Origin of the sequence: Chromobacterium sp. Beijing (assembly GCF_021496765.1) — a bacterium.
Classification (GTDB): Bacteria; Pseudomonadota; Gammaproteobacteria; order Burkholderiales; family Chromobacteriaceae; genus Chromobacterium.
In genome coordinates this window covers 729,362-785,292 of sequence record NZ_CP053750.1, presented here as the reverse complement: position 1 = coordinate 785,292, position 55,931 = coordinate 729,362, and the positions used below count along the sequence as shown (strand labels likewise).

55 protein-coding genes and 4 rRNA genes (2 of these 59 running past the window's edge) are annotated in these 55,931 nt (G+C 61.4%); 32 read left to right on the top strand and 27 right to left on the bottom strand.

The genetic code is table 11. From position 1 onward, the window contains the following. From HQN78_RS03815 to HQN78_RS03795, 5 genes are all read left to right on the top strand, one after another. A protein-coding gene (locus HQN78_RS03815) for a hypothetical protein (RefSeq protein WP_235088024.1) crosses the window boundary here: on the top strand, nt 1–1,143 show its 3' portion. 405 nt of this gene lie to the left of the window's left edge; only the last 1,143 of its 1,548 coding nucleotides appear in the window; its start codon lies beyond the left edge, outside the window; the stop codon is at nt 1,141–1,143. 10 nt (nt 1,144–1,153) lie between these two features. Beyond that, nucleotides 1,154–1,315 carry a hypothetical protein gene (locus HQN78_RS03810; RefSeq protein WP_235088022.1) on the top strand — a complete coding sequence of 54 codons (162 nt, stop codon included), beginning with the start codon at nt 1,154–1,156 and terminating at the stop codon, nt 1,313–1,315. Continuing rightward, entirely contained in the window at nt 1,297–2,703 is a 1,407-nt protein-coding gene (locus HQN78_RS03805; protein WP_235088019.1) for a DUF935 domain-containing protein, read from the top strand. Before HQN78_RS03810 ends, HQN78_RS03805 begins: the two co-directional genes overlap by 19 nt. Next, nucleotides 2,693–3,976: a phage minor head protein gene (locus HQN78_RS03800; protein ID WP_235088017.1), complete on the top strand. Its 1,284-nt coding sequence runs from the start codon at nt 2,693–2,695 to the stop codon at nt 3,974–3,976. Before HQN78_RS03805 ends, HQN78_RS03800 begins: the two co-directional genes overlap by 11 nt. A gap of 112 nt (nt 3,977–4,088) precedes the next feature. Continuing rightward, nucleotides 4,089–4,643, top strand: coding sequence for a phage virion morphogenesis protein (locus HQN78_RS03795; RefSeq protein ID WP_235088014.1), 555 nt, complete (start codon nt 4,089–4,091; stop codon nt 4,641–4,643). A gap of 31 nt (nt 4,644–4,674) precedes the next feature. On the opposite strand, the gene HQN78_RS03790 is transcribed toward HQN78_RS03795, so the two are convergent. Genes HQN78_RS03790 through HQN78_RS03780 form a run of 3 tightly spaced genes read right to left on the bottom strand, consistent with a single transcriptional unit; the run spans nt 4,675 to nt 6,141 of the window. After that, nucleotides 4,675–5,001 (bottom strand): hypothetical protein, encoded by a 327-nt coding sequence (locus tag HQN78_RS03790; protein ID WP_107731712.1) that lies wholly within the window; start codon nt 4,999–5,001, stop codon nt 4,675–4,677. Nucleotides 5,002–5,023: 22 nt separating this feature from the next. After that, a complete protein-coding gene (locus tag HQN78_RS03785; RefSeq protein ID WP_235088012.1) occupies nt 5,024–5,614 on the bottom strand; it encodes a hypothetical protein in 591 nt (196 codons plus the stop codon). A gap of 2 nt (nt 5,615–5,616) precedes the next feature. Further along, a complete protein-coding gene (locus tag HQN78_RS03780; protein ID WP_235088009.1) occupies nt 5,617–6,141 on the bottom strand; it encodes a PAAR domain-containing protein in 525 nt (174 codons plus the stop codon). Between the two features lie 364 nt (nt 6,142–6,505). Here HQN78_RS03780 and HQN78_RS03775 point away from each other — a divergent pair, with 364 nt between their 5' ends. The 23 genes from HQN78_RS03775 to HQN78_RS03665 all read left to right on the top strand — a co-directional run bounded on the left by HQN78_RS03775 (nt 6,506) and on the right by HQN78_RS03665 (nt 25,105). Next, nucleotides 6,506–7,132 carry a hypothetical protein gene (locus HQN78_RS03775; protein ID WP_235088007.1) on the top strand — a complete coding sequence of 209 codons (627 nt, stop codon included), beginning with the start codon at nt 6,506–6,508 and terminating at the stop codon, nt 7,130–7,132. A gap of 90 nt (nt 7,133–7,222) precedes the next feature. Beyond that, nucleotides 7,223–8,236 (top strand): phage protease, encoded by a 1,014-nt coding sequence (locus tag HQN78_RS03770; protein ID WP_235088005.1) that lies wholly within the window; start codon nt 7,223–7,225, stop codon nt 8,234–8,236. 9 nt (nt 8,237–8,245) lie between these two features. Next, complete coding sequence (locus HQN78_RS03765; protein ID WP_235088003.1) at nt 8,246–8,632, top strand: hypothetical protein; 387 nt, start codon at nt 8,246–8,248, stop codon at nt 8,630–8,632. Nucleotides 8,633–8,649: 17 nt separating this feature from the next. Continuing rightward, the gene (locus HQN78_RS03760) at nt 8,650–9,669 is read left to right on the top strand and encodes a major capsid protein (RefSeq protein WP_235088001.1); all 1,020 of its coding nucleotides are present in this window, start codon (nt 8,650–8,652) and stop codon (nt 9,667–9,669) included. A 148-nt stretch (nt 9,670–9,817) separates the two neighbouring features. After that, nucleotides 9,818–10,012 (top strand): Com family DNA-binding transcriptional regulator, encoded by a 195-nt coding sequence (locus HQN78_RS03755; protein WP_235087998.1) that lies wholly within the window; start codon nt 9,818–9,820, stop codon nt 10,010–10,012. 80 nt (nt 10,013–10,092) lie between these two features. Further along, a complete protein-coding gene (locus HQN78_RS03750) occupies nt 10,093–10,866 on the top strand; it encodes a DNA adenine methylase (protein WP_235087995.1) in 774 nt (257 codons plus the stop codon). Between the two features lie 92 nt (nt 10,867–10,958). Beyond that, nucleotides 10,959–11,294 carry a hypothetical protein gene (locus HQN78_RS03745; protein WP_235087993.1) on the top strand — a complete coding sequence of 112 codons (336 nt, stop codon included), beginning with the start codon at nt 10,959–10,961 and terminating at the stop codon, nt 11,292–11,294. 58 nt (nt 11,295–11,352) lie between these two features. After that, nucleotides 11,353–11,781, top strand: a complete 429-nt coding sequence (locus tag HQN78_RS03740; RefSeq protein WP_235087990.1) for a gp436 family protein — start codon at nt 11,353–11,355, stop codon at nt 11,779–11,781. 92 nt (nt 11,782–11,873) lie between these two features. Beyond that, nucleotides 11,874–12,200, top strand: coding sequence for a hypothetical protein (locus HQN78_RS03735; protein WP_235087988.1), 327 nt, complete (start codon nt 11,874–11,876; stop codon nt 12,198–12,200). A 14-nt stretch (nt 12,201–12,214) separates the two neighbouring features. Next, the gene (locus HQN78_RS03730; RefSeq protein WP_235087986.1) at nt 12,215–12,409 is read left to right on the top strand and encodes a hypothetical protein; all 195 of its coding nucleotides are present in this window, start codon (nt 12,215–12,217) and stop codon (nt 12,407–12,409) included. After that, the gene (locus HQN78_RS03725) at nt 12,406–13,158 is read left to right on the top strand and encodes a hypothetical protein (protein ID WP_107731721.1); all 753 of its coding nucleotides are present in this window, start codon (nt 12,406–12,408) and stop codon (nt 13,156–13,158) included. Before HQN78_RS03730 ends, HQN78_RS03725 begins: the two co-directional genes overlap by 4 nt. 41 nt (nt 13,159–13,199) lie before the next feature. Next, nucleotides 13,200–13,568, top strand: a complete 369-nt coding sequence (locus HQN78_RS03720) for a hypothetical protein (RefSeq protein ID WP_114152758.1) — start codon at nt 13,200–13,202, stop codon at nt 13,566–13,568. Between the two features lie 115 nt (nt 13,569–13,683). Beyond that, nucleotides 13,684–17,505 carry a phage tail tape measure protein gene (locus HQN78_RS03715; RefSeq protein WP_235087983.1) on the top strand — a complete coding sequence of 1,274 codons (3,822 nt, stop codon included), beginning with the start codon at nt 13,684–13,686 and terminating at the stop codon, nt 17,503–17,505. Next, entirely contained in the window at nt 17,505–18,017 is a 513-nt protein-coding gene (locus tag HQN78_RS03710) for a hypothetical protein (RefSeq protein WP_235087980.1), read from the top strand. The genes HQN78_RS03715 and HQN78_RS03710 overlap by 1 nt, the downstream gene beginning before the upstream one ends. 2 nt (nt 18,018–18,019) lie before the next feature. Next, nucleotides 18,020–18,709, top strand: a complete 690-nt coding sequence (locus tag HQN78_RS03705; RefSeq protein ID WP_235087977.1) for a hypothetical protein — start codon at nt 18,020–18,022, stop codon at nt 18,707–18,709. Next, nucleotides 18,706–20,469: a hypothetical protein gene (locus HQN78_RS03700; RefSeq protein ID WP_235087975.1), complete on the top strand. Its 1,764-nt coding sequence runs from the start codon at nt 18,706–18,708 to the stop codon at nt 20,467–20,469. The genes HQN78_RS03705 and HQN78_RS03700 overlap by 4 nt, the downstream gene beginning before the upstream one ends. A gap of 14 nt (nt 20,470–20,483) precedes the next feature. Further along, nucleotides 20,484–20,870 (top strand): hypothetical protein, encoded by a 387-nt coding sequence (locus HQN78_RS03695; protein ID WP_235087972.1) that lies wholly within the window; start codon nt 20,484–20,486, stop codon nt 20,868–20,870. Continuing rightward, a complete protein-coding gene (locus tag HQN78_RS03690; protein ID WP_235087970.1) occupies nt 20,867–21,196 on the top strand; it encodes a hypothetical protein in 330 nt (109 codons plus the stop codon). Before HQN78_RS03695 ends, HQN78_RS03690 begins: the two co-directional genes overlap by 4 nt. After that, a complete protein-coding gene (locus tag HQN78_RS03685; protein ID WP_235087968.1) occupies nt 21,193–22,269 on the top strand; it encodes a hypothetical protein in 1,077 nt (358 codons plus the stop codon). Before HQN78_RS03690 ends, HQN78_RS03685 begins: the two co-directional genes overlap by 4 nt. Nucleotides 22,270–22,353: 84 nt before the next feature. Continuing rightward, nucleotides 22,354–22,704, top strand: a complete 351-nt coding sequence (locus tag HQN78_RS03680) for a hypothetical protein (protein WP_235087965.1) — start codon at nt 22,354–22,356, stop codon at nt 22,702–22,704. Nucleotides 22,705–22,883: 179 nt separating this feature from the next. Further along, on the top strand, nt 22,884–23,360 hold the full coding sequence (locus HQN78_RS03675; protein ID WP_235087963.1) for a hypothetical protein: 477 nt from the start codon (nt 22,884–22,886) through the stop codon (nt 23,358–23,360). Beyond that, entirely contained in the window at nt 23,360–24,286 is a 927-nt protein-coding gene (locus HQN78_RS03670; protein ID WP_235087960.1) for a tail fiber protein, read from the top strand. Before HQN78_RS03675 ends, HQN78_RS03670 begins: the two co-directional genes overlap by 1 nt. A gap of 384 nt (nt 24,287–24,670) precedes the next feature. Then, the gene (locus HQN78_RS03665; protein ID WP_081544456.1) at nt 24,671–25,105 is read left to right on the top strand and encodes a hypothetical protein; all 435 of its coding nucleotides are present in this window, start codon (nt 24,671–24,673) and stop codon (nt 25,103–25,105) included. A gap of 100 nt (nt 25,106–25,205) precedes the next feature. Here the strand turns inward: HQN78_RS03665 and HQN78_RS03660 are convergent, their stop codons facing one another. From HQN78_RS03660 to HQN78_RS03645, 4 genes are all read right to left on the bottom strand, one after another. Further along, nucleotides 25,206–26,579, bottom strand: coding sequence for an efflux transporter outer membrane subunit (locus tag HQN78_RS03660; protein WP_235087957.1), 1,374 nt, complete (start codon nt 26,577–26,579; stop codon nt 25,206–25,208). Between the two features lie 4 nt (nt 26,580–26,583). After that, nucleotides 26,584–28,518, bottom strand: a complete 1,935-nt coding sequence (macB, locus tag HQN78_RS03655) for a macrolide ABC transporter ATP-binding protein/permease MacB (RefSeq protein ID WP_227107827.1) — start codon at nt 28,516–28,518, stop codon at nt 26,584–26,586. Then, entirely contained in the window at nt 28,515–29,708 is a 1,194-nt protein-coding gene (gene macA / locus HQN78_RS03650; RefSeq protein WP_235087955.1) for a macrolide transporter subunit MacA, read from the bottom strand. The genes macB and macA overlap by 4 nt, the downstream gene beginning before the upstream one ends. 153 nt (nt 29,709–29,861) lie before the next feature. Continuing rightward, nucleotides 29,862–30,236 (bottom strand): cysteine-rich CWC family protein, encoded by a 375-nt coding sequence (locus HQN78_RS03645; RefSeq protein WP_107801115.1) that lies wholly within the window; start codon nt 30,234–30,236, stop codon nt 29,862–29,864. Between the two features lie 179 nt (nt 30,237–30,415). Here HQN78_RS03645 and HQN78_RS03640 point away from each other — a divergent pair, with 179 nt between their 5' ends. Both HQN78_RS03640 and HQN78_RS03635 read left to right on the top strand, forming a co-directional pair. Then, a complete protein-coding gene (locus tag HQN78_RS03640) occupies nt 30,416–31,564 on the top strand; it encodes a branched-chain amino acid ABC transporter substrate-binding protein (protein ID WP_107801116.1) in 1,149 nt (382 codons plus the stop codon). 141 nt (nt 31,565–31,705) lie between these two features. Beyond that, on the top strand, nt 31,706–31,966 hold the full coding sequence (locus tag HQN78_RS03635; RefSeq protein WP_107801117.1) for a GlsB/YeaQ/YmgE family stress response membrane protein: 261 nt from the start codon (nt 31,706–31,708) through the stop codon (nt 31,964–31,966). 59 nt (nt 31,967–32,025) lie between these two features. Here HQN78_RS03635 and HQN78_RS03630 read toward each other — a convergent pair whose 3' ends face one another. Then, nucleotides 32,026–33,249, bottom strand: coding sequence for a branched-chain amino acid ABC transporter substrate-binding protein (locus tag HQN78_RS03630; protein WP_107801118.1), 1,224 nt, complete (start codon nt 33,247–33,249; stop codon nt 32,026–32,028). A gap of 273 nt (nt 33,250–33,522) precedes the next feature. Beyond that, entirely contained in the window at nt 33,523–37,125 is a 3,603-nt protein-coding gene (gene putA / locus HQN78_RS03625; protein WP_235087953.1) for a trifunctional transcriptional regulator/proline dehydrogenase/L-glutamate gamma-semialdehyde dehydrogenase, read from the bottom strand. Nucleotides 37,126–37,431: 306 nt separating this feature from the next. Here putA and HQN78_RS03620 point away from each other — a divergent pair, with 306 nt between their 5' ends. Continuing rightward, a complete protein-coding gene (locus tag HQN78_RS03620) occupies nt 37,432–37,785 on the top strand; it encodes a DsrE/DsrF/TusD sulfur relay family protein (RefSeq protein ID WP_235087950.1) in 354 nt (117 codons plus the stop codon). 52 nt (nt 37,786–37,837) lie between these two features. Here HQN78_RS03620 and rrf (HQN78_RS03615) read toward each other — a convergent pair. From rrf (HQN78_RS03615) to flgB, 17 genes are all read right to left on the bottom strand, one after another. Beyond that, a 5S ribosomal RNA gene (gene rrf / locus HQN78_RS03615) occupies nt 37,838–37,952 on the bottom strand. A 68-nt stretch (nt 37,953–38,020) separates the two neighbouring features. Continuing rightward, nucleotides 38,021–38,135 (bottom strand): 5S ribosomal RNA (gene rrf / locus HQN78_RS03610). 121 nt (nt 38,136–38,256) lie between these two features. Then, nucleotides 38,257–41,144, bottom strand: a 23S ribosomal RNA gene (locus HQN78_RS03605). Between the two features lie 304 nt (nt 41,145–41,448). Beyond that, nucleotides 41,449–42,983: ribosomal RNA gene (locus HQN78_RS03600) — 16S ribosomal RNA — on the bottom strand. The 16S, 23S and 5S rRNA genes sit together here, the layout of an rRNA operon. A 285-nt stretch (nt 42,984–43,268) precedes the next feature. Beyond that, on the bottom strand, nt 43,269–44,174 hold the full coding sequence (locus tag HQN78_RS03595; RefSeq protein ID WP_255701212.1) for an ion channel: 906 nt from the start codon (nt 44,172–44,174) through the stop codon (nt 43,269–43,271). Nucleotides 44,175–44,296: 122 nt separating this feature from the next. Further along, nucleotides 44,297–45,334: a hypothetical protein gene (locus HQN78_RS03590; protein ID WP_227107817.1), complete on the bottom strand. Its 1,038-nt coding sequence runs from the start codon at nt 45,332–45,334 to the stop codon at nt 44,297–44,299. A gap of 11 nt (nt 45,335–45,345) precedes the next feature. After that, the gene (flgL, locus tag HQN78_RS03585; protein ID WP_107732399.1) at nt 45,346–46,254 is read right to left on the bottom strand and encodes a flagellar hook-associated protein FlgL; all 909 of its coding nucleotides are present in this window, start codon (nt 46,252–46,254) and stop codon (nt 45,346–45,348) included. Between the two features lie 10 nt (nt 46,255–46,264). Further along, the gene (flgK, locus tag HQN78_RS03580) at nt 46,265–47,632 is read right to left on the bottom strand and encodes a flagellar hook-associated protein FlgK (RefSeq protein WP_107800162.1); all 1,368 of its coding nucleotides are present in this window, start codon (nt 47,630–47,632) and stop codon (nt 46,265–46,267) included. Between the two features lie 8 nt (nt 47,633–47,640). Beyond that, nucleotides 47,641–48,087, bottom strand: a complete 447-nt coding sequence (locus HQN78_RS03575; RefSeq protein ID WP_107800161.1) for a flagellar biosynthesis protein FlgJ — start codon at nt 48,085–48,087, stop codon at nt 47,641–47,643. Further along, entirely contained in the window at nt 48,087–49,187 is a 1,101-nt protein-coding gene (locus tag HQN78_RS03570) for a flagellar basal body P-ring protein FlgI (protein ID WP_019102956.1), read from the bottom strand. The genes HQN78_RS03575 and HQN78_RS03570 overlap by 1 nt, the downstream gene beginning before the upstream one ends. Nucleotides 49,188–49,306: 119 nt before the next feature. After that, nucleotides 49,307–49,957 carry a flagellar basal body L-ring protein FlgH gene (flgH, locus tag HQN78_RS03565; RefSeq protein ID WP_048415603.1) on the bottom strand — a complete coding sequence of 217 codons (651 nt, stop codon included), beginning with the start codon at nt 49,955–49,957 and terminating at the stop codon, nt 49,307–49,309. Then, entirely contained in the window at nt 49,954–50,742 is a 789-nt protein-coding gene (flgG, locus tag HQN78_RS03560) for a flagellar basal-body rod protein FlgG (protein ID WP_082159140.1), read from the bottom strand. The genes flgH and flgG overlap by 4 nt, the downstream gene beginning before the upstream one ends. Before the next feature lie 64 nt (nt 50,743–50,806). Then, the gene (locus HQN78_RS03555; protein WP_107800159.1) at nt 50,807–51,538 is read right to left on the bottom strand and encodes a flagellar basal body rod protein FlgF; all 732 of its coding nucleotides are present in this window, start codon (nt 51,536–51,538) and stop codon (nt 50,807–50,809) included. 16 nt (nt 51,539–51,554) lie between these two features. Beyond that, the gene (locus HQN78_RS03550) at nt 51,555–52,733 is read right to left on the bottom strand and encodes a flagellar hook protein FlgE (RefSeq protein ID WP_227107813.1); all 1,179 of its coding nucleotides are present in this window, start codon (nt 52,731–52,733) and stop codon (nt 51,555–51,557) included. A 38-nt stretch (nt 52,734–52,771) separates the two neighbouring features. Further along, entirely contained in the window at nt 52,772–53,455 is a 684-nt protein-coding gene (locus HQN78_RS03545; RefSeq protein WP_107800157.1) for a flagellar hook capping FlgD N-terminal domain-containing protein, read from the bottom strand. Continuing rightward, complete coding sequence (flgC, locus tag HQN78_RS03540; protein WP_107800156.1) at nt 53,452–53,877, bottom strand: flagellar basal body rod protein FlgC; 426 nt, start codon at nt 53,875–53,877, stop codon at nt 53,452–53,454. The genes HQN78_RS03545 and flgC overlap by 4 nt, the downstream gene beginning before the upstream one ends. 3 nt (nt 53,878–53,880) lie before the next feature. After that, nucleotides 53,881–54,240, bottom strand: coding sequence for a flagellar basal body rod protein FlgB (gene flgB, locus HQN78_RS03535; RefSeq protein WP_039755772.1), 360 nt, complete (start codon nt 54,238–54,240; stop codon nt 53,881–53,883). A 177-nt stretch (nt 54,241–54,417) separates the two neighbouring features. Here flgB and flgA point away from each other — a divergent pair, with 177 nt between their 5' ends. Then, nucleotides 54,418–55,092 (top strand): flagellar basal body P-ring formation chaperone FlgA, encoded by a 675-nt coding sequence (flgA, locus tag HQN78_RS03530; RefSeq protein ID WP_235087948.1) that lies wholly within the window; start codon nt 54,418–54,420, stop codon nt 55,090–55,092. Between the two features lie 211 nt (nt 55,093–55,303). Here flgA and HQN78_RS03525 read toward each other — a convergent pair whose 3' ends face one another. Further along, nucleotides 55,304–55,931: the 3' portion of a glutathione S-transferase N-terminal domain-containing protein gene (locus tag HQN78_RS03525; protein ID WP_235087946.1), read on the bottom strand. Its footprint extends 77 nt past the window's final position; 628 of the gene's 705 nt are visible here — the last part of the coding sequence; its start codon lies off the right edge, out of view; it ends in the stop codon at nt 55,304–55,306.

The following is a 55,931-nucleotide window of genomic DNA, read 5'->3' as shown; positions in this document are numbered from 1 at the left end:
CCGTCCAACTTGCGCGGCCGGCAAGGGATCATCGTCATTGACGAGGCCGCATTCCACGACAAACTGGGCGAGCTGCTGAAAGCAGCGCTGGCCATGCTGATCTGGGGTGGCAAGGTGCGCATCATTTCCACCCATAACGGCACCGATAACCCGTTCAACGACCTGATTGAAGATATCCGGGCCGGCAAGCGCAAAGGCAGTGTGCATCGTGTGACATTCAAAGAAGCCGTTGTAGACGGACTTTATCGGCGGGTTTGCTTACGTCTGGGCAAGGACTGGAGCGCTGCGGACGAGGCCGAGTGGATGGCGGGGGTCTACGCCTTCTATGGCGATGGCGCGGTGGAAGAGCTGGACTGCGTGCCGGCCAATTCGGGCGGTGCCTGGCTATCGCGTGCGCTGATTGAGCTACGCATGTCCACAGAGACCCCGGTTTTGCGCTACGAGTGCAAGGAGGGATTCGAGCTGCTGTCCGACACCACCCGTCATCTTGATTGTCAGGACTGGATTGAGGAACACCTGGACCCCGTGTTGAAAAAGCTGCCACCGGAGCTGAGGTCATTCGACGGCCAGGACTTTGCCCGTAGCGGCGATCTGTCGGTGCATGTGCCCTTGATTGAGCAGCAGAATCTATTGCATCGGGTGCCCTTCGTGTTAGAGCTGCGCAATGTTCCATTCCGGCAGCAGGAACAACTTTGTTTTCACTTGCTGGATGGGTTGCCCAATTTTGCTGGGGCCGCGTTCGACGCTCGAGGGAACGGTCAATACCTTGCGGAGGTGGCCATGCAGCGCTACGGCGTGGAACGCATTCATCAGATCATGCCCACCGAAAGTTGGTATCGCGAGCATATGCCGCCATTGAAAGCCGCTCTAGAGGACGGCGAATTGATCGACATCCCCAAAGATAAGGACATTTTGGCCGACCTGCGGTCGGTCCAAATCATCAAAGGCGTGCCGAGGGTGCCCGAAAGCCGAACGGCGGGAGAAGACAAGGGCCAGCGCCACGGTGATGCGGCCATTGCGCTGGCACTGGCCAAATACGCCAGCCGCGAAATCAACGTAACGCCATTAGCCACCCGCGGCTATCACGGCATCAGCCGCGGCATGCACGTCGCGTCCGGTCGTTTCGGTCGCGGCACCTGGTAAAGGAAGAAAAATGGCGAGCAGAATCCTTGGCCCCGATGGCCAGCCGATCAGCACCGGCCTGTTAAAAACCACGATCGCAACCCCGACCACCACCGGGGTTCGTCAAATTGTTGCCGGCGTCACTCAGGGCTGGACCCGCATCGACTGGGCACCATGTTGCGCAATGCCGTGACTGGCAATGCCAGCGACTACCTGAAGCTGGCCGAAGATATGGAAGAAAAGTACCTCCATTACGGCTCTGAGCTGTCAACGCGTAAACGCGCCCTGGTCGGCTTGGAACTCTATGTCGAACCGGCCGGCGACGATGCCGCCAGTCAGCGCGCCGCCGAGCTGGTAGAGCAGGCGCTGGAGCCGGTGCGGGCTAGCCTGTTCGATTTGCTGGACGCCATCGGCAAGGGCTACTCGGTGCATGAGATCGATTGGGAAACCAGCGCTAGCCAATGGATGCCCAAGGGGCTGCAATACCTGCAGCCGTACTGGCTGCAGACCCGCAAAACCGAGCCGGACACGTTGTTTCTGCGCTCGGATATGGACCAGGCGGGGGAACCGCTGCTGCCGTACAAATTCATCGTGCACAAGGTGAAGGCGAAATCCGGGGTGTTGATCCGCGGCGGCTTGGCCCGGATGGCGACTTGGGCCTTCTTGTTCAGCAATTTTGCGATCAAGGATTGGTTAACCTTCGCTGAAGCCTACGGTCAGCCGCTGCGTGTCGGCTACTACGAGAAAAGCGCGACGCCGGCGGACATCGACTCGCTGCTGCAAGCGCTGCGCAGTCTCGGCACCGACGCGGCGGCGGCGATCCCCAAAGACATGCGAATCGACTTCGTCGACGCCGGCAATAAGACGGCATCGGTCGATATCTATGCAAAACTCGGCGAGTATTTCGACCGCAACATTAGCAAGATCGTGCTCGGGCAAACGCTGTCGACCAATGCCGGCGAAAGCGGTGGCGGCGCTTACGCGCTCGGCAAAGTTCACAACGAAGTGCGACAAGACATTTTGGAGTCGGATGTCGGGCAGCTCGAAACGACACTGGCCCGCGACTATGTCCGGCCGCTGGTTGATTTAAACCTCGGGCCGCAGTCGGTTTATCCGTCGATCAAGATTCGTGTCAATAAACCCGAGGACTTGACCGCGCTGGCCGGCGTCGTCAATACGCTGGTGCGGGCGGGTTTGCCAATTAGCCAGGACTCGGTTTATCAGCGCTTTGGCCTGGAGAAACCCAAAGAAGGCGAGGCATTATTGCAGCCCGTTGACGCCGGCGTTGGCCTGGCCCAGGCCGCCAATCGTTATCGCGCAGCCAACCAGCTGCAGCCTAGCCAGAGCGGGCAACTGGACGCGCTGCAGCAGCAACTGACCCAGGCCGGCCAGCAGCCGCTGGACGCGATGCTGCAGGTCATCCGCCAGGCGCTGGCCGATGCGCCAGACTTGGAGTCGTTCCGAGCCTGGCTGCTGGACGCCTACGGCGATCTGCCAACCGAGCAGCTGCAGCGCGTGATGCATACCGGTTTCAGCCTTGCCGAGTTGGCCGGGCGCTACGATGTGAACCATGGCCGATAGCCTGGCCGCGGTGTTCAAGCGGCCTTGGGATGCCCAGCTCAACTACTTTCGGCAGAAACTGAATCTGGGCACCGAACGCTGGACCGACATCATGAAAGGCCAGCACGACAAGGCCTTCGTGGTGTCCGGTGCAATGGCCGGCGATTTGCTGGAGGATTTGCGCCAGGCTGTCGACAAGGCTGTCGCCGGCGGCAGCACGCTGGCGGATTTCCGGCGCGACTTCGACAAGATCGTTGCGGAGCGTGGCTGGGAATACAACGGCAGTCGCGACTGGCGCAGCCGCGTGATCTACCAGACCAACCTGGCCAGCAGCTATGCCGCCGGCCGCTGGCAGCAGTTGACCGACCCGGACATGCTCAAGGTCCGGCCATACTGGCGCTACAAACACAGCGACTCGGTGTTGCGGCCGCGCCCGCAACACTTGGCCTGGAACGGCCTCATTCTGCGGGCCGACGACCCATGGTGGCAGATCCATTTCCCTCCTAATGGCTGGGGCTGCCAGTGCAGCATCGTCGCGGTATCCGAACAGGAACTGCGCGGCAAATACGGCAAACTCGGCCCGGACACCGCGCCGGTTATCGAGACCCGCGAGATTATTCGGCCGGATGGCTGCAGCGTCTTTGTGCCGGATGGCGTCGATTTTGGCTGGGACTACGCCCCCGGCCAGGCTTACCTGGGACGCCAGTTGCTGGACAAGGCGGCCAGCACCTCGGCGCGGATCGGCGCGGCTGCGGTGCGCAGCGCGGCGGAAAACATCGACGCCCTGGACAAGGTGCTCCAGGAACAATGGCGGCCGCTTGTGCAACGGATCTACCCGGACCCGAGTAACTACAAGCCGAGCAAGCAGCGCATCCACATCGGCGCGCTGGCCCCGGAGCTGGTCGAGCACATCGAAACCGTGACCGGTCAGGAACTGGCCACTGCGGTGATCTCGGTCGACGACAGCGAGATCAAACACGCGCTGCGCGATGCCGGCGGTAAGGCGACAAAGCGGGTCAGCCAGGCGGACGCCCTGCGCGCTGTAGTCGGCATGTACCAACCGGAAAGGGTGTACCAGGTCGTCGAGCAAGGCGAGTCCAAGCCGTTGTACCTGATGATCTATCCGGCCCAGGGCGGCAAGAAACACGTAAAAGCCGTAGTCAGTGCAAATTACCGCACAAAGGATAAGCAAGATGGCAAACGAGTCAGCATTCAGACCAACACGTTAACGACACTAGGCTATGTGGAGTTGTCGGATTTGGATAACCCAGCGCAATACCGGCGGGTCAAATAGAGGAGGAATCACCGCGCAGACAGGACGCCACTTCCTGTGTGGGCACGCTCAGGGGGAGAGCTTGCCATACGTACAGGCGAATTCACGTATTCCCGCACGGTGCTTAATGATTATGAGTGAAAACAGCTTTGAAATCAAAGTGGTCAGCGACACGGTCGAGAAATCGCTGGCGCAACTGGAGCAGCGCGGCAAAAACTTGCGGCCGGCGCTGCTGGACTGGGCGGAATGGGCAAAAGGCGAAACCGACGAGCGTTTTAGTGAACAAAGCGACTGGTCCGGCACGCCATGGCAGCCCAATGCCCCGGCGACGCTCACCGCCTATTTGCGCACCCACGGTGGCCGCAAGAACTACAAGCGGGACGGCAAGCTGAGCAAGTCCGGCGAGCGCCGTCTTGGCGCAAAGCGCATTCTGCAGGTCGACGGCAATCTGCGCCGCGCCGCATTCAGCTATGCCGCCAGCGCGGAAGGACTGCGCTTCGGCCCTTGGGGCAATGGCCTGGACGCCTACGGAGCGATCCAGCACTTGGGCGGCAGGGCTGGCCGTGGCCTCAGTGTCTATCTGCCTGCACGTCCCTACCTGCCGGTGGATGAAAACGGGCAGCTGGCACCGCGGGCCGAGGCGGAGCTGGTGGCCGTGATCAATCGCCATATTGATGGAGAGGGCTAATGCCGCCTAGCGTTGATGAGTCAGTCACGAATCACTTACCATTCTCAATCCAGCCAATACCCTTTTCTGGGCAGAGAATAATTAGCTTCTTGTACCAAGCCAGATCAGGCGTAGCCTCGCCAAATGAAAAGCTCCCCTCGCTTACATAGAAGCATTGATCGCCTTTTTTAACTTTGAAGCTTGCATTTTTTAAATCGGAAAATTCATACACTGAAGTCGGCTCCACACTCATGACTTCAAATTTCTTTAGCTCCAGGCGCTCCTTCCAAAATTTGGGTTGCTGGCTCAAAAAGTATATGGATGTAACTGCAACGGAGATTGCAGCCACAATAAAATTGATAAGTAAGGCTTTTTTCATTTCTTGGGGTAGAGCTCTTTTTTTACTGCTCGATTGGATTTTTCGATAACAGCAAGCAATTCGGCGGGGCTACCGGAAAAGGAATCCAACGAGGATCATGGGCCAATATATTGACCAACTCCAAAGCGTCAGCAACATTAGACGAGCAGCTATTACTGAACAAACTATATGACGTCTCGTCCGGATGCTTGCGTTTGAACTCCCGATCAACTTTAATTCGCCGCTCCAATTCGTTTTTTACGATGTCCTTCTCTCTTGTTGATACAGAGAGATAAACGCCAACATTGTCGCGCCAACGGTTGCCGTTGACATTGATAGTGTCGTTTGCTCTCTGAACAACCCCGCCGTTCAGGTAGGTATTCTTGTCGGTTTTCACATACTCTTCATGCGCACGGCTATAGACCTGGCCATCAATGACAATGGCGGCATGCCCCCATTGAGAGCCCATGCTGCGCATCCTAGAGTCGCTGATGATAACCTCGATTAGCTCCCGCTTTAACAGCACCTTTTTGAGCTCATCATTGGTGGTAGGCGTTGAGGTCTGCTTCCTTACCAGGAACAGGTCTTTTCCGCTCGGTGCTTTAAGGGTTTGACTAGCGTTTTCCCCGGCCACGTTCAGCCCTCCAGGTAGATGCTGAGTTCTTCCGACTCAACAGTGGCTTTTGTAAGATGGGTGTGTCCATCATCGTCTGTGACGCCATGCTCGACTTTTCCATCCGCTCGCACAATAGCGTACTCATGGTTAGCCAAGGGGTGGCCGGACGACTCGTCTAGGAGCTGGAATTTCTCATTGAACATTTGGAGCAAGCAGGCGGCTCCTGTGGCGGCCAGAGCCATGCCGGCTCCAATGCCCGATGAGGAAGAGCCGCTGCTTTCGTAAGATCGGCCGACCTCCGGCATAGTGGAAATCAATGTTGCGCCGCAACTGACCTTGTGCCCCTCAAGCGCCACGCCTTTACCATTCACGACCCAAGAAGAATCGCCTTCGACGATGACGCAGTTCGTGTGCCCCTGTCTCGGACAACTCACGGCATCCCCAATCAAAGCGACCGGCTTGCCAAAGAAAACCGTGGTCGATGCGGCACTGGTGACAAAACCACCGTGATCGGTGGGGTCTCCCAAGCGGATAACTCGCTTCATTGAACGACCTGCAAGAGAAGGAAAGTGCGCATTTTAGATTGCACATGCTTTCTTAGACACTGGCCTTTGTATCGAGCCACCAGATCTTCGGCTTTGCTTGGGCAGGTTTTGAAGGAGGCGCAGAAACGCCCGCTATCGCGGCAAAGGTGGATAGGATGGGGCGATGGTTGCCAGAGGGCTAGCAAGACACAGCCAGCCCCCGTTAACTCGCGTTAAATCGAAGCTTGAAGTAGGCAGACCAGCTTGCCCTTGCGTGTTCGAGGGTCCCTTCCACTCAAAGAGGAACGTCCGCACACGCCTTGCAAGCCCTTTTGGCCTCAACCTTATGGCATACTGACCACATTTTTTGAGATGGTATCAAGCCGTGGACATTAATGAATTAGGTTGCCAAGTACTCCGGTTGTCTGAGTTAGCCAATAAAGTATTACCTCTATCAGTGATTGTGGCGGTTCTCTTATTTTGTACTCGGGAGTGTATAGAAGCCAAACGCAGAAAAAAATCGAAGGCGTCTAAGCTAAAGGCTTGCGCTATTGTTTTAGGTAAAGAGTTGCGTAGTAACTTTGATGCATTACCAAATTTTTTTAGAATTCTTGAATTTTTGGTTAAGCACGAAAACAATCAAAACTTGAAGATGGAACTCATAGCCCTTAGGCATGGTCATGAATCATTTGTTGCAAGTACCGATAAAGACCTATTGCAAATGCCGCTACATAAAATCTCAACAACGAAATACGAGAGCTTAATTTTTGAGCTATCTGATTTAGACGCAGAACTAAGTGGATCAATGATAAAAACCTATGAGTTAATCTACTTTCTGTGTAATGAAAGAAACTTACTAGCCTCGCTTGGATTAAATGAGTTAGACGGTTTTCTCAAAATGTGTGCTTTGAGAAAGGCCCAAATGCTAATTGACAATCAGGAAGAGTATCAAAGTGCCATAAAAGAAGAGTATAAGAGGCTAACCGGAGAAGACATGTACCCGTCAGCGTAATTTGGACGTTGTTCCAAGTTATTTTCGAATTATCCCTACCGAATTCCTTCCTCAGTTTTTTCTCAAAGCGGCCGCAACACAATGCGGCCCATGAACTCGCAAACCTACTTCCGCGCCCTCAACTCCGCCGCCGATATGACATCGCGAGCGGCCTGCTCTATGAGCCTTGAGCTCGTCGATGGTCAAGTGCCGGAATGGGTCCAGTTGCTGCCGGCTGGACAATTTAGCGGCAGGGATGGGCGCGGCCCATGGCTTGCAGACATCCCGGCCATCCTGAGCGCGTTCATGGCGGATCAAAGCGGCGGCATTGAGCCGGTGTTTGATTACGACCACCAAACAATGCTTGTGCAGCAAACCGGACAAAAAGCGCCTGCCGCAGGCTGGATCAAGGCCATGGAGGAGCGAGGCGGGGCCGTCTGGGCACGCGTCGAGTGGACCGCGGCCGCCGCCGATCAAATCGGCAAAAAAGAATACCGCTATATGTCCCCGGTTTTCGATTTCGACCCAACCGGCCGCGTGGTCTTCATCGTCTCGGCCGCTCTCAGCAATATCCCGAATCTGTTTTTGCGTGCCCTCAACACCACACATGGAGGAACCATCGTGGAATTAGCAAAACTGCTGGAACTGCTCGGCCTGCCGGCCGATGCAGATGCCGCCGCGGCCGTTAAGGCGATCAAGGCGCTGGTGACGGCCAAGAAGGAAAATCAAACCGCGGCCAACAGTTTGCGTCAGGCCGTCGGCGCAGCGGATGACGCTACGCTGCAAACCGTTGCCAACAGCGTGCTGACCGGATTCGTGCCCAAAGCAGAGTACGAACGCGTCGCCAATGCGCTGGCTCAGCATGAGGCTGGGGCGAAGGACTCGGAGATTGACCAAATGCTCGACGAGGCAATCAAAGCCGGCAAGATCGCGCCGGCCTCCCGCAGTTACTTCCGCGCCCAGTGCGCGGCCGACATGTCGTCGTTCCGCCACTTCGTCGCCGGCGCTCCGGTCATCGCGGCCGCGGCTGATGCGCAGCGCGCCGCCAATGCAAAAGGCGATGGCCAGCACGGTGGCGGCGACAACCCGCTGATCGCCAACGCCAAGGCCCGCGCCCAGAAATAAGGAGTTTTCATGCCTACCATCACCGAACAAATCAAGCCGACTATCCCGCTCCAGGGCGAGCCTGGCTTGTCGCAAGAGAGCGTCCTCGTCGGCCCGGCCGCGCTGGCCGCCGGCACCCTGCTGGGCGTGGACAAGCTGGATGACGAACTGGCGGTTCCCTGGCTCAACGCCGCCGACCCGCTGCCTGAGTTCGTCGTTGGCGTGGTGCGCACTCCGTTGGCCGCGGCCGCGGCTGGCGTCACTCAGCGGGCGGCCAATATCGTCGCCGGCAACTGCCTGTTGGCCCTGGACACCCTGCCGGTGTTGCGCGATGCAAAAACCAGCGCACCGGCGCACTACCGCCAGGCTGTGCGCATGTTGTCCGCGCGCGGTGCCCGGATCGTCGAACGTAATTAAGCAAAGGACACCACAATATGCCCACTACAATCGCAGATATTTTGAAAGACCCGGCATTCGGTGTTGCCAGCCTCACCGAATCCATTAAGTTGCTGCCGAACATGTACAGCAAAGTCGGTCAGCGCGGCATTTTCACACGCAAAGGGGTCAACACGCGGACTGTTGTTATCGAGTACGCGAATGGCCGGCTCCACTTGCTCGGTCCGAAAGAGCTTGGGGCGCCGGGCAGCCGGTCTGCTCGAAAGGGCCGGAATGTCCGCTCTTTCGTCATCCCTCACATCCCGCATGACGATACGATTCTGGCGTCGGACCTGAGCGGGAGCCGTGGCTTTGGCTCGACCGATCCGGTTGCGGATGTCGCCGCGGTGGTGAATGACCGTCTCCAGGAGATGAAAGCGCGGCATGACTTGACGCAGGAATGGATGATGCTGGGCGCGATCAAAGGCCAAATCTTGGATGGCGACGGCAATCTGCTGTACGACCTGTTCAAGGAGTACGGCATCTCCAAAAAGACCATCGAATTCAAGCTGAGCGATGCGGCATTCGATGTCAAACGCGCCTGCATGAATGTCTCGCGCCACATCGAGAAGAACCTGATGGGCGACCGCTATACCAGCAAGCTGGTCTGGGTAGATGCGGATTTCTTCGATGCCCTGACGGCTCACCCCAAAGTCGAAAAGGCGTTCCAGGGCTGGTCGGCGGCGCAGGAAGCGCTCGGAGGCGATACCCGCAGCGGCTTCAAATTCGGCGGCTTGACCTTCGAAGAATATGTGGGTGAGGTCTCGGACAGCACGGACAAACTCCATCCGCTGATTGATCCGGGTCGTGGGCATGTGGTGCCGCTGGGGACTGTTAACTCGTTCCGCACTTACGATGCGCCAGGCGATTTCATGGAAGCGGTGGGCACGGTCGGTGAGCCGTACTACGCCAAGATCAAAAACACCGATTTTGACCGCGGCGTCGACGTGCACACCCAGTCCAACCCGCTGCCTTTGTGTCTCCGCCCTGAGATGCTGGTAGAACTGGCGCTGAAATAGCGCAGCAGTAGAGAGACGGCGACCGGTGGCGTGCGGTAACACGTCGCCGGCCAGCTGACCTGCAGAAGCACCTGCAAGCCAACCCGGAGGCCGTCACTTTCTGGCCAGAAAGCGAGACCAGTCTACCGGGTTTCAAGAAACTTGCAGCATGAATAAAACCATTGCAGAGGAAATACGGTGCGGATGTTGCCATAAGAAGCTGGCGGAGGGATGGTATGTGGAACTGCGCATCAAGTGCCCTCGGTGCAGCGCCATGAACGCCTTTGTGGCTACATCTCCACGCATGCCAACATCGGCGCGAGATTGCCTCGACTACCGGCGACGACAGCGCAGTAAACCGTAACGCCGGGTATTCGCCCGGCCCAAAGCCCGAGGGCCTCGCGCCCCGACTCCAGCGCCCCTAGAGAGCCACTGGAGCCCAGCATGACGAGCAACCCCATTGTGCCCTGGATCGGTGGCAAACGCCGTCTAGCCAAGCACATCTTGCCCCTGTTCCCCAAACACACCTGTTACGTCGAGCCCTTCTGCGGTGCGGCGGCGCTGTTCTTTTTGAAGGCACCGTCCAAGGCTGAGGTGCTGAATGACATCAACGGCGAGATCGTCAATCTGTACCGAGTCGTCCAGCACCACCTGGAGGAGTTCATCCGGCACTTCAAATGGTCGCTGACCTCCCGGCAAATTTTCAAATGGCTGCAGGCGACACCGACGGAAACGCTGACGGACATCCAGCGGGCGGCCCGATTCTATTACCTGCAGAAAACGGCCTTTGGGGCCAAGGCCGAGAACCAGACCTTTGGCACCATGACCACCAGTGCGCCCCGGCTCAATTTGCTGCGATTGGAAGAGGAGCTGTCCGCGGCCCATCTGAGACTGTCTCGGACCTTGATCGAACACCTGGATTGGAAGAGCTGCATTCAGCGCTATGATCGGCCGCACACCCTGTTTTACGCAGACCCTCCATATTGGCAAACCCAGGGCTATGGCGTGCCCTTCCCATTCGATGAGTATGTGGCACTGGCCGAGATCATGCGTCAGTGCAGGGGGCAGTTTGTGTTGAGCATCAACGATCATCCAGCGATCCGTGAGGTGTTCCAGGACTTCTACCAGGAACGCGTCAGCATTCGCTACACCGTGGGCCAGGGAGCCGCTAGGAAGGAAGCCGGGGAGCTGATTATTCTCAACCGACATTCCAATTGAATGGCTTCAAAATGGGTGCTAGCATTTCGTGCCAAACATTTAAATAGGTCTTGGCACTTTGTTTGGCTCTACTACCAAAAAAAGGAAAATTCATGGGATTTTTTGATAAGTTGGATAGCGTAAAAGAGTATGGGATTTGGTATGCAGCTGCCTTTGTCGCTCTCTATTTCCTGGTGCGCTTTGTGTGCGAAAAAACACTGGACAAGGGGCTAATGACATCAAGCATTGTTCTGGCGCTCGGCCTGCTGGCACATACGTTTATTCCGCATGGTTGGACCATTATGCAAAGCGACAATGTGCCCTGGGCTGTGAGTAGGGTCTATAGCATCGACGACCTTTGGTTCCTGATCAAATTAAAGTTCTACGCCGGTCTGCTGGGAATTGGTGTTGGAGCCATTCTGTGGAACCGGATGGTCCGGGATTGGTAAAGCACTACCGAACCCCTTCCTGACTGTTCCCCCCTTATCATGCCCGCACAATGCGGGCATGACTGCATCTAGCCCCTACATCACCACCCCTGATCTGGAAGCCCGCTTCGGCCGGGACTTCCTGCTCAACGCGACCGATCCGACCAACACCGGTGAAGTGAATACGGCAAAAGTGGAGCGGGCCATCGCCGACGCCACCAGCTTAATCAATAGCTATCTTGGCAAGCGCTATCTGCTGCCGGTGCCGAATGTGCCCGACGCGCTGCAGCGCATTGCCGCCGACCTGGTCCGCTATTTCCTGTTCGACAGCCCCAGCGAAGACATCAGCAAACGTCATGATGCTGCCCAGCGCTGGCTGCGCGACGTGTCCACCGGTGTCGTCTCCCTTGGTCTCCCGGAATCGAAAGCACCGGCCAGCGCCGTCGGCGCGGTGGTCGTAGACGGCCCCCCGCGGCTGTTCACGCGTAAGACCATGGAGGGGTACTGATGCGCCCCAATCACCTGGCACTGGGTGCTCACCTGGTAGCGCGGCTGCGGGCTGAAATCGCAGGCGTTCGAACAATAGAACAACGTGGCGAGATGGACGATTTGTCGAGCGGCAGTCAGATCTCCCCAGCGCTGTACGTGATCTATCAGCGCGACGTGCTGCCGCGTGACAGCCAGTCGGCCGATGCTCAAAACCTCATCCAGCAATACTGGCTGGTGGTGGCCGTGATGCAAGGCAACAACGCCGCCGCATTCGACAAAGCCGGCCAGTTGCTGGCCCAGGTACGCGATGCCTTGTTGGGCTGGTCTCCTGATTTCTCCCATTACGACAAGCTGGAAGCGGCCACGCCGCCGCCGGCGCTGTACCAGGACGGCTTCGGCTATTACCCGCTGCTGTTCACCTCCGACTTTTACGCCTGATGAAAGGAGCCCACATGGCTGGCCATAAGCAAAGCGTCCGCCTCGTCCAGGCCCACAAGAACGCCGGGACCGAGTTGCCGGCAGGCTCGGTGCTGGTCGTCGCGGAATCCACTGCGGAATGGCTGTTCCGCCACGGTATCGCGGAGCCGGACAACGGCCCGGCGACACCGCCGCAACCTACCCAATCCACGCAGGAGAACGAACAATGAGCTACGCCCCGTACCAAGAGACTACCGAAAAACATGTCTACGCCATCAACGGCCAGTTTTTCTGGTCGGTTTACGGCGAAAACAAATTTGTGCCGTTCGCAATGGTCGACAAGGCCGAAATCACGATCAGCGAAGAGACCGAGGAATTGCCCAATGCATTCACGGGCAATGGCAATTTCGAGAAATTCGCCCGAGTAAAGTCCGTCATGGTGGACTTCAACGTCCAGCAGTTTTCCCCGGCAGTCATTGCCGAACTGACCCAGGGGGCATTCGCCACCCGCGAAGCCAAGACGGTGACGGACGAAGTCTGCATCGCTTACAAGGGTTCAGTGATGCGCATTGAGCACGCCGGCGGCAGCGACTACCAGCTCAGCGACAAGGCCGGCACCAAGGTCTATAAGGCCGGCGTTGATTACTTCCCCACCGCGGCAGGCCCGATCCCGACGCCGGGCGGCCAAATTACCGATGGCAGCGAGGTCAAAGTCAGCTACAAGGCCGCCGAGGCCAACGTCGTCGAGTGGCTGTGCGGCAGTCGCAAGGAACGGTCGCTAATGTTCGTGGGCATCAACCGCGCCAGCAACCGCGAAGTGGTGGTCGATCTGTTCCGGGGCAAATTTGGTTTTGCGGATAAAACTGCGCTGCTCGGCAAAGGCTATCGCTCCAGCGGGGTCAAGTTCGAATGCTTCGAAGACCCGCTCCAAGTCGGCGAAAACCGCAGCCGCTGGATTCGCGAAACCCTGCTCAAGTAACCCACCAACGGGCGCGGCCACCGCGCCCTGGAGAGACCCTCATGCGCATTCAAAAAACCCTCAACATCGGCGAACACCAAGTCACGATCCAGGAACTGACCGTCGCCGATATCCGCGGCTTGATGGTGACATCGCTAGTCGGCCAGGCGATTGCCGAAGACAGCGATTTGCAGGCCGACCTGATCCTGCGTAGCACGCTGTTGGCCGACCTGAGTCTGGACGAGCTGGCCGCGATGACCAGTTTGTCGCCAGCTGGGCTCGACAGTTTCAGCCAGTCTGAGCTGCAGCAGCTAGTTGACGCATGCAGGGATCTGAACCCGCTTTTTTTCGGGATGCGAGCGAGGCTCGCGGAAGCAAAGCTGCAGGTGCAAATGGCGACGATAGCCGCGACGCCGTGGCTCGCCAGTTAGACGAGCTGGAGACTCTGCTCGCCCGCGTCATCGCATGCGGGCATCCCGACGCCGGCAGCTATGCCTGGCGTTTTTTCCTGACCGTGATTAACGACCTGAGCAAAGGCGCAAAGGCATGAACGCTAAAGTGCTGGAATACCTGATCCGCGGCAACAGCAACGATTTCGTTGCCGCGGTCGGCAATGCCAAAACCACGCACCAGCAAGCCATCGAGAACATGACGGCCGCCGCGCGGCGGCTGGAGCTGTTCGGCAAGGCGCAGGCCGATGCAAAACAAACCGCAAGCGAGTTTTTCAAACTCAAGAACGAGACGGCCGCGTACCAGACTGCGCTGGCGGCCGCACGCGGGCCGCTGGCCGCCTTCCAGGAAGGCATGACGCAAACACAGACGGCGGCTCGGCAAAGCGCATCGGCTGTTAAACAGCAAAAACTTGAACTGCGCGAACTCCAGGCCGCGCAGCGAGCCGCTGCCCAAGAATACGCGGCGACACGCAAAGAGGCACTCGCCGCCGGCGGCAGCGCAGAGCAGTACGCCGGCGAGTTGGCGCGCACTCGTCGTCAGCTCGACAGCACCACCGCGGCCGTCGAGGCGATGCAGCGCCGCGTCGCCACCTCTGGCAGCGAGTACGCCAACCAGCAGGCGGCGCTGGAGCGTTACCGTGCCGGCCTGGCAAATGCTCAACGTCCGGTCCAGGAACTGGAAGCCCAGGTCCGCAAATCGGAGCTGGCCCAGCAGCGCGCTGGTGCGCAAATGCGCAACCAGGTCACATCGCTGAACGCGATGCGCGACAGCTTGGCCGCCGCCGGCGTCGACACCCGCAACCTGGCCGGCGAGCAGACCGCGCTGAACGGCCGTATCGAAGCGGCCAACAAGGCGCAGCGGCTGGCCGCCGCCGAGCGCACGCTGGGCCTAGTTCAGACCCGTCAGGCCACGATGGCCATTGCTGAACTCGAACGCGCCTATAGGACGATGGCGAGCTCTGGTCGCTACAGCAGCCAGCAATTGGAGCAAGCGGCCGAGCAAGTGAAAAAGAAAATCGTCGAGCTGCAGCGCCAGGCTAGCCAGGGCGTCAATCTGACGCTCAATCAGACGCAGCCCCAGCCCAGCACCAGCGGCGCTGGCGATATGCTGCGGCGGGCCACCGCCGGTGTTGGTGCGGCCGCTATTGTGCATGAGGCCACCCAGCAAACCCTCGCCTACGGCACCGCCATCGCAAAAGTCGGCACACAAATCGACGGCAACCGGCCGTTAATGGCGCAGTTCGATAGCGAGGTGTGCAAGCTGGCCAAGTCGATGGGCGTCGACGCCACCGAAAGCGCAAACGCGCTGGCCGACATCTTCGGCTCACGCGACTTCGACCACCCGGCCGAAGCAATGACGGTGCTGAATAAGGCCACGGTCGCGGCCAAAGGGGGCTTTACCGACGTCGGCACGGCGGTTCAAGTAGGGCTGGGGGTACTGAACGCCTACGGCAAAGAAGTCGGCGACTTGGAGGGCGTCTATGACGTGCTGTTCCAAACCGTCAAAGATGGCGTGACCAACTTCCCCGCATTGGCCCAGGGGCTGGGCCAGGTGGTGCCGACAGCCGTCGCGTCCGGCGTCTCGTTCGAAGAGTTGGGCGCAGCGCTGGCGGTGCTCACCAAAAACGGGGTGCAAACCCCTCAAGCGATTACCTCAATCAACGGCGCAATCGTCCAGTTGGCCGCCCCGACAAAAGAGGCAAAGGAAAAATTACACGCGCTTGGTATTGAGTGGACCTCGCTTGGGGACACCATCCGCCAGATTTCGGAGAAAAACCTAAGCCTGGACGCCGTGCGCTCCATCGTGCCGGACATTGAAGGTGCCCGCGGCGTGCTGACGCTGGCCTCGCACTATGGCGCGCTGACCGACGAAATCGAACGCATGAAGGGCGCGGCAGGCGCAGCGCAAGGGGCGTTCAATATCGTCCAAGAAAGCGATGCCGCGAAAGTTGCCAAGTTCAAGGCGGAGATTAACGACCTGCTCTTGGAGCTGGGCAAGTTGATCGCCCAGGGCCAGCCGGTATTGGCGTTCTTGACGGACCTGTTGCGTGGTTTCAATGACCTGCCAAGTGGCGTTAAGCAGACTGTGTTAGCCATTGGTGGGCTTGCAGCATCCACTGCAATTATTCGAACCCTGGGCGGAGCTATGTTGCCTCTGCCCGGTTTGATGGGCGGCACCGCGGCGCAGGCCACGGCCGCCGCCGCGGCCATGCCTGGCGTCGCCGGAGGCATGGGCCTGGTCGCCGCTGCGGCCAAGGGCTTGGCCATCAATATGGCTCTGCTTGCCTCATTTGGATTTACTCTTTCAAAACTGATGGAGTTGTATCAACTCTGGCGCGAAAACCAAGACATCTCCGCTGCTGTCGAGCAGCGCCAAGCCGCCGCGCAGCAGGCAATCAAAGACTATGCCGCCGATGCCAACCTCAAGAAACTGAGCGCGGACGAGTTGGAGAAGCTGACCGACCGCGAGCGGGAGGAGTACGCCAAGCGCCTGGGCAATGCGCAAAAGTTCTGGCAAAGCAAAGCGTCGCTGGAGTCCGAGAAAAAATGGGACAGCGCGGATGCCTTCGTTGCGGCGCGCCAGCAGCGCGAGTATGCGGCCGCGCAGGAAGACCTGCAGCGCGCCAAGGTGGTAGTCGCAGAGCGCAAAAAGCTGGAAGGTCAGCTGTACACGGCCAAGGCCGAGCTTGAGGCGAAGGAGAAGGAAAGAAGCAAGAAATTCCAGGAAGACAGTACCCGTTCATTTGAGGCCGCGATATCGACCAAGATCAAGGGGCTGCAAAAGCTGACCAGCGAGGAAGAACGCTACGTCGCCCACAGCAACACGCTGCAGCAGGATCAGACCAATGTCGCTATCGATCAAGCCAAAAAGCGGCTTGAGCAGCTCAAGTCGACGTTGCAGAAACAGCTGGATGCAGAGAAAAAAACCGCCGACAAGATCAAGGAACTGAAGGCGGACAAGGAGAGCAGCAATAACGACGTCGCCGGTCGCCTGCGGGCGCTGAAACGTCGCGACATGAGCGAGGGCGACCAGCAGAAAGATATCGGTAGCGAAGCCGAGGAAAAGCTCAACGAAAGCCGGCGCGCGCGCAACAGCGGCAATTTCGCAGAGGCCAAACGCCTGGCGCAGGCAGCAATGAGCCTGGGCGAGCAGATCAAGGACAGCAAGCGCGCTGTCGAGCTGGCGGAACAAGCCGCCAACCAGCTGAACCGCTCCCAAGACGCTGAGATCGAGGAGCAACAAAAGCTGCAGCAAAAGCAGCAGGCCGATGCCAAGGCGACCGAGCAGCAAGCGGTCGACGCGCAGAAGCAAATCGACACGTTGACGCAGAAGCTGTCCGAATTGGTGGGCAAGGAAACCAGGCTCAAAGTCGATACCGACATTGAGGCCGGCAAGACCAAGATTGCCGAAATCCAAGCCAAGCTGGACGCGCTGAAAGACAAAACCGTCACCGTCACGGTGGCGCAGGCCGGCACTGCCGCCTTGCCCGCGGCCGCCGCCGGCGACATCCAGAAAAACGCAGAAGGCGGCCACATCCGGGGGCCGGGCACCGGCACCTCGGACAGCATTTTGTCCTGGTTGTCCGACGGCGAATTCGTACTCAGATCGGCGGCGGTGTCGCACTACGGCGTGGACCTGCTGCACGCGCTCAATCAGATGCGCCTTCCGAAATTTGCCCAGGGCGGGCTGGCCGGCCGCATGCCGGCATTGCCGAACCTGCGTCCGTTGACCTCCTTGCCCAGCCTGCCGCCGCTGGCATCGTTGCCGGCCCCGCGCACGGCCGAGGCCGTTAGCAAAAACCTGGGCTCGCTGGACCTGGTCGCCGGCGGCCGCAGGCTGACCGTCCAGGGCGACCCCGACGCGATGGCCGATTTCAAGCGCGAGTTTCTGCGCCTTAACCTGAAGAATGCCTAATGAACTACGCCCCCTCATTGATCATCGGCGGCCGCGTACTGAGCCTTGAAGCCAGGCTGCAAGCGTTTACCCAGCAGTACGAGACTTTGGCGGCGCGCAGCATCCTGCGCAGTGCCAACGGTAGCGCGCACATCCAGCAACGCTGGAGCCGGCTGAAAACCACGTTGTCCGGCTCCGGCTGGGTGCCGGCCGGCCTGGCAAACCTGCCCACCGCCGAACCGCTGGAGCTGCATTGTGCCGCGGCGCGCACACTGCAGGCGGCCGGCCCGCAGATCGGCTTGCCGGCGTTCCGCACCGACATCCCGCCAGTCGGCTACGCATTGCGCCAAGGCTATCGAGTACCGGTGCAAACGAGCGTGCAAAACGGCATCGCGCTGCTGACGCTGCTAGCAGGCGCGGACGCTTATGAGGTGGCTTTCTGGCCGATTTTGAACGTGTTCGCCGAGTACCAGGACAGCGGCGACATGCGCAACAGCAGCTACTCCTGGTCGTTGAGCTGCGAGGAGATATAGCAATGCTCATTTACTGGAATGATCTGATTGCCGACCTGCCGACGGGGCTGGAGCCTATGAAGTTGGCGAACCCGGACGATCTGATGCGCCGCGTTTTTGGCATGACGCTGCTGCCGATAGATAAGCGCAACGCTAAAACGGTGATTTGTATTCGAGCCAACGACGGCAGCAAAGCTGAGGTGGTGCATGCCGATTTCCAGGAATTCAACGTGATCAGGGCAGCGGAACCGGTGCGGGTCGGTGACGAGATGCAGCAAACCCAGCACAACTGGGATGGCGTCCCGTGCAAAGCATTTGTCACCCAATCGGCGGCTAGCGCGGCGGGCACGTTGATCAAGCGCCCGAAAGAGGCATTCGAGGCTGAAGCGCTACCAATAGCGCCAGCGGTGCTGTTCGACCTGAGCGCACTGCCGGCCGGCACCGAATGCTATGTGTATGCGCCGGGCACCAAAGCCTTGGCGTGGCCGCGCTGTACCTTTGTCGTCGCCAACAATAGCGCCAATGTACTGACCTTGCTGAACGATGGCGGCACGATCAAAAAAATGGACGGGAGTCCGGTTGTGCCGCCGCAGATGGGGCCGGGTCAAACCAGGGCCTGGTATCTCGACATGCTGGTGCATGTTCCTGCGATGTGGGGCGATACCAGCCAAGCGCCGGCCGCCTATGTCCTCAATGAGTTGCGCCTGCCATGATTCTTGCGCCACTTGCCCGTGTCCCGCTCACTGCGCTGGCCAGCGCTGACGCGCCGCCGCCGGCCGGCGAGGCCCTGACGCTGCCGTTGCTGTTCATCGCCGGCCGCAGTGGCGCGCCGCGGCTGGGCCTCAGCTTGCTGGCCACGGGCAGCGCCGAACATGCCGGCATTTGGGACGTGCGGGTGAAGCTGGGAGATGCGGACGTATCGGCCTGGGTCACGGGAACGATCCGCACCGAAGCGGAGGAAGGCGCGGCGCGTATCGCCGAGCTGCAGCTGTTGCCGGGCGGGCCGTATTCGCTGGCCAGCGTTAGCGGCCGCGCCGTGCAGATCGACCTGCAATGCCAGCCAGATGGGGTTTGGCATCGGCGTTTTACCGGCGTCGTCGAGTTGCCGGAACTTGAAGTCGGCAGCAAGTTGTTGACCCTGCATGCAACCGATGCGCGCAACGATACCCTCGCCACCAAGACCCGCCAGCAGCTCGCCACGCTGTTGGGCGGTTCCTGGTCGGATACCGTGTTCAGCGCCGACGCGGACTCATTGCGTTACGCAGAAGACCGGTTGTCCACGCTGCAGGCCAGCTACGACCTGGACGTCTACCGCCAGCCGCGTCTGACGGCCTGGCGCGCTACTCCGCCGACGCTGCGTTTTGACGCCGGCATCATTCTGGACGGCTCGTTGCGGCTGCAGACCAACCGGCTCAGCGAGCTGGTGAATACGGTGGTGTCCAGCTTCGAATTCCGCTACCCGCGACTTATTGAACAGCAACACACATTCACATGGAGCAACGACCAGCCGCTGCGCGAGTTTTTTGCGAACAAATTCCGCTTCCCGGAAAAGACCACGGTAGAAAGCGCGGCCGGCGGCGTCAGCGGCTGGGGCATGTTGTCCGCACGATTCGATCCCGCGCCGCCGTCGCAGACCTGGCAGGAAAATGGCGTGGTCTACAACTGGAAAAACCCGTTTACCGACCAGCCGGACGCCGATCCGTATTGCAGCCGCGCCCAGGTCGCGATGGCCTGGCGTGGTGCGCAAGACGTCATGGAGAAATGGACGGTCACGGTAACGGCTCCGGACTCGGTCGCGGTGCACGGCGTGCGTAAACAAGACGGCCAGCACGGCCAACTCGCAGTTGAAACCGACACCTCGGCATGGGAAAACCGTCAGGGCCTGGCCGCCGGTGATCTCGACCAGTTGCCCAGCCAAGGGCGCGCCGAAGCCAACGCCGGCATTCGCACGCTGCAAGCGGTGGCGGCCGCTCAGATCGCGGCCAGCCACCGCAACACCCGGCTCACGTTTCAGATGCCTGCGCACTCGACGCTGGACGTCTGCCACAGCATCGCGGTTGAGCATCCGCATGCATCGGGTACTGGCAAGGTGCAGCGCCTGGTCGAGACCCTGGACACCGGCAACGGGCAAGCCACGGTGGAAGTAACGATGGTGCTATCCACTGCGTTGGTGGTGGGCACGGTGCCGGCGACACCGCTGCCGGCTCCGCCGACGCCCCCCAAGCCTCCGCCGCCAGCGGCAACCAGTGCCGGCGGTATCACGGTGCTGGACAAATCCAGCATGGCCACGCTGCAGCACGACGGGTTTCTCGGATTCAGCGATGAACCCAGCACCGACGGCGCACAGCGGCCATCCGAGTTTCGCATCAGCGCCCCGGAGGTGCCGGCGGCGCTGCGCGACCCGGTCGAGGTCGCGCAAAAGTTGGAGCACAAGCTGGCGCTGCCTGCTGATCCGCTCATTCTCAACCCGTAATTGGGAGGCCGCATATGGCAATCACTCTGCAATTTTTTGACGACGCGGCGCTGACCTTGCCTTTGTCGCAGCTGGCGATGCGGCTGGAAAGCGGCCAGCAGGTCCGCCGCTGTGTCTACCTGGGCTCCCTCCGCGCCGAGGCCGTATTTACGCCGGCACGCGCGCCGCTGACGCTGACCGTGGCCGCGGACAACGGCCAGCAGTTGCCCGGCGAATGGCGGCTGGCGCATAACGAGGCCGACCTTGCCAGCGCTGCGCCCGGCCAGGCACTGGAGTTGGCGACGCCGCTGCTGGGCGGTGCAGACAACGCAAGACCGATCTGGCTGCAATGGAACTATGCCGGCAGCGCCGGCGCATGGCAGCAGTTTGGCTTGCAACTGGGCGAGGTGATCGAAGCATGAGGAACGATGAAGCCAAACGTATTGCCGACACGTTGGGGCAGACCCAGCGCAAAACCGTCAGCAAATCCCCGTTGCCGCCGCCAGCGTCCAAGGGGGCGTTGCCTGGCAAAACCGGCGTCGGCCGCAGCGGCGCTGCCAGCTTGCCGGCGACGGGTGCGATTGCCGGGCCGCTGGTCGAAAAAGACGCGTCGCTGCGTCAGTACCACCCGGAAACGAACATGACAACCAGCGACGGCCTGTTCGTCATCCGCGTCCAGCCGATCAAGCAAGTTACGCTGACCGATGCCAAAGGCCAAAAGGTGGTGATGGAGTATGCTGCGCCGTGAAACTTGATACCCGTTCACCGTTGCCGGCCGCCCGGCCGACCCAGGCCGGCCATCCTTACCATGGGCTGGTAAAGGACGGTGGCCTGACGCTGCCTAACGGCCAGGTCATCAACTATAGCGTCACCGGAATTTCTACCATCCTGAAGGTTCCCGGCTGGGATCGGCCGGAACAGTATGACCCGACAACAGGCCACCGCTGGCTGCCTTACGCGATTTATCAGCGAGCGGCCTTCTTTAGCGGCTGCTATTTGTACGGGCGGTTTAGCAACAACTGCGATTGGTTGGTTGCATTCGGCCCGGCTGACGTCTGGACCGTTGAAATCACCGCGGCCGGGCTGACGTTGGATTGTCTTAACCGCAAGGCCAAGCGGGTTTTTGCGCTGAATTGGGGACCAGTAGCCGACGCTTTCAAACCAAACGGGGGCTGGAAGTGGAGCCTCGCCACGGTATCCACCAGCGGCAACGCCGCAGTGCTGTCATTCGAGGGAAAGCTTTCCATCAATGCCGTGACACTGCGACTCACCCCGACTGGCGCGAGCATTAGTTTCAATGAGCGCATGTCCTTTGGGGCGCGGTCTGGTTACTACTATGAGCGGCGGCTGAAAGTAGCGGCATACCCATACGGCAGCGAAGTCGTTCCTGTCTTTTGCGAATCGGTGATGTTGTCTTCTACTACAGAGGAGATTCCCGAAGTGCCAGGCGTTGAAGGAGCGAAGACTCGTTACACCGCATTGTTTGAGTGGAAGATCGGGCCGGTCAAGTTGGGCCAGTTTTGGGTTGAGCATATTGATCGTGGTCCATTGGCCGGCATGGTTAATACCAAGACTTTGCAGATTCAATCTGGCGCCCTTCAAGCCCCTAATTTTTTGTGGAGCCAAGACATTCTGTTCGAGGTCGTTGGCGATGGGTTTGTGACGGTTGCGTCCCGGATCGGGCTTGAGCTTGTTACTTACGGCGTTGTCGACCTTGTCGCGGGAACCGGTACTTTGTGGCCAGCGGGGGCAACGCACGTAGCTGTTCACCCTGTCACCAGGCAAATCGTGTTCAATTCTGGGCCGGTTTGCTTTGCCTGAGGGGTGCCGAAGGACTTCCCCCCTGTGTGAGGGCCGAGCGTTCGGGACAATGGCCGCATCGTCCAGTACCACGGCCTCGTGATCATGCATCCCTACATCCGTAAAGACCCGCTCCAGATTGTTCAGGGCTGTTCATTCGAACAGAGCTGGGCCTGGACCGCCGGCGGTCAGCCGGTCGATCTGACTGGCGCACGTTTCGAGCTCGTCACAAAGGGGAGCGCAAGCGACAGCCTGGTGCTGATCTTCCTGAGTACGGAAAACGGCGGCATCTCGGTTCAGGGCAACACCATCACGCTGAAAATCACCGCGGAGCAAACCAAAACTTACGACTGGCGCGCAGCGGTGTTCGACCTTCGTGTTACATGGCCCAGCGGGCGCATTGACTTGTTCATGGGCGGCAAATTCGAAGTACGGCCGGGCGTGATGGCGCAATGACCCTATCGGAACTCGTTGAACTGATGCCGCAGCCTCAAGTTGAACGTATCGAAACACCCGTCATTCAGCGAGAGCTGATCATTGAATCAGGCAAACAAGGACCGCCCGGTCCAGGCATCGATAGCTTCGACGTCGATCTAGTGCTGCTGTACCAGATATCAAAACTATAGGGAGCATCCATGACACTGCAAGCACGCCTCACCCAACTGATTCAATCTGTCGGCGGCGATATCAAGACCCTGACCTCGGCGCAGGGCAACTTGGCGGCGTTGAACACAACGCAGAAGGCAAGCCTCGTCGGTGCAATCAACGAGATTCTCGACCTGGCGACCGGCCGCAGCGCGGTCATCGACGATACGGCTGCGGCAACGGGCAAAACCTACTCATCGTCGATGATCTTGCAGTTGCTCGCTGATCTGAAAAATCAGATTCTCGGAGGCGCAAGTTCGGCTTTTGACACCCTGCTTGAAATCGAACAGAAGTTAGGGGCCGGCGATGGTGCAACTGCAGGGCTATTGACTGCAGTTAATCACCGGGTCAGCTATGCCGATGCCCAGCCGCTGACAGCGGCGCAGAAAGCCCAGGCCTGCGCCAATATCGGGATCGGCGACCCTGAGACCGATTTCGTCGCCATCTATAACGCCAGCAAAGCGTGATGTTGATAGACCGGATTGCCGCTGGTTTTGTCGCGGTTGGGCGAGACATCAAGGCCGCGCTGGCGCTGGGGCAGATCGGCTATTTTGCAGCACCTGCCCGACCGTGTGGCTGGCTGCTGGCCAATGGGGCCGAACTCTCCCGCACTCGATACAGCGGCTTGTTCCAGCTGCTCGGCACTGCCTTTGGCGATGGAGATGGTTCCAACACCTTCAACCTGCCGGCCTTGCCGGCTCCTGTTGGGGTGTGGGCTTGCATCTACATAGGCGGCCAGGTCAACCCGCGCACGGTCACGCTGTACGCGTTTCACCCTGTTACCGGCGAGTATCAGGGCAGTCGTCCCGCCGATGTCTCCCTCGTTGACGCTGACGAGGTGGTCTTGCGGCCGCCATTCACCACGGATCAAGCGCCGCCGGCCGGCGAGCGGCAGACCGCAATCATGCTGAACGGGCAATGGGTGCTGGTGCCAGATTATCGGCAAGTCATGCTGTGGGGCACGCAAACCGGCGCGCACGTCAGCGCACAGTTGGGGCAATCACTGGCGACAATTGGCGCAACGGATAAGCCGCCGCCGGCATTTGGAGTGTGGAACGGGCAGGATTGGGTGATAGATCAAGATGCCCGCACCGCCGCAGATGCGGAGGCGGCCAAGCCCGAGTTTCGCTATCTGGACGACTCAACCCGCAGAGCGGCTCTAACTCAACAGGCCCAACAAGATGCCCGTGCCCGACTGCTGGCCGCGTATGTTGCCCGCAAACCGCTAGAGGATGCCGTTAAAGCAGGCGCTGCAACGGCCTATGAACAGGAGCTGTTGGCCGCGTGGAAGCGCTACTGCAACATGCTGGCCAAACTGTCGCAGCAGCCAGGCTATCCAGCGTTGATTGATTGGCCGCAACCGCCCTATGATTTGCGGGCGGAATTGCACTAGATCGCGGGGGCGTCGGTGTAAAAGTGCGCGCAAAGCGATGCAAAGTTACCCGCGCCGTTACACAAAAGATCGTGAACAGGCTCTTAGAGCCTCCCCGTCCGGCTGCCCTGCCTTGACCCTCCCCGCCCCGTCGGCGACAATCCCCGGGCGCCGCTCTCATTAGCGGCGCCGGGATTGGCGTCCCGCCCTGTACACAACGGACTCGCACCTCATCTGGGTGCGGTCCTGCTTTACCATGGCTATGCCACTTGGCAGGTGCATGGTGGGAGAGTGTCATGCACTCGCCGGTTTGTGTACACGGTAACGCCAATCCTGCCACGCGCCTGCCCAATACCTCGCTTTTCAGGCAGGCGGTTTATCTTGTGTCACAGCAGGAGAAACAGCATGTCCCCTATCCTACCCCGCCGCCGCCGCTACAAGCTGGCCGCCATCGAACAGCAGGAAACCCTGCTCCCCTTCGTCCGCTACATCCCGGAGCGCGACTATCCGCATTACTGGCAGATGCCGGAAGCCGACGATGACTTCGACGCCATGTGCGCCTACGGCCGCGAATGCGCGGCTCACCTGCTGCAATGGCTGAAGGATAATCGTTATTACGTGGGCTACGGCCTGCTAAGCCGGGTGGCGCGAGACATCGACTTCAACGCGCGTGAGCAGCGCGGCTACTGGATTGGCTTTTTCAATTATCTGGAGCAGATGCTGTTCTTGGGCGCGCAGCAAGTGAAGGTTTACCGCCACGTGGACAGCCTGCATCAGATGCATGCCGGCAAGAGCAGGCGCAGGCAGTTAGAAGAACGCTTCGGCCGCTTCGGCCTCTAGCACGGCGGGCGGCGATTCCGCCCTCGGACGGAGCCCGCCCTGTATTCCATACGCAGGCGGAGCCTTGCTTGGGTTCCGCCTCGCCTCCCGGCGAGGCGCTTCAGGCGCTTGGCGCGCCGCCCAACACCTTGTAAACATCCGCCAGGTTTTTCAATTGCTCCTGACGCAGCCGGATCAGCGCGGACTCGCTGCCGCGCCGCGCCTTGGCCGCGTCCAGCCAGGTTTGCACGTCAACCGCCCCGGCGCGGTAGCGGCTTTCCGCCAGTTGTTCGCTGCGCCGGTTCAAGGCCAGCGCGTCGGCTTGCAAGCGAGCGGAGCCTTGCAGCCGCTGGCGCGCGCTCAGCGCGTTGTCCACCTCTTGATAAGCGCTGTACAAGGTCTTGCGGAAACTGACGGTTTCCAGCTCGTAATCGGCCTGGCTGCTCTTCAATTGCAGGCCTTGCTTGCGCCACTCCAGAAAGGGCAAGGACAGGGACGCGCCCAGCGTCAGCAGCGGGTTTTGCACCAGGCTGCTCAGCGCGCCGCTGCTGGAGCCCAGCGAACCGGTCAGTTTCAGCGCCGGGAAGAAGGCCGCGCGCTCCTGGTCCACCTTGGCCAGTTTGCCGCGCAAGCGCGCTTCCGCGGCCATCAGATCCGGCCGCCGCTCCAACAGGCTGCTGGGCAGGCCGGCGTTTATCGCCGGCAAGGCCGGCTCCAGCGGCAGCGCGGCGATAGCCGGCAGCGCCGCGCCGGACGGGCGGTCCAGCAATAGCGCCAAAGCGTTTTCCTTTTGCCCGCGCTCGTCGGCCAGCCCCAATAAGTCCGCCTGTTGACTCAGCACCGCGCTGCGCGCCTGGGTGACGTCCTGTTCGCTCGTCGCGCCGGCGCGCCATTTGGCTTCCGCCAGCGCCTGGATGCGGCGCAGGTCCGCCAGATCCGCCTGCCCCAGCGTCTGCCGCGCCTTCAGCGCGGCGATGTCCCAGTACAGGCCGGCGGCGGCGCTGTCCGACAACAGGCGGGCCGCGGCTTCGTCATAGGCGCTGGCGCGGAACTCCTGATCCGCCGCGCGCAAGCGCGCGTCCACCCGCCCCCACAGGTCCAGCTCGTAACTGGTGTTCAAGCTGCCGCCGCTGCTGCGGCTCCAGGCCGAGGACTCTCCCAGCGTGCGCTTGGTCCCGGCATTGATGTCGCCGCTCAAGGAGGGCAAGGCGTCGCTGCGCTCCAAACCTGCCGCGAGCTGGGCCTTGCGCAGCTTGAGCAGGGCGATGCCCAGATCCGGGTTGCGGCTGCGCGCCTGCTCCAGCACCGCCAGCAAGCCGGCGTCGTCGAAGCCTTGCCACCAGCGCTCGCGGCTCATGTCCGCCTGGGCGTGGGACGGGGCGCCGCGCCATTGCGCCGGTACATCCAGCGCCTGGCGCTGATACGCCGTGCTCTGGCAGCCGGCCAGCAAGAGGGCCAGGCCCAAAACAGTGAGATTGGATTTCCAAAGCGTCAAACACTTACTCCCGCGCCAAGGCGTCAATCGGATTCAAACGCGCCGCGCTGCGCGCCGGCAGATAGCCGAACACCACGCCGATGGCGGTGGAACACGCCACCGCCAGGAGGATGGCCTTCAGCGACAGGGCCATTTTCCACTTGCTGACCAAGAGCGCGAACACAAAGCTGATGCCGTAGGACAGGCCGATGCCGATGGCCCCGCCCACCAGGCAGACCAGCACCGCCTCGGTCAGAAATTGCTGCAAGACGTCGGACTGGCGCGCGCCCACCGCCATGCGGATGCCGATTTCACGGGTGCGCTCGGTCACCGACACCAGCATGATGTTCATCACGCCGATGCCGCCCACCACCAGTGAAATCACCGCGATCAGGGTCAGCAGCAGGGCCAGGGTGCGACTGGTGTTTTCCACCGTTTTCAGCACCTCGTCCATATTGAAGGTGAAGAAGTCCTTGCCGCCATGGCGCAAGGTCAACAGCTGGCTGATCCCCTTCTCGGCCAGCGCGGTGGGCTGGCCTTCCTGGATGCGCACCACCATGTAATCGAAATAAGCCTGGCCGAACAGCCGGCTGCCGGCGGTGCTGTAGGGCATCCACATTTGCAGCGATTTCCCGCCGCCGTTGTCCTTGGTTTCCACCACGCCGATCACGGTGGCCGGCACGCTGCCCACCAGCACCACTTGGCCGATGGCGTCCGCGTCGGCGAACAGTTTGCGGCGGGCGTTGTTGTCTATCACCACCACCTGGCGCTGCATGCGCACGTCGTCGCGGCTGAAACCCAGGCCGGCAACCACTTTCAAGCCGCGCACGCGCAAATACGTGCTGTCCACGCCGGACACCGAGGCGTTGACGTCGACATTGCGGTAGCGGATGCGCAGGCTGTTGCTGGTGACCGGCGACACGCTGTCCACATAGGGTTCCTCGGCCAGCGCGGCCAGATCGCCGGGCAAGAAGGTACGCACGCCGTCGGCCTTGTCGTCGCCCCAGTCCTTGCCGCGGTACACGGTGATGGTGTTGGTGCCGATGGAGCGGATGTCGTTCAGCACGTAATTGCGCGCGCCCTCGCCCACCGCGATGATGGACACCACCGAGGTGATGCCGATGATGATGCCCAGCATGGTGAGCACGGTGCGCAGCCGGTTGGCCAGCATGGCGAGCATGGCCATCTTGAAGGCTTCGCTCATGCGTTCGCGCCAGGCCGGGCCGGGCTTGGGCCGGCGCGGCTCGCGCGCGTCCACAACCGGACGCGGCGCGTCGGCGGCGCTGTCGCGCAGGATCTCGCCGTCGCGGATCTCGATGATGCGTTCGGTCTGCGCGGCGATGGACGGGTCGTGGGTGACGATGATGATGGTGTGACCGGCGGCGTGCAGTTCCTTGAGGATGGCCATCACTTCTTCGCCGCTGTGGCTGTCCAAGGCGCCGGTGGGTTCGTCGGCCAGGATGATGTCGCCGCCGTTCATCAGCGCCCGGGCGATGGACACGCGCTGCTGCTGGCCGCCGGACAGCTGGCCCGGGCGGTAGTCTTCCTTGCCGGCCAGGCCCAGCCGCGCCAGCAGCTGGCGCGCGCGTTCGCGCCGCGCTTCCTGGCTCATGCCGGCGTACACCGCCGGCATCGCCACATTGTCGATGGCGCTCAGATGCGGCAACAGGTGGTAGCGCTGAAAGATGAAACCGAAATGCTCGCGCCGCAGCGTGGCCAGCTGGTCCTTGTCCAGCGCGCCCACGTCGCGCCCGCCCACCTGGTAATGACCGGCCGAGGGCTGATCCAGGCAGCCCAGGATGTTCATCAGCGTGGACTTGCCGGAACCGGAGGCGCCGATGATGGCCACCATCTCGCCGGCGCGGATGTCCAGGCTGACCTCCTTGAGCACCGCCACTTCTTCATCGCCGGACGGAAACCGGCGCCACACTCCGGACAGCGTCAGGCTGGCTCCGCTCATGCGCTCACCATCACGCTGCCGCTGGGTTCTTCTTCCTTGCCGCCGGCTTCGCTGGTCACCACTTTCTCGCCGGCTTTCAAACCATCCAGGATCTGCACACGGGTGGCAGTCTTCAGGCCGATGCGCACTTGGCGCTCATGCAGCTGGCCGTCCTTGCCCTGCACCTTGACGCTGTGGCGTCCATCCTTGCCGGCCGCACCCAGCGCGCTCAGCGGAATATTCAAGGCCTGCTTGGACTCCGCCAGCACGATGCTGATCTGCGCGGTCATGTCCACGCGCAGCTTGCCGTCCATGTTCTTCACATCGAACAGCGCCTTGTAGAAGTTGGCGTTGTTGATTTTTTCCGGCGTCGGCAAGATGGCGCGCAGCTTGCCGCGGATGGGCCGGTCCGGCGCCCCCAACACGGTGAAATACACCGGCAGCCCGGCCTTGACGCGAATCACGTCGGCCTCGGCCACCTGGGCGTGCACCGTCATCGTGCTCAGGTCCGCCAGTTTCAGGATCACCGGCACCGTCTGGCTGGCGATCACGGTCTGACCCTGCTGGGTGACGATTTCGATCACCTCGCCGTCCATCGGCGCGGTGATGCGGGTATAGCCCAGCGTGGTGCGGTTCTTGTCGATCTGGAAACGGTTCTGGCGAATCTGCGCCTGCAAGTCGTCCAGCTCCGCCGTCTGGCTCTGATAGGCGGTTTCCGCCGCCAGCAGGTCTTTTTGCGAGGTGGAGCCCTCGCTCATCATCTGCTTCTGGCGCGCCAGCTCGCGCTCGGCCTGGCGCAGCGTGGCCTGCTTGCTGCGCAGCTGAGCCACGCGGGACTCCAGTTGCGCCTCGGAAACCTTCAAATCGTTGAGGCTGTTTTCCGGATCGATCTCGGCCAAGAGCTCGCCCTTGCCGACTCGGTCGCCGGCCGCCACCTTCAGGATTTTCAACTGTCCGCTGGCCTGGGCGCCCACGTCCACTTGCCGCAGCGGCTTCAGCACGCCGCTGGCCAGCACCACGTCCTCCAGATCGGCGCGGGTCACCTCCGCGGTCAGCACCTGCGGCGCCGGCTTGGGCGCCAGCCACAGCCAAAGCCCCCAGGCGGCCAGCGCCAGGACGGCCAGCAGCGCAATGCCGTTGCGCCACGGCCGCCGGCCCAGATTGACGCGGCGGCGTCCTTGCAAGGAGCCGATCAAATACAGGGGGAGCAAAAGCTTACGAATCCAACGCTTCCAAAATGTCATGTGGCGAGAAACCAAAGCGGAAATGAGGAAAACATCTTAGGACCGCGGGCAACGGGCATTGGTTGCACCCCGCGTCGACAATACGCATTTGACATACATCGCGCCAAGGCGGTCCGCCGGCTATAAGGGCGGCGTCAGCCCGCGCGCCAAATAGCTTTCCCGCAGATGGCGGCGCAGGCATTCCGGGCACAGGCAATCGCCGTGGCCATAGGGCAAGGGCAGCACCTGCGGCAGCTCCGCGCACCAACAAGCGCCGTTGTCGCCGCCCTCTCCGCAACGGAAGGCCGCGCCGCAACGCTCGCAGCGCTTGTCTTTGACCTTGGGCCGCAAGCCGATCAGCCGCTGCCACACCGCGCGCTTTTGTTCGTCGTCGAAGCCGGACCAGCCGGCGATCTCGTCCAAGGTGCGCAGGCAGCCCAGGCAATAGGCGCCGCCCTCGTCGAGACGGCAGAGGCCGACGCAGGGCGAGGCGGGCGCGGGATACGCCTTTGTCATCAAAAATCCATCTTATGTCGCGAAATCAGTCCGCTATTTTAGCGCAAAGCCGCCGCCTACACGCCGCCGGGCTTGACGCTGATCGGCGTATGCACCAAAAATGGGCTGCCGCCTTATTCCTGAGGCGAATATCCAAATAGATTAAAGCTAAATAGACAAAGAGAAATCAGGAGAAATTCATGAAAACGCATCTTAGCCTCATCGCCTGCGCCGCGCTGGCCCTGACCGCCTGCGGCAAATCCGAACAAAGCGCCGGCAGCGCGCCGGCCGAAGCCGGCGCGGTCGTGGTGAAAATCGGCTCCGCCAACCCGCTGACCGGGCCTTTTGCCCACTGGGGCCGCGACGCGGACAACGGCGTCAAGCTGGCGGTGGCAGAAGCCAATGCCGAAAAGCTGACTCTGGACGGCAAGCCCGTCACTTTCGAAGTGGTGTCCGAGGACGACCAGGCCGATCCCAAAACCGCCGCCCAGGTGGCGCAACGCCTGGTGGACGGCAAGGTGGCCGGCATCATCGGCCATCTCACCTCCGGCGCGGCCATTCCCGCTTCGCGGATTTACTCTCAGGCCGGCATTCCGATGATCGCCGCCTCGGTGACCAGCCCCAGCTTCACCCAGCAGGGCTTCAAGAACACCTTCCGCATCATCGCCAACGACCGCCAGCAAGGCGAGGCGCTGGCCAAGTACGCGATCGAAACGCTGAAGGCCGGCCGCATCGCCATCGTCGACGACCGCACCACTTACGGCCAGGGCCTGGCCGACGATTTCGCCAAGGCGGTGGAAGCGGCCGGCGGCAAGGTGGTCAAGCGCGAGTTCACCAGCAATAGCGCCACGGATTTCATGGCCATCCTCACCTCGATCAAGGGGGCGAAGCCGGACCTGCTGTTCTACGGCGGCATGGACGCCCAGGCGGCGCCCATGGTCAAGCAGATGAACAAGCTGGGCCTGAAGGCCGCCTTCATGGGCGCGGACGGCATCAATACGCCCGAGTTCTCCAAACTGGGCGGCGACAGCGCGGAAAGCAGCTACGCCTCCAGCGCCGGCGCGCAAAAAGACAAGATGCCGGGCTTCGCGGACTTCAACGGCAAGTACAAGCAGCAATTCAACGCCGACATCCAGGCCTACGCGCCCTACACCTATGACGCCGCGCGGGTGATGATCGCCGCGATGAAGCGCGCCGGCTCCTCCGATCCGGCCAAATACCTGGGCGAACTGCCCAAGACCGACTTCAAGGGCGTGACCGGCGAGATCCGCTTTGACGACAAGGGCGACATCCAGCACGGCACCGTGTCGCTGTATCAATTGCGCAAAGGACAGTGGGTCGGCCTGTAAACACCGGCGTTCCCGCCTCGTCTCCACACCCCGGCCTATGCCGGGGTTTTTGTTTTTTGCGGCGGCGCTCCAAAAAAATATGGCGCCATATTAAATAAATGGCTATAACTATTTATTCACAAACTAACATAAGGAGAGGATATGGGACTACTCGTTTCCCTATTGGCCGGCGGCCTGATCGGCTGGCTCGCCGGCAAGGTCATGGGCGTCAGCGAAGGCGTGATCGCCAACATCATCATCGGCATCATTGGTTCGGCCTTGGGACATTGGCTGTTTGGCCGGCTGCTGGGCATCTCTTCCGCCTCGGCCGCCGGTTCCTTCTCCCTGCCCGGCCTGGCCTTCGGCATTGCCGGCGCCGCCATCCTGATTTTCCTGCTGAAGAAGATCGGCCTCTTGCGTTGATCGGGCAAAGAAAAAGGCGACGCTGAACGCGTCGCCTTGTCGCCTGCTGCCGAACCGGCTTATTTGGCTGCGGAAGCGTCCTTGGACGCGGCGGCGCCGCCCACGGTTTCCAGCACTTTCCACTCGCCGTTCACCACTTTGTAGACGGTGATGCCGCCGTCTTTCAGATCGCCCTTGGCGTCGTAGGTCCAGCTGCCGGAGGTCACGCCGGAGTGGGTGATCTTGGCCAGCACCGGCAGGTAGGCTTTGGGATCGGTGGAGTTGGCGTCTTTCATCGCCTGGATCAGCGCGCGGGTGGCGTCGTAGCCGTACGGCGAATAGGTGGCCACGTCCATCTTGAAGCGCGCCTTGTAGCGGCTCTCGTAGTCCTTGCCCTTGGGCATTTGATCCAGCGGCAGGCCGGCCAGCGAGGCGATGGTGCCGTCGGCTTCCTTGCCCGCCAGTTGCAGGAAGGTCGGGGTCTTGGTCATCTCGCCGGAAATCAGCGGAGCGGTCAGACCCAGGCGCTTCATCTGCTTGGCCATCGGCGCGGATTGCGCGTCGGCGCCGCCGTAGAACACCACGTCCGGCGCGGCGGCCTTGATCGAGGTGAGGATGGCGGCGAAGTCGGTGGCCTTGTCATTGGTGAATTCGCGCTTGACCACATTGCCGCCGGCGGCCTTGGCGGCCTTCTCGAACTCGTCGGCCAGGCCCTGACCGTAAGCGGTGCGGTCGTCCACGATCACCACTTTCTTGGCGCCCAGTTTTTCCACCACGAACTTGCCCATCACCGAGCCTTGCTGGGTGTCGGAAGTCATCGAGCGGAAGGTGTTCTTGAAGCCCTGCGCGGTGAAGGCCGGCGAGGTGGCCATGGCGATCATCGGAATGCCGGCGTCGGAATAGATCTTGGAGGCCGGGATGGAGGTGCCGGAGTTGAAGTGGCCGATGATGCCGTTCACTTTCTCGTCGACGAATTTCTGCGCCAGCTGAGTGGCGGTTTTCGGGTCGGCCTGGTCGTCCTGAGCTTCCAGTTCAAAGCTCACCGGCTTGCCGCCGATGGTGGGCTTCTCGGCGTTGGCGTCTTCAATCGCCAGGGTCACGCCGTTTTTGTATTCTTCGCCGTAGTGGGCTTGCGGACCGGTCAGGGGGGCCGCGAAGCCGATCTTGACCACGCCGCCCGCGGCGGCTTCCGCGCCGGCGGAGGCGCCGGCTGCCGGCGCGCCCTCTTCTTTTTTGCCGCATGCGGACAAGGCGACAGCGGCGGCCACGGCCAGGGAAAGAGTCGTCAGTTTGTTTGCTTGCATCATGTTTCCTCTATTTCTCCAGAGATCCCCATCCGTCACGTGTCGGGATTGGGGGTTTGCGGAACCTGTCTAATGTTGTTATGTACATCCCGCCTTCCCCAAGCAGGGGCGAGCGCGGCGGCTGGCGGCATTATTTCAAGGCCGCCAGCTTGTGGCAAGTGGCTTGTTGGACAAGCCCGCCGCCACCCCATGCGCGCCGGCGCATGGGAAAACCGGTTTGATCCGCGGAGTTGCAAGACGAACGGGCCGCCGTCTCCGGGGCCCGCCCCGCCTTTAATCGCCTATGCTCATCAGGCTGGCGTTGCCGCCCGCCGCGGTAGTATTCACGCTGAGCGCGCGTTCCACCACCAGGCGGTGCAGATTGTAATGGCCTTGCGCGTCGGCGCGCAGCAGCGGCACCAGGGCGCCGTCGCGCGCGGCCAGCGTACGCTGGGCGGCTTCGGCCTCGGCTTCGGAGCCGGAGAACAGCACGGCGCCGACATCCGCCGCCAACACATCGGCGTCCAGCTCCACCAGGGCGCCCAGCTTGGCGGCCAGGCTTCGGCCCGCCTCATTGGCCGGCAACACCGCGCGGTTGCCGGTGGCGAAGGCCGCCGCCAGCTGCTCCGCCAGCGCTTGCGCATTGCCCGCCTGGCAGCCCACCTTGCCGCGCGGCGCGAACTGCAGCGAGTTCCGCTCGCCGGTGGGACCCGGCAAGTTCACCAGGCAGGCCAGCACGCTGTCCTTGCGCGCCGCGGCGATGGCCGGCTCCAAGGCCAGGCCCAGGCCGCCCGCGGCGGCCGCCAAGGCGTCCAGCGCCGGCAGGGACAGCGGCAGGGTCTCCGCCGCCAGTTTCGGCTCCCAGGCCGCGCGGCTCAGCCGGTACAGATAAAAGGGACCGCCGGCCTTGGGGCCGGTGCCGGACTTGCCTTCGCCGCCGAAGGGCTGCACGCCCACCACCGCGCCGACGATGTTGCGGTTGACGTAGACGTTGCCGACCTTGATCTGGCCGACGATGTTGTCGATGGTCTCGTCGATGCGGCTGTGGATGCCGTGAGTCAGACCGTAGCCGGTGGCGTTGATCTCGGCCACCACCTTGTCCAGCTCATTGGCCTCGAAACGCAGCACATGAAGCACCGGACCGAAGACTTCGCGCTTCAGCTGCTTGAGATCGGCGATCTCAAACAAGGTGGGCGCCACGAAGGTGCCCTTGGCGCAGTCCTCGCCCAGTTTGACCTGATGAGTGGCGCGCGCGCTCGCCTTCATCTTCTCGATATGGGCCAGCAGGCCGGCCTGGGCTTCGGCGTCGATCACCGGGCCGACGTCGATGTCCAGCTTGGCCGGATCGCCCACTTTCAATTCATCCATCGCGCCCTTAATCATGGCGATGACTTTGTCGGCGATGTCGTTTTGCAGATAGAGCACGCGCAACGCGGAGCAGCGCTGGCCGGCGGAATCGAAGGCCGAGCTGAGCACATCGGTGACCACCTGCTCCGGCAGCGCCGAACTGTCCACAATCATCGCGTTCTGGCCGCCGGTTTCGGCCACCAGCACCGGGTCGCCGCCGCGCTTGGCCAGCGTGCGGTTGATGATTTGCGCCACCTCGGTGGAGCCGGTGAAGATCACGCCCTGGACGCGCGGGTCCGCGGTCAGCGCCGCGCCCACCACTTCGCCGCGGCCCGGCAGCAATTGCAGCGCCGCGCGCGGCACACCGGCCTCGTGCAACAAGCGCACCGCGTGCGCGGCGATCAGGCTGGTCTGCTCCGCCGGCTTGGCCAGCACCGCGTTGCCGGCCGCCAGCGAGGCCGCCACCTCGCCGATGAAGATGGCCAGCGGGAAGTTCCACGGGCTGATGCACACCACCGGGCCCAATGGGCGATGGCTGGCGTTGTCGAATTCGTCTTCGATCTGCGCCGCGTAGTAGCGGCAGAAGTCCACCGCCTCGCGCACCTCTGCGATCGCGTTGGCCAGCGTCTTGCCGGCCTCGCGCACCGCCAGGCCCATCAGCGCCGGCATCTGGTCTTCCATCAGGTCGGCCATCCGTTGCAGGCAGGCGGCGCGTTCGGCCACCGGCGTGGCGGCCCAATCGGCGGCGCCTTGCTGCGCCAGCTCCAGCGCGCGGTTCACGTCCGCCGCGCTCGCCTCGATCACGCGGCCCACCAGATCGTCGTGATCCGCCGGATTGCGCACCTGCTGCACTTCGCCGTCGGTGACGTCGCCGTCGCCCAACATTGGGAAAGCGCCCCACGGCTGTTTCTCGGACGCTTGCAGGCCCAGTTGCAGCGTGGCCAGCACATGCTCGCTGGACAGGTCCAGACCCTTGGAGTTTTTGCGCTGCTGGCCGTACAGCTCCAGCGGCGCCGGAATCTTCTTGTGCGGCTGGCCGCCATGGCGCGCGGCCTCGGCCACCGGATCCGCCACCAGTTCGTCTATGGACACCGCCTCGTCCACGATGCGGTTGACGAAGGAGCTGTTGGCGCCGTTTTCCAGCAGACGGCGCACCAGATAGGCCAGCAGAGTTTCATGCGAACCCACCGGCGCGTAGATGCGGCAAGCCTTGCCCAGCTTGTCCTTGCCCACCACCTGGTCGTACAGGGTCTCGCCCATGCCGTGCAGGCACTGGAATTCGTAATCCTTGCCGGAGGCCAGATTGAACACCGCGGCCAGGCTGTAGGCGTTGTGGGTGGCGAACTGCGGATAGATCGCGTCCTGCGCGGACAACAGCTTCTTGGCGCAGGCGAGATAAGCCACATCGGTGTAAACCTTGCGGGTGTAAACCGGATAACCCGGCAAGCCGTCCACCTGGGCGCGCTTGATCTCCGCGTCCCAGTAAGCGCCCTTGACCAGGCGCACCATGAAGCGGTGCTTGCTGCGACGCGCCAGATCGATCAGGAAATCGATTACATAGGGACAGCGCTTCTGGTAAGCCTGCACCACAATGCCTATGCCCTCGAAGCCGTCCAGATCCGGATCGTTGGCCAGCGCCTCCACCAGATCCATGGAGATTTCCAGGCGATCCGCTTCTTCGGCGTCGATGTTCAGGCCGATATCGTACTGTTTGGCCAGCAGGAACAAGCCTTTCAGGCGCGGCAGCAGCTCGGCCATCATCCGTTCGTGCTTGATGCGGCTGTAGCGCGGATGGATGGCCGACAGCTTCACCGAAATGCCCGGGCCTTCGTAAATGCCGCGGCCGGCGGACGCTTTGCCGATGGCGTGAATGGCGGTCACATAGTCTTGCAGATAGCGCTGCGCGTCGGCCTCGGTCATCGCCGCCTCGCCCAGCATGTCGTAGCTGAAGCGATAGCCGCGCGCCTCGCGTTCGCGGCCGTTGGCCAGCGCTTCCTCAATGGTCTCGCCGGTGACGAACTGCTTGCCCAGCATGCGCATCGCCATGTCCACGCCTTTGCGGATCAGCGGCTCGCCGCCTTTGGCGATCAAACGGGTCATCGCCGCCGACAAGCCATTCGCGCTGTGCGAAGCCACCAGCTTGCCGGTGACCAGCAAGCCCCAGGCCGCGGCGTTGACGAACAAGGAAGCGCTATTGCCCAGGTGGGCCTTCCAGTCGCCGCGCGAAATCTTGTCGCGGATCAGCTTGTCCGCGGTTTCGCGGTCCGGAATGCGCAGCAGCGCTTCGGCCAGACACATCAAGGCGATGCCCTCGGCGCTGTCCAGAGAAAACTCATGCATCAAGGCATCCACCCCGCTGGACTTGGTGCGCTCGCGACGCACCTCCGCCACCAGGCGCCGCGCCAGGTCCTGAACCGCCGTGACTTCGCCGTCGCTCATCGCAGCCTGCGGCAACAGCGCCTGCACGCACTCGCGCTCGTCGCGACGATAGGCAGAGGTAATGGCGTCCCGCAGCGCCGACTGGCCATGGGCAAATGCGTCGAATTGCATGAATCATCTCCGTGTAGTTTGCAGCCCCGGGCTATCTCTTTTCATTAGCGCCCGGAAAATTTGTCTATTGTATACAAATACAAATAGATTGCTGGACAATATGAAGGAAACTTTTCAGTCCATAATTTCAGCCCAAACAAACCCAACTCGTACAAGCAGTTAGCCGGCGCCAGCCGGGCCCAAGACCCGCCTCACTGTTGCATGCCAACAACTTAGAGCGCCCCGCTCCGCCCCGTCCGCGCATGCCAAGGCCGGCGCAACGTGCCACAATGCCGTCCTGACTCTCTTCATCATAGGCAAACCCTCATGCAAACCGTGCTGATCACCCTGAACGCCAGCCCCTACGGGGACGAACGCGCGCTCTCCGCGCTGCGCCTGACCCTGACGCTGGCTCAACAGGCCGAGCGCTGCCGGGTGCAGCTGTTCCTGCTGTCCGACGCCGTTGTCGCCGCATTGAAAAATCAGAAGACCGCGCAAGCGCCGACCCTGGGCGAGATGCTGGCCGAAGCGTTGGAATTGGGCGTGACAGCGCGCGTCTGCCGCACTTGCGCCGACGCGCGGGGAATCGATGAAAGCCTGCTGCTGCCGGGCGTCAAGATCGGCACCATGCCGGAGCTGGCCGAATGGACGCTGAGCGCGGACAAAACGCTCAGCTTTTGAATCCGCAAATGCAAAAAGCCCAGACCGTTTGGTCTGGGCTTTTACATTGGGCGCCTGGCAATGTCCTACTTTCACATGGCGAATGCCACACTATCATCGGCGCTAAGGCGTTTCACGGTCCTGTTCGGGATGGGAAGGCGTGGGACCGCCCCGCTATTATCGCCAGGCATAAACTGCATCGCTTCTTTCGAGAAGCGAAACGCCAAGTCTTAGACTTGGCGTTATCGTATTGGGCGTCTGGCGGTGTCCTACTTTCACATGGCGAATGCCACACTATCATCGGCGCTAAGGCGTTTCACGGTCCTGTTCGGGATGGGAAGGCGTGGGACCACCTCGCTATGGCCACCAGACATAAACTGGTACAAACTTGAAGAAGCCTGGGATGGTCTACACCACCCCGCATATATTCGGTATTCAATTGTGTCGCACAACACTATCTCGTCACTCGGTTTCCCAAGCCACTCAAATGATAGGATCAAGCCTCACGAGCAATTAGTATCGGTTAGCTTAACGCCTCACAGCGCTTCCACACCCGACCTATCAACGTCCTGGTCTCGAACGACTCTTCAGGAGGGTCAAGCCCTCAGGGAAGTCTCATCTTCAGGCGAGTTTCCCGCTTAGATGCTTTCAGCGGTTATCTCTTCCGCACTTAGCTACCCGGCAATGCGACTGGCGTCACAACCGGTACACCAGAGGTGCGTCCACTCCGGTCCTCTCGTACTAGGAGCAGCCCCCGTCAAACTTCCAACGCCCACTGCAGATAGGGACCAAACTGTCTCACGACGTTTTGAACCCAGCTCACGTACCACTTTAAATGGCGAACAGCCATACCCTTGGGACCGGCTACAGCCCCAGGATGTGATGAGCCGACATCGAGGTGCCAAACACCGCCGTCGATGTGAACTCTTGGGCGGTATCAGCCTGTTATCCCCGGAGTACCTTTTATCCGTTGAGCGATGGCCCTTCCATTCAGAACCACCGGATCACTATGTCCTGCTTTCGCACCTGCTCGACTTGTCGGTCTCGCAGTTAAGCTACCTTTTGCCATTGCACTATCAGCACGATTTCCGACCGTACCTAGGTAACCTTCGAACTCCTCCGTTACACTTTGGGAGGAGACCGCCCCAGTCAAACTGCCTACCATGCACTGTCCCCAATCCGGATCACGGACCAAGGTTAGAACCTCAAACACACCAGGGTGGTATTTCAAGGACGGCTCCATGAGAACTAGCGTTCCCACTTCATAGCCTCCCACCTATCCTACACAAGTCTGTTCAAAGTCCAATGCAAAGCTACAGTAAAGGTTCACGGGGTCTTTCCGTCTAGCAGCGGGGAGATTGCATCTTCACAAACACTTCAACTTCGCTGAGTCTCAGGAGGAGACAGTGTGGCCATCGTTACGCCATTCGTGCGGGTCGGAACTTACCCGACAAGGAATTTCGCTACCTTAGGACCGTTATAGTTACGGCCGCCGTTTACTGGGGCTTCGATCAAGAGCTTGCACCCCATCACTTAACCTTCCAGCACCGGGCAGGCGTCACACCGTATACGTCCACTTTCGTGTTGGCACAGTGCTGTGTTTTTGTTAAACAGTCGCAGCCACCGATTCTCTGCGACCTCTCAAAGCTCCTCCCGCAGGGGATTCACTCTAAGAGGCATACCTTCTCCCGAAGTTACGGTATCAATTTGCCGAGTTCCTTCTCCTGAGTTCTCTCAAGCGCCTTAGAATTCTCATCCTGCCCACCTGTGTCGGTTTGCGGTACGGTTCTTATGCAGCTGAAGCTTAGTGGCTTTTCCTGGAAGCGTGGTATCAGTCACTTCAGGTCCGTAGACCCTCGTCATCACGTCTCGGCCTTAAGGGGCGGCGGATTTGCCTACCTCCCCAGCCTACCGGCTTAAACAGACTATTCCAACAGTCTGATGACCTAACCTTCTCCGTCCCCACATCGCACTGCATAAAAGTACGGGAATTTTAACCCGTTTCCCATCGACTACGCTTTTCAGCCTCGCCTTAGGGGCCGACTCACCCTACGCCGATGAACGTTGCGTAGGAAACCTTGGGCTTTCGGCGAGCGGGCTTTTCACCCGCTTTATCGCTACTCATGTCAGCATTCGCACTTCTGATATCTCCAGCATCCCTTACGAGACACCTTCACAGACCTACAGAACGCTCCCCTACCATCTGCACTTACGTGCAAATCCGCAGCTTCGGTTATCAGTTTGAGCCCCGTTACATCTTCCGCGCAGGACGACTCGACCAGTGAGCTATTACGCTTTCTTTAAATGATGGCTGCTTCTAAGCCAACATCCTGGCTGTCTATGCCTTCCCACCTCGTTTACCACTTAACTGATCATTTGGGACCTTAGCTGGCGGTCTGGGTTGTTTCCCTCTTGACGATGGACGTTAGCACCCACCGTCTGTCTCCCATGCTCGCACTTTCCGGTATTCAGAGTTTGCCATGGTTTGGTAAATCGCAATGACCCCTAGCCATAACAGTGCTTTACCCCCGGAAGTGATACATGAGGCACTACCTAAATAGTTTTCGGGGAGAACCAGCTATCTCCGAGTTTGTTTAGCCTTTCACCCCTATCCACAGCTCATCCCCTAGTTTTGCAACACTAGTGGGTTCGGACCTCCAGTGCGTGTTACCGCACCTTCATCCTGGCCATGGATAGATCACTCGGTTTCGGGTCTACGCCCAGCAACTAAATCGCCCTATTCGGACTCGGTTTCCCTACGCCTCCCCTATTCGGTTAAGCTCGCTACTGAACGTAAGTCGCTGACCCATTATACAAAAGGTACGCAGTCACGGAACAAGTCCGCTCCCACTGTTTGTATGCATCCGGTTTCAGGTTCTATTTCACTCCCCTCCCGGGGTTCTTTTCGCCTTTCCCTCACGGTACTGGTTCACTATCGGTCGATCATGAGTATTTAGCCTTGGAGGATGGTCCCCCCATCTTCAGACAGGATTTCTCGTGTCCCGCCCTACTTATCGTACGCCTAGTCCTTGGAATGCGTTTTCGTGTACGGGGCTATCACCCACTATGGCGGTCCTTTCCATGAACCTTCCACTAACACAATCCATAACACGTACAGGCTCTTCCGCGTTCGCTCGCCACTACTAACGGAATCTCGGTTGATTTCTTTTCCTGCAGCTACTTAGATGTTTCAGTTCGCTGCGTTCGCCTCCTCAGACCTATGGATTCAGTCTGGGATCTCCTTGCGGAGGGGTTTCCCCATTCGGACATCGCGGGATCAAAGCTCTATTGCCAGCTCCCCCGCGCTTTTCGCAGGCTTACACGTCCTTCTTCGCCTATGATCGCCAAGGCATCCACCAGATGCACTTAGTCGCTTGACCCTATCATTTCAGTAACCTAGATCACCAAAACAACAAGTGTGTTTGTGCGACGACTACACCGCCCCTTTTGATATGGCGACGTAGCCTAGATACAATCAAATACCCAAGATGACGATCCGTCCGCGTAAAGAGTTAACTCTACGCTTCCTTCTCGCCGTCTTTATATATTCGGCTTCTTCAGTTTGTTAAAGATCAGTGCGTTCAAACAACGCGATCACAGTACTCATCCAAGCACTCTGATCGCGAGACTCAAACTCGCGAATAACCGATAGGCTGTAAGTACTCGATCAACAACCTTCTCTAGAAAGGAGGTGATCCAGCCGCAGGTTCCCCTACGGCTACCTTGTTACGACTTCACCCCAGTCATGAATCCCACCGTGGTAAGCGGCCTCCTTACGGTTAGCCTACCCACTTCTGGTGAAACTCACTCCCATGGTGTGACGGGCGGTGTGTACAAGACCCGGGAACGTATTCACCGCAGCATGCTGATCTGCGATTACTAGCGATTCCGACTTCACGCACTCGAGTTGCAGAGTGCGATCCGGACTACGATCGGTTTTATGAGATTGGCTCCACCTCGCGGCTTCGCGACCCTCTGTACCGACCATTGTATGACGTGTGAAGCCCTGGTCATAAGGGCCATGAGGACTTGACGTCATCCCCACCTTCCTCCGGTTTGTCACCGGCAGTCCATTAGAGTGCCCAACTTAATGATGGCAACTAATGGCAAGGGTTGCGCTCGTTGCGGGACTTAACCCAACATCTCACGACACGAGCTGACGACAGCCATGCAGCACCTGTGTTAACGCTCCCTTTCGGGCACCGCCACATCTCTGCAGCGTTCGTTACATGTCAAGACCAGGTAAGGTTTTTCGCGTTGCATCGAATTAATCCACATCATCCACCGCTTGTGCGGGTCCCCGTCAATTCCTTTGAGTTTTAACCTTGCGGCCGTACTCCCCAGGCGGTCAACTTCTCGCGTTAGCTACGCTACCAAGGATTCAAACCCCCAACAGCTAGTTGACATCGTTTAGGGCGTGGACTACCAGGGTATCTAATCCTGTTTGCTCCCCACGCTTTCGTGCATGAGCGTCAGTGTCATCCCAGGGGGCTGCCTTCGCCATCGGTATTCCTCCGCATCTCTACGCATTTCACTGCTACACGCGGAATTCTACCCCCCTCTGACGCACTCTAGTCGTGCAGTCTCCAATGCCGTTCCCAGGTTAAGCCCGGGGCTTTCACATCAGACTTGCACAACCGCCTGCGCACGCTTTACGCCCAGTAATTCCGATTAACGCTTGCACCCTACGTATTACCGCGGCTGCTGGCACGTAGTTAGCCGGTGCTTATTCTTCCGGTACTCTCAGACCCAGCGGTTATTAACCACTAGGATTTGCTCCCGGACAAAAGTCCTTTACAACCCGAAGGCCTTCTTCAGACACGCGGCATGGCTGGATCAGGCTTGCGCCCATTGTCCAAAATTCCCCACTGCTGCCTCCCGTAGGAGTCTGGGCCGTGTCTCAGTCCCAGTGTGGCGGATCATCCTCTCAGACCCGCTACTGATCGACGCCTTGGTGAGCCTTTACCTCACCAACTAGCTAATCAGACATCGGCTGCTCGTATAACGTGAGGCCTTTCGGTCCCCCACTTTCCCCCTCAGGGCGTATGCGGTATTAATCCGGCTTTCGCCGAGCTATCCCCCATTACACGGTACATTCCGATGCATTACTCACCCGTTCGCCACTCGTCAGCGGTGCAAGCACCCTGTTACCGTTCGACTTGCATGTGTAAAGCATGCCGCCAGCGTTCAATCTGAGCCAGGATCAAACTCTTCAGTTCAATTCCAAGCAAATTTTCTGGCACGCAAGATCAAAGAAACATCGAGACATTTCTCGTCTTGCAGTGCAAGTGTTTGGTCATCGACCGAGCACTTACACCTATCGGTTATTCGTTCTGTTAAAGATCGGTGCAGGTCGCTGCGTTTCGTTTCCGCCGCTGCGTTGTCTGCTGAGGAGGCGAACTATACGTCAGGCCCCTAAACCCGTCAACACCTTTCGACACAAAAAAGCGCCCTATTGCATTAAGTCATTGAATTGCAATGAAAGCGCTGACGAGCACTGGCGCTCAGCCCTCTTCGCGCCGGCCGGAATCCCTTGGCAACGGGCTGACTTCCTGCAATCGCCGATAGTCGATATGGTCGTTTTCTTCCGCGTCGGTATAGATCAGGTCGGCAAAAGCGTGATTCCAGCGAATGTCCTGGTGCGAAAAGGTGTGACGCGCCACCATGGGCTGAATGGTGGTTTCATCGATGCCGTTGATGGACAGAATCAGTTGCGCGCGCGCAGCCGCCAACGATTCGGCGTCGCGACCATATAAGGGACTGCCCTCCTCCAGCTTGTGCACCAGCGTCCAGCCGAGCACGAACATAGGATGCTGGTCGCGCACCAGTTCCAAATCGTGAAGTTTGCGGAAGCTCACGCCCTCGGCGCTGACCTCATGCTGCAGCAGCCGCAAGCGGGCGCTGGCGTCGATGATCACATTATTTCTGGCATTGGCCGCGCGCAGCATCAACGCGGGCTTGCCGTCCAGCAAGCGCACCACCGGACTATGGGTAAACACGATGCGCGCCCTGGGCCGCGAAAAGCGGGCGAAGGTGACGCCGGTGATCAGCGCGATGCTCATCATGCCGATGAAGATTTCCAGCATCGAGACCCAATGGGCGTACAGGCTTTGCGGATGCATATCGCCGTAGCCGACGGTGGCCAGCGTTTCCACGCTGAAGAAGAAGGCGCCGAGGAAGCCCGGCGGATATTGATTGGCGATGCCGCCGGCCCGCGCCTGGTAGAGCCCGGCGAACAATAGATTCAGCGCGATGAAGGCGGCGGCGATGAATAGATAGAAGCGCGGCCAGCTGATGGTCATGCAGAAATGGTAGAGGTCTTGCAGCGAGTGGCGAGGAACGCTGTGAAGGTAGACGCTGCGGCCCCCTACTTCTACGCGCCGAGCCGGCTTGTTACCAGGGGAAGTCATGAATGGCCAGCCCGTCCTTGAGGTGGGAATGGCTGATTGTGTGAAGATCGCGAACCGGCGTCAATAAACCCGAAGGCCATCGACGCCCTGGTCACCCTCCAACGTTGCCGCTGGAGCCGTTTCTAGCCCAGCGACAACAGCGACACCACCCGGTAACGGCTGACGCCGATCAGGGCCGGCACCAACTCATAGAAGTTGCGATAGCCGTCCGGCTGATTCAGGCGCGCGTTGAAATCGGACACGAACTGGCTGGCCCAGCTTTGCTCGTTCATATGCGACAGCTGTTCGATGGAGTGCTGCGCCTCGGCGATCGCGCTATTGATCGCCGCGCGGGTCTGCTGCAGCTGACCGATGGAGCGCACCACGCTTTGCAGCGCCTGGCGCACCTGGGCGTGGTCGCCCACTTTCCAGCGCTCGGGCTGAAACGCTTCGGCCTCCGGCTGCAGCTTGAGCCGCTGCGGAATGCCGCCGGGAAAACGAATGCCGCCGCCGCGCACGGTCATGCGCTCGCTGAGCGCGCCCCATTGTGATTCCGGCACGCTGAACGCCAGTTGTCCGTCTTCATTCATTTCCGCGCGCACGCCGCTGGCGGCGAGACCGCGATTAAAGCGGCGCAGGAGATCCTCTTCTTCGGACGCTCCGCCCACTTGCACCGACGCCGGCGCCGCGCCGGATTCCCCGGTGGAGAACACCAGGGTTTCCGCCTGGCCGCCGGACAGGGCGGCCAGATCCAGGCCTTTGACGGTGAAGCCCTGGCGCGCGTCGGCGGCCAGATGGAAGCGCAGCTGGCCGTCCAGGCTGCCGCCGCTGGCGGTCTGGCGCTTGCGCCACTGCTCATTGAATTGCTCGAGCTGGCGCTGCAAATCGCCCTGATTCAACTGGCGCTGGGTCAGTTCGCGACTGAGTCCGGATTTGACGCCTTCCAGTTGACCCAGCAAGCCGTCGACAAAGGACAGGGCCTGCTGCGCCGAGGTCAGTTGCTCGTTGAGTTGGGCGCTGTAGCGCCAGCCCGAGGCCGGCGCGCCGCGCACTTGCGCGGCCGGCTGCGCCTGCGGCGCCGGCGCGCGCTCGATCACGCTGGCGGCGGCGACCGCGCCGGCGTCCTTGCCCCAGCGCTTGCCGCTTTGTTTGACGTTGACGGAGGAAATCGGGGTGTTCATGCCGCGCTCGATCAAATCACGTCAAACAGGGACAACTGACTGACGCGGCCATAGGCTTTTTGGCTGGCCTGCAGCGCCATGGTGTAGCCGTTCATCTGAATGAAGGCGTCGGCGTAGTCCAGGCTGCCCAATTTGGTCATGGTCTGCTTATTGGAAAGGCTGACGTTGTCGTGATTGAGGGCCAGCGTTTTCATGATGTTCTGCGTGCCGCCCAGTTGGGCGATCTTGCTGGAGATGCCTTCCAGCGCCTTGTCGCTGGCGTTCATCGCGCTGCGGATGTCGGCGGCGACGGTCGGATCCTTATTGTCCAGCGCCGGGTCTTCCAGCCGGCCTATGGTTTTGTCCAGCTGATTGAGGATGTCGGCCATGTTTTCCAGGGTGACGTTGGACGCTTGGGTAATGCCGTCGCCCACCACCACTTGCTGCTTGTCGGTATTGCCGGTGAAGCTGTAGCGGCTGCCCGCCGGCTGGGCGGCGTCGTAAGCGAGGGCTGCCACCGCCGGCTTGGAGCCGGAGAACATGTAGCGGCCTTCGGCGTCCTTGGTGTTGGCCGAGTAGAACAGGCTTTCGCGCAAGCTGCGCAGCGGCGTCGCCATCGCCTTGAGATCGTCCACCGGCGGGTTGTTGGCGGCCGCGGTCAGCAGGTCCTTGGCGTCGCGGATGTCCAGGCTGATGCTGTCCAGGATGGATTCGTTCTTGGACAAGGCGGAGCTGAGCGCGCCGATGTTTTGCTGGTACTGGTCCAGCGCGGCTTCTTCGCGCTGCAAGCGCAACAGGCGCACGCTGGCGATGGGGTCGTCCGACGGCGCCAGCAGCCGGTCGCCGCTGGACATGCGTTGCAGCAGCTCGGCCAGCGCGGAGTTGCTGGTCTGCATCGCCAATTGCATGGTGGACAGGTATTGATTGCTGGAAACGCGCATGCTGTCTTCCTTACAAGATGGACAAGGTGCTTTCGAACAGCTGGTTCGCCACGCTGATCACCTTCATATTGGCCTGGTACATTTTCTGGAACTCCAGCAGGTCCATCGCTTCTTCGTCGCGATTGACGCCGCTTGTGTTGTGCCAGCTCTTTTCCGCTTCGGCGCGAATCACCTTGGCGCTTTCCAAACCGGATTTGTTCTGCTTGCTGCTGACCGCCAGCTTGCCCACCATTTGCGAGTAGGCGTCGCCTATGGTGACGGCGCCGACGCCGGGCATGGTGATTTTCTGCTGCTGCAGGCCGATCACCGCCAGCAGATTGCTATTGTCGCCGGGCTTGGCCGGATCGCCGGAGAAGCCCAGCTCGGCGGAGGTGATGCCGCTGGTTTTCAGGATGCCGTTGACGCCGGAGGCGTCGTAGACGAATAGCGGCTTGCCCGGCTGGCCGTTGCTGTCGTAGCCCAGCGCCAATTGGTCGTTGACGCGCTTCGCCATTTCGCTGGCCAGGGTTTTCACCTGCGCGCGCATCGGGCGCACGGTCTGGATTTCGTATTGATTGAGCCCGCCCAGCTGGCCGCCCAGACCGTCGCCGGCCAGGGTGTATTTGTCCTTGGAGAAGTTCAGCGTCAGCACCTGGCTGCCGTCCGGCTGGCTGGTATTGCTCAGCGTGGCCGCCTGGGTGTCCGCCACCAGCGGCAGGCCGGTCTTGAGGCTGACGTTCTTGCTGCCGTCCGGCTGCGACACCACGCGCACTTCCACCAGGGCGGACAGCGAATCGATCTGACGGTCGCGCTCGTCTTCCAGGCCGGAGGTATTGGTGCCGATTGCCTTGCCGGCCGAGATCTTGGCGTTGAGGTCGGCGATATTGGACACCGAGCTGTTGATCTGGGTGACGGTGGCGGAGCGCTGCTCGGCGATGGCGCTCAGTTGGGAGCCGAACACCTTGTCCAGGTTGTTGAAGCGCTGCGCCAGCGCTTCGGCGCTGCGGATCACCGGATCGCGCATCGCGTCGCCGGACAGGCTGGCGGCGCTGAGCGCCTGGAAGAACTGATCGAAACCGGCGGACAGGCTGCTGCCGTCGCGGCCCATCACTTGCTCCAACTGGCCGAAGTAGGGATTCTGCGCCACCAGTTCGCCCTGGCTGGACGCCGCCTGCCACAGCTGCAGGTTTTTGAAGTCGTCGTTGAAGCGGCGCACCGCGTTGACCACCACGCCGGAACCGGAGCTGTACGGGTCGCCGCTGCCGGGCATCAGCGCGGTCAGCACCACGCCCTGGCGCGAGTAGCCGGGGGTCATCTGGTTGGCGATGTTCTGGCTGACGGCGTTCAGCGCGGCCTGGGAGGCGACGGCGCCGGTCAGCGCGTTGTCTATCATGCGCATGGCGGTTCTTACCTTTTATTCAGCGGCAGCAGCGGCGGCGCGAAAGCGGCCAGACCCTGCGCGTCCGGCAGCGAGCCGGGGTTCTGTTTATCGCTTGCGACCGGCGCCCCGCCGTTCTTAAGGTGAATATTGCCACCCTCTTCCGGCAGCAGCTGACGCAGGATGGCGTTGGCCACGCCGAACACCCGCTGCTTGGCCAACTGGTCCGCCACCGCGCCGTCGGCGAAATCCATCATGTCGCCGTTGATGGAGTTGGCGAAGATGCTGTCCTCGCCGGCGATTTCGCGCGTGGTCTTGCGGATCTGCTTGAACATCTCGCGGACGAACTGGGCTTCGAACTGCTCCGCCGCGGCGCCGGCCTTGCGGCGGTATTCCGGCGAGGCCGGCTGCACCGCCGGCTCGTCCTTGGCGTCGGCCGGCATCGCCAGCGCGGCTTGTATCTGTTTGCTTTCCATCAGATCACCACCAGTTCGCCGTCGATCGCGCCGGCCTGATCCAGCGCCTGCAGTATCGCCATGATGTCGTCCGGCGTGGCGCCGGTGCTGTTCACGGTGTCGATGATGGCGCGCAGGCTGGCGCCGGCCGGCCACTGGAACATGCGGCCGGAACCCTGGTCCACGTTGACGGTGGAATTGGGCACCGTGGTGGTCTGGCCGTTGCTGAACGGCCCGGGCTGGCTGACGCTGGGGTTTTCCGAGATCACCACGCGCAGGCTGCCGTGGGACACCGCCGCCGGGCGCACGGTGACGCCCTGGCTGATCACCACGGTGCCGGTGCGCGAGTTGAACACCACGCGCGGCACTTCGCTGCCCACGCCGACATTGACCCGCTCCAGCCGCGCGACGAAGGCGACGCGCTCGGTGGGGTCCAGCGGCGCGCGCACCTGGATGGTGGTGGCGTTGCGGGTGCTGGCCACGCGGCCGAAGCTGGCGTTGATGGCCTTGACGATATTGGTGGCGGTTTCGAAATTGGGCCGGCGCAGGCTGAGACGCACGCTGTCGCCCTCTTCGAAATCGCTGGGAATTTCGCGTTCGATGGACGCGCCGTTGGGCACGCGGCCGGAGGTGGGCGTGTTGACGGTGACGCTGGAGCCGCTCTTGCCCTGGGCGGACACGCCGCCCACCACCACATTGCCCTGGGCCAAGGCGTAGATTTCGCCGTTGGCCGCCTTCAGCTGGGTCAGCAACAAGGTGCCGCCGCGCAGGCTCTTGGCGTCGCCCAGCGAGGACACCGTAACGTCTATGGTCTGGCCGCGGCCGTAACCCGGCGGCAAACTGGCGCTGACCATCACCGCCGCCACGTTCTTGACCTTGGTGTCGGTGCGTTCCGGCATTTTCAGGCCGAACTGCTTGAGCATATTGGCCACCGACTGGCCGGAGAATTTCACCTGGGAATTGTCGCCGGTGCCGTCCAGGCCCACCACGATGCCGTAGCCGATCAACTGGTTTTCGCGGATGCCCTCCACCGTCACCAGATTGCGCAAGGGCTGCGCCGTCGCCAGCGTCGCCGCCAGCAGCAGTGTCCATCCCGTTATTTGCTTGATAAAACCGTGCATGATCCGCCCTGAATGATTCTGTGATTGCGTCTGCCCGCCCCAAGGGCCGCATACGCGAACGGCGGACGCCCGTCAGCGCCCGCCTGTTGTCCCGCCCGGACTCCCCGCCGCTCCGCCGCTCAGAACGGCATCAGCGGGCTGGCGAAGAACTTCATCAGCCAGCCGGGTTCGTTGGCGTCCGACAAGGCCCCACGGCCGGAGTAGCCGATGCGGGCGTTGGCGATGCGCAGCGAGGACACGCGGTTGTCGGTGTCGATGTCTTCCACCCGCACATAGCCGGCCAGGCGCAGGAATTCCTCGCCCTGGTTCAGCACCAGCTGTTTTTCGCCCTTCACTTCCAGCAGGCCGTTGCCCAGCACCTTGTGGACCACCACGGTCAGCGCGCCGGACAGCATGTTCTGCTGGGTGGAGGTGGAGGAGCCGTTGAAGTCCCGGCCCGCGTCCACGCCCACTTGCGCGCGGAAGGTGGTATTGCCCAACAAGGACGGCGCGATGTTGGCGCCGGATTTCTTGCCGAAGCTGGTGCCGGCCTTCTTGCTGGCCTGAGTGGTTTCTTCCAGCACCACGGTCAGCACGTCGCCGGGGCGGAAGGCGCGGCTGTCCGAAGTCAGCGATTGCGCGCCGGCGACGGTGAACACGCCGCCGCCCTTGCCGCGCTGCGGCTGCTGCAGCAATTCCGGCAAGGCGAATTCCTGCGTGGTCTGCGGCGGAATCGGCTGCGCGCAGCCGGCCAGCAGCAGCGCCAGCGCGCTCAGGGCCAGCAGCTTCATCGGGCCGACTGCGCCAGGTACTGCATCATATTATCGGCGGCGCTCAGCACCTTGGTGTTCATCTCGTAAGTGCGCTGCGCGGCGATCATGTCCACCATTTCCTCCACCACCTGGACGTTGGAGCCCTCCAGCGCGCCCTGCTTGAGCTTGCCCAGGGAGCCGGAGCCCGGCGCGTCGGTGGTGGCATCGCCGCTGGCGGCGGTTTTCTGGAACAGATTGTCGCCCAGCGCCAGCAGACCGGCCGGGTTGACGAAGCTGGCCAGTTCGATCTGACCGGCGGTTTCCAGCGTGCTGCCGCTGCCGCGGGTGTAGCTGACGGTGCCGGTTTCGCTGATGGTCACCGAGGAGGCGTCGGCCGGAATGGTGATGGACGGCTCCAGCGGCAGGCCCTGCGGGGTGACGATGGCGCCCTGGTCGTTGCGCTGCAGCTGGCCGGCGCGGGTGTAGCCGGTTTCGCCGTTGCTCATTTTCACTTGCAAAAAGCCCTGGCCGACGATGGCCAGATCCAAGGACTGATTGGTGGTGGTCAGCGTGCCCGAGGTGAACACTTTCTGGGTGCCCACCAAGCGGGTGCCGTTGCCCAGCTGCACGCCCAGCGGCGCGGTGTTGTCCTGGTCGGTCTTGCCGCCCGGCTGGCGGTCCACTTGGTAGAACAGGTCTTCGAACACCATGCGGTCGCGCTTGAAGCCGACGGTGTTGACGTTGGCGAGGTTGTTGGCGATGGCGGTCAGGCGCGCGTCCTGCGCCTGGATGCCGGTCTTGCTCACCCACATTGCTGGATTCATGTTTCGATTCCCCGATGGTTTGCGCCGTCGGCCTTGGCCGCGGCGCTGTTATTGGAAGGCCGGATCAGGCGCGCACCAGGCGGTTGCCCGCCTCCACCATGTCGCTGGCGGAGTTGAACAAGCGCATCTGCATTTCAAAGTTGCGGTTCAGCGTCATGGTGGCCACCATTTCCTCCACCGCCGACACATTGCTGCGCTCCAGATGCTCGCCCTGCACCTTGACGGTGTCGTCGGCTGCCAGCACGCCGCCCTGACGGCTGATCACCAGGCCGTTGGGGTCCTTGGCGATGTCCTGCGGCAGCGGCTTGACCAGCTTGAGCTTGTCTATCGGCTGCATTTCGCTTTCGCCGGCGGCCAGCACCGAGATCACGCCGTCGCTGCCGACGTGCAGCTTGACGTAGTCCGGCGGCAAGGTGATCTGGCCGCCGTCGCCCAGCACCGGATGGCCGTTGACGCTCAACTTGCCGTCCACGTCCGCCACCATGGCGCCGGCCCGGGTATAGGCCTCGTTGCCGTCCGGCCCCTGCACCGCGAAAAAGCCCTCGCCCTTCACCGCCACGTCCAGGTCGCGGCCGGTTTCCACCACCGCGCCGCTGCGCACGTCCACCGCGTTGGCGCCGTTCTGGCTCAGGTGGCGCGCGTCGTAGCCGTAGCCGGGCACGGTCTGGCTGGTGCTGACGCCGATGTCGGCGCGAAAGCCGCCGGTTTCGGCGTTGGCGATGTTGTTGGCGTGAATCTGCTGCGCCTTGAGCATGCGGTCGGCGCCGCTCATCGCGGTGTAGATCAGTGCGTCCATTTATCCTTGCCCCGCCTTAGACCGCCTGCATCAGCGCCTGGATGGTCTGGTTCTCGGTGGAAATCACCTTGGTGTTGGCCTGGTAATTACGCTGCGCGGTCATCAGGTCCACCAGTTCGGAGGTCATGTCCACATTGGACTGTTCCAGGGTGAAGGCCAGCAGATTGCCGGACAGGCCGGCGCCGGGGCGCGAGTAGACCGCGGTGCCGGAGCCGGCGGTTTCCACCCAGCTGGTCTGCGAAGTGGCTTGCAGCGCGGATTCATTGGGGAAGTTGGCGATGGCCAAGGTGCCCACCACTTGCTTCTGGCCGTTGCTGTAGGCCGCCACCACGTCGCCGTTGTCGTTCAGGCTGGTGCCGGTCATCGAGCCGGACGGGTAACCGTTGCTGGCGTTTAGGGTCTGGCTGCTTTCGCCGGCGAACTGAGTGGTGCCGGTGTAGTCCAGCTTCACCGCCAGCGGGGACGCGCCGGCGGGGGTGCCCAGGTTCAGCGCCACCGGCGCGGTGGGGCTGGTCAGCTTGCCGTCGGTGTCGAAATTCAGGGTGGCGGTGGTGGGCAGGTCGACGCCGTCCAGCGTGTAGTGCACGGTGACGGTGCTGGGACCGGTCTTGCAGAAGTACTGGGTCAGGTTGAGCTTATTGCCCAGGGAATCGTAAACCGTGGACACCGCCGAGCTGTTGAAGGTGTTCTGCGCCTTGTCGAACGGCACGGTCTGCACGCTCCAGCCCGCCGACATATTGCCGACGTATTGCAGCTTGTCGCTGGCCTTGGCCGGGATGTTGCCGTTGGGGATCTTGATGTCGCCGAAGGCGCCCAGCGCATTGCCGTCCGCCTTGCCGTAGCCTTGCACGCGGCGGTTGAAGCCGTCCACCAGGTAGCCGTCCTTGTCCGCGTTGAAGATGCCGACGCGCGAATAGGCCATGCCGCCGTTCAGATCGCGGCTGACGAAGAAGCCGCGGCCGTCGATGGCGGCGTCCAGCGGACGACCGGTGCGCACGGTATTGCCGTTGCGCGCCATGTTCTGACTGTGGCCGACCACTTCCACCCCCATCGGCTGCGCGCCGGCGTAGGCGGCGGAAAAACTGGTGCGGCTGGACTTGAAGCCGTAAGTGCCGGTGTTGGCGATGTTGTTACTGATATTGCCCAGTTGGTTGTTGACGGCGTTAATGCCGGACAAAGCAATGTCGAAACTCATGGTCGCTCCAAAGTTCGTAGGTGTCTTGAATCGGCGCTTCAGGCCTGGGTCTTGCCCAGCAGGCGGGTAATGGCGGAAGCGGGGAATTCGCCCAGGCCGGCCAGCGTCAGCGTGGGCTCGCCGCCGTTGATGGGCAGGCGCACGCCGGATACGGTGGCCTGCATTTCCAGCCCGGCCTTGGATTTGGACGCGGTGCGCACTTCCAGCTTGTAATCGCCTTCCACCAGGCCGTGCTTGCTCGGGTCCACGTTGAAATCGAACTCGCCGGCCGGGCGCTTGCCCAGATCGATCACGGTTTGTTGTCCGCCGGAGTCGGTCAGCACCAGGGACACCTGCTGCTCTTCGCCGGACAGGGTCACGCGGCCGGACAAGGGGTCCTTGCCGCTCAGATGCGCCTGGTCGGCCTGCACCAGCACTTGGCGTCCCACTTGCGAACCCAGCGACACACCCTGCAGCTCGCGCAGCATCAAAGCGTTGCCCTGCAACTGCTTGAGCATGTCGGCGGAGCTCTTCATCTGGCTCATCTGCGCCAGCTGGCTGACGAACTGCGAGGCGTCGGTGGGGTCCAGCGGGTTCTGGTTCTGGATCTGAGCCAGCAGCAGCTTCATGAACATATCGTCCATGCCCGGGTTTTGTCCGGCGGCCGGCGCCACCGCCGGATTGGCGCCGTTGGAGGCGGCGGACGGGCTCTGCTGCCCGTTTTGCGCGGCGTTCACGCTCATGCGTTGTCTCCCAGTTTCAGCAGGTCCTGCTGCATGCCCTTGACCCGGGCCAGCACTTCCACATTGGTCTGGAACGCGCGCGAGGCCGACAGCATGTCGGTCATCTCCTCCACCGCGTTCACATTGGAATAGAAAACATTGCCCTCGGCGTCGGCCAGCGGATTGCCCGGCTCGTGCGCCTTGCGCACCGGCTCCTGGTTCTGCACCACATCCAGCACGCCCACGCTGGCGCCGCGCCAGCCGTCGAAGCCGTCGCCGCCCCGGTATTGGGTGGCGAACACCGGCTTGCGGGAGCGGTAGGCCGCCTGTTCGCTGCCGGCGGCGGTGTCGGCGTTGGCCAGATTGCTGGCCACGGTGTTGAGACGCACCGTCTGCGCCGTCATGGCGGAGCCGGCAATGCGGGAAATATCGCGGAAGGACATGGCTTACTGACCTGCTATCACTTTGGCCAGCCCGCGGAACTTCATGTTCAGGAAGGCGAGGCTGGTCTGGAATTCGGAAACGTTCTGCGCGAACTCGGCCTGCTCCACGCCCAGCTCCACGGTGTTGCCGTCGCGCGCCGGGTGGTTGGGCAGCCGGTATTGCAATTCACCAGACGGCGAATCCAGCGGAAACGCGGCGTCGTCCGCCGAAGCGGCCAAAGCCGTTTTGAAATCGATGTCCCGCGCCTGATAACCGGGCGTGTTCTCGTTGGCGATGTTGGACGCCAGAATACGGGTGCGCTCCGCCCTCAACTGCAAGGCAGCCGGGTGGACGCTCAATGCTTTATCAAGGTGCAAACCCATTGCCTAGACCCATGCGGTTCTCTACCATATTTAAACATCGGCTATCTAATTCACATTAAATGGCCGGTCGATTGAAAAGCGATACTAATAACCGCACCCCCTCACGTATACGGGATAATTACCAAGTCATCTGTAATGGGAATTTTCACATCCTCTCGGCATCAAACCGCGCCGCTATTGGCTGCGCTGCTCATTCTGCCCTGCGTTCCGGCGCTGGCGGCCCCCTATCCGGCCGCCGCCGCGGTGGAACAGACCGTGCGTTCTCTGCTGCTGCAAAAACTGGAAAAAGCCGGTCTGGCGGCGGCCCGCGTCACCCTCAAGGCCTTGCCGCCGCGCGGCTTCAACGCCCCGCCCTGCCCGGAGCCGGTGCGCGTCGCCGCGCTGGACGAGCGCTCCCCCAGCCGCATGCGGCTGCAAGCCCGCTGCGACGCCGCCGGCTGGGACGCTGAATTCATCGTCCGCGCCGAAATCAGCGCCCGCGTGGCGGTGGCGGCGCGCGACATCCCGGCGCGCAGCCTGCTGGACGCCGGCGACATCGAATGGCAGGAACGCCCGGTGCTGGACCCGGCCGACATGGTGGGCGCCAAGACCAAGCTGGAAGGCCTGAGCAACCGCACCGCGCTGCGCCAGGGCCAGCCGCTGCGGCTCAAGGCGCTGGAAGCCAGCCTGCTGGTCAAGCGCGGCGAGGAAGTGCGCATCGTGGCGCGCAACAGCGGCATCGAGGTGGTCGCCGCCGGCGAGGCGCTGGGCAACGGCCGCCAGGGCGAAATCATCCGCGTGCGCAACAGCGCCACCGGCAAGGTGATACGCGCCCGCGCCAGCCTGCCGGGCGAGGTCAATCCGGTGGACTAAGAATCTGTTCAAGGTCTGCTGCCCGTTGTGAAATGTGACACGGTGAGTACAGCTTCGAAATGCTCATGTACCACGTGTACATTCCGCTCTCTCAGCGATTTTCGCCTTGTCTCGCCCTAGCTCGCGAGACTTTGAACAGGCGCTAAGCAAACGAAAAGCCCCCGTTTGGGGGCTTTTGCTTGCGCGGGCAAGGCCGCCTGGAACAAGCGGTTTACGATCTCGCCGGAATCGTCAGCCCGCGCTGCACCGCCGGTCGCGCCAAGAAGGCGTCCAAAGCGCGCGTCACCTGCGGGAAGTCCGCAATCGACACCAGTTCGCCGGCCTCGTAAAAACCGATCAGATTGCGCACCCAGGGGAAGATGGCGATGTCGGCGATGCCGTACTCCTCCCCCATCACCCATTGGCGGCCAGTCAGTCTTTGCTCCAGCACCGCCAGCAGGCGGCGCGATTCGTTCACATAACGATCGCGCGGACGTTTGTCCTCGTAGTCCTTGCCGGCGAACTTGTGGAAGAAACCCACCTGACCGAACATCGGGCCGATGCCGCCCATCTGGAACATCAGCCACTGTATGGCCTCGTAGCGCGCGGCGGGATCGGCGGGCAGCAATTGGCCGCTCTTCTCCGCCAGATACAGCAGGATGGCGCCGGATTCGAACAAGGCCAGCGGCTTGCCGCCCGGGCCGGCCGGATCGAGAATGGCGGGAATCTTGTTATTGGGGTTCAGCGACAGGAATTCCGGTGATAGCTGATCGTTGCTGTCGAAGCTGACCAGGTGCGCTTCATACGGCAGGCCGGTTTCTTCCAGCATGATGGACGCCTTGACCCCGTTGGGCGTGGTC

What these genes read in the sequence shown, in the direction of transcription:
- HQN78_RS03810 (WP_235088022.1), top strand. Translation starts at nt 1,154, where the DNA reads ATGGCGAGCAGAATCCTTGGCCCCGATGGCCAGCCGATCAGCACCGGC.
- HQN78_RS03805 (WP_235088019.1), top strand. Translation starts at nt 1,297, where the DNA reads ATGTTGCGCAATGCCGTGACTGGCAATGCCAGCGACTACCTGAAGCTG.
- HQN78_RS03800 (WP_235088017.1), top strand. Translation starts at nt 2,693, where the DNA reads ATGGCCGATAGCCTGGCCGCGGTGTTCAAGCGGCCTTGGGATGCCCAG.
- HQN78_RS03795 (WP_235088014.1), top strand. Translation starts at nt 4,089, where the DNA reads ATGAGTGAAAACAGCTTTGAAATCAAAGTGGTCAGCGACACGGTCGAG.
- HQN78_RS03790 (WP_107731712.1), bottom strand. Translation starts at nt 5,001, where the DNA reads ATGAAAAAAGCCTTACTTATCAATTTTATTGTGGCTGCAATCTCCGTT.
- HQN78_RS03780 (WP_235088009.1), bottom strand. Translation starts at nt 6,141, where the DNA reads ATGAAGCGAGTTATCCGCTTGGGAGACCCCACCGATCACGGTGGTTTT.
- HQN78_RS03770 (WP_235088005.1), top strand. Translation starts at nt 7,223, where the DNA reads ATGAACTCGCAAACCTACTTCCGCGCCCTCAACTCCGCCGCCGATATG.
- HQN78_RS03765 (WP_235088003.1), top strand. Translation starts at nt 8,246, where the DNA reads ATGCCTACCATCACCGAACAAATCAAGCCGACTATCCCGCTCCAGGGC.
- HQN78_RS03760 (WP_235088001.1), top strand. Translation starts at nt 8,650, where the DNA reads ATGCCCACTACAATCGCAGATATTTTGAAAGACCCGGCATTCGGTGTT.
- HQN78_RS03755 (WP_235087998.1), top strand. Translation starts at nt 9,818, where the DNA reads ATGAATAAAACCATTGCAGAGGAAATACGGTGCGGATGTTGCCATAAG.
- HQN78_RS03750 (WP_235087995.1), top strand. Translation starts at nt 10,093, where the DNA reads ATGACGAGCAACCCCATTGTGCCCTGGATCGGTGGCAAACGCCGTCTA.
- HQN78_RS03745 (WP_235087993.1), top strand. Translation starts at nt 10,959, where the DNA reads ATGGGATTTTTTGATAAGTTGGATAGCGTAAAAGAGTATGGGATTTGG.
- HQN78_RS03740 (WP_235087990.1), top strand. Translation starts at nt 11,353, where the DNA reads ATGACTGCATCTAGCCCCTACATCACCACCCCTGATCTGGAAGCCCGC.
- HQN78_RS03735 (WP_235087988.1), top strand. Translation starts at nt 11,874, where the DNA reads ATGGACGATTTGTCGAGCGGCAGTCAGATCTCCCCAGCGCTGTACGTG.
- HQN78_RS03730 (WP_235087986.1), top strand. Translation starts at nt 12,215, where the DNA reads ATGGCTGGCCATAAGCAAAGCGTCCGCCTCGTCCAGGCCCACAAGAAC.
- HQN78_RS03725 (WP_107731721.1), top strand. Translation starts at nt 12,406, where the DNA reads ATGAGCTACGCCCCGTACCAAGAGACTACCGAAAAACATGTCTACGCC.
- HQN78_RS03720 (WP_114152758.1), top strand. Translation starts at nt 13,200, where the DNA reads ATGCGCATTCAAAAAACCCTCAACATCGGCGAACACCAAGTCACGATC.
- HQN78_RS03715 (WP_235087983.1), top strand. Translation starts at nt 13,684, where the DNA reads ATGAACGCTAAAGTGCTGGAATACCTGATCCGCGGCAACAGCAACGAT.
- HQN78_RS03710 (WP_235087980.1), top strand. Translation starts at nt 17,505, where the DNA reads ATGAACTACGCCCCCTCATTGATCATCGGCGGCCGCGTACTGAGCCTT.
- HQN78_RS03705 (WP_235087977.1), top strand. Translation starts at nt 18,020, where the DNA reads ATGCTCATTTACTGGAATGATCTGATTGCCGACCTGCCGACGGGGCTG.
- HQN78_RS03700 (WP_235087975.1), top strand. Translation starts at nt 18,706, where the DNA reads ATGATTCTTGCGCCACTTGCCCGTGTCCCGCTCACTGCGCTGGCCAGC.
- HQN78_RS03695 (WP_235087972.1), top strand. Translation starts at nt 20,484, where the DNA reads ATGGCAATCACTCTGCAATTTTTTGACGACGCGGCGCTGACCTTGCCT.
- HQN78_RS03690 (WP_235087970.1), top strand. Translation starts at nt 20,867, where the DNA reads ATGAGGAACGATGAAGCCAAACGTATTGCCGACACGTTGGGGCAGACC.
- HQN78_RS03680 (WP_235087965.1), top strand. Translation starts at nt 22,354, where the DNA reads ATGCATCCCTACATCCGTAAAGACCCGCTCCAGATTGTTCAGGGCTGT.
- HQN78_RS03675 (WP_235087963.1), top strand. Translation starts at nt 22,884, where the DNA reads ATGACACTGCAAGCACGCCTCACCCAACTGATTCAATCTGTCGGCGGC.
- HQN78_RS03670 (WP_235087960.1), top strand. Translation starts at nt 23,360, where the DNA reads ATGTTGATAGACCGGATTGCCGCTGGTTTTGTCGCGGTTGGGCGAGAC.
- HQN78_RS03665 (WP_081544456.1), top strand. Translation starts at nt 24,671, where the DNA reads ATGTCCCCTATCCTACCCCGCCGCCGCCGCTACAAGCTGGCCGCCATC.
- macB (WP_227107827.1), bottom strand. Translation starts at nt 28,518, where the DNA reads ATGAGCGGAGCCAGCCTGACGCTGTCCGGAGTGTGGCGCCGGTTTCCG.
- HQN78_RS03645 (WP_107801115.1), bottom strand. Translation starts at nt 30,236, where the DNA reads ATGACAAAGGCGTATCCCGCGCCCGCCTCGCCCTGCGTCGGCCTCTGC.
- HQN78_RS03640 (WP_107801116.1), top strand. Translation starts at nt 30,416, where the DNA reads ATGAAAACGCATCTTAGCCTCATCGCCTGCGCCGCGCTGGCCCTGACC.
- HQN78_RS03635 (WP_107801117.1), top strand. Translation starts at nt 31,706, where the DNA reads ATGGGACTACTCGTTTCCCTATTGGCCGGCGGCCTGATCGGCTGGCTC.
- HQN78_RS03630 (WP_107801118.1), bottom strand. Translation starts at nt 33,249, where the DNA reads ATGCAAGCAAACAAACTGACGACTCTTTCCCTGGCCGTGGCCGCCGCT.
- putA (WP_235087953.1), bottom strand. Translation starts at nt 37,125, where the DNA reads ATGCAATTCGACGCATTTGCCCATGGCCAGTCGGCGCTGCGGGACGCC.
- HQN78_RS03620 (WP_235087950.1), top strand. Translation starts at nt 37,432, where the DNA reads ATGCAAACCGTGCTGATCACCCTGAACGCCAGCCCCTACGGGGACGAA.
- HQN78_RS03595 (WP_255701212.1), bottom strand. Translation starts at nt 44,174, where the DNA reads ATGACTTCCCCTGGTAACAAGCCGGCTCGGCGCGTAGAAGTAGGGGGC.
- HQN78_RS03590 (WP_227107817.1), bottom strand. Translation starts at nt 45,334, where the DNA reads ATGAACACCCCGATTTCCTCCGTCAACGTCAAACAAAGCGGCAAGCGC.
- flgL (WP_107732399.1), bottom strand. Translation starts at nt 46,254, where the DNA reads ATGCGCGTTTCCAGCAATCAATACCTGTCCACCATGCAATTGGCGATG.
- flgK (WP_107800162.1), bottom strand. Translation starts at nt 47,632, where the DNA reads ATGCGCATGATAGACAACGCGCTGACCGGCGCCGTCGCCTCCCAGGCC.
- HQN78_RS03575 (WP_107800161.1), bottom strand. Translation starts at nt 48,087, where the DNA reads ATGGAAAGCAAACAGATACAAGCCGCGCTGGCGATGCCGGCCGACGCC.
- HQN78_RS03570 (WP_019102956.1), bottom strand. Translation starts at nt 49,187, where the DNA reads ATGCACGGTTTTATCAAGCAAATAACGGGATGGACACTGCTGCTGGCG.
- flgH (WP_048415603.1), bottom strand. Translation starts at nt 49,957, where the DNA reads ATGAAGCTGCTGGCCCTGAGCGCGCTGGCGCTGCTGCTGGCCGGCTGC.
- flgG (WP_082159140.1), bottom strand. Translation starts at nt 50,742, where the DNA reads ATGAATCCAGCAATGTGGGTGAGCAAGACCGGCATCCAGGCGCAGGAC.
- HQN78_RS03555 (WP_107800159.1), bottom strand. Translation starts at nt 51,538, where the DNA reads ATGGACGCACTGATCTACACCGCGATGAGCGGCGCCGACCGCATGCTC.
- HQN78_RS03550 (WP_227107813.1), bottom strand. Translation starts at nt 52,733, where the DNA reads ATGAGTTTCGACATTGCTTTGTCCGGCATTAACGCCGTCAACAACCAA.
- HQN78_RS03545 (WP_107800157.1), bottom strand. Translation starts at nt 53,455, where the DNA reads ATGAGCGTGAACGCCGCGCAAAACGGGCAGCAGAGCCCGTCCGCCGCC.
- flgC (WP_107800156.1), bottom strand. Translation starts at nt 53,877, where the DNA reads ATGTCCTTCCGCGATATTTCCCGCATTGCCGGCTCCGCCATGACGGCG.
- flgB (WP_039755772.1), bottom strand. Translation starts at nt 54,240, where the DNA reads ATGGGTTTGCACCTTGATAAAGCATTGAGCGTCCACCCGGCTGCCTTG.